Raw genomic sequence first — 47,149 nt, forward strand, 5'->3', positions numbered from 1 at the left:
AAATCAAAGCGCCCCGGATGCGCTTCAAGGGCACTGAGCAGGGTCAGAGGATCTCGCATCTGCCCACCCGCGCCGGCCACTGCATGATCACGCCACGCGCGGTGCTTTTGATGACGGTTTCGGTGAACGAATTGAGCGACACGTACTTGGCAAAAAACTGCTCCAGCACCGAACCCAATACAAACACGCCGGCGCCTTCAAAGGCCGACTCGTCCAGGGTCACGCACACCTGCAACCCCCGGCCATACGTGATCGGCCCCGGCAATGGCAGGCGCCGCACGATGCTGTCGGCGGTGACTGAGCGCAGGCCTTCGATCTGTTTGTGCGCGGCCTCATCGTCAACGCGGCAATACAGGCGCAGCAGGTCGCGCAAAGCGGTGGCGCCCTGCTCCTTGTCCTGATCGAGCAGCGACAAATAGTTGAGGGACAAGTGGCTGACCAGCCGCCACGCCGTCTCGCCTTCGGCAAACGATGGCGCCGGGACCGTCGGCCCTGCCACGCAGCGCACCGATTGCACCGGCGCGCCGGATTCGACAGTGAAGTCGGTGCGGCCGCTGCCCACCGGCATGCTCAGCACCAGGTCGCGGTTGCTGCACAGGGTGTCGATGCCCAGTTGGCGCAGATCACTGCGGTGCGGCGCCTCTTGGGCGTCGACCAGCGACAGGAACAGTTCGCTGCCGATGTAACTGGAGCGTGGCCCTTGCCGGCGCTGTTGCTCGGACAATACGCGCGCGTCTCGGCGCAGCTGATAAAACGCGTTCGGTGGCGTGCGGGCGTGCAAGTCGTTGGCGCGATAAAACGACTCGAAGGTCTGGCTGGCCTCGGCGCCGCTGCCATAGCCGGTGACGCTTTCGATCTGGTAAATCTCGTAATCCATCGGCCGCGTGCGGTCGGGAATCACGTGATATTCCGATTGCTGGTCCGACAGGTGCACACGCTCGGTGCGCATCGGGAACAGGTTGATGGCCGGCGTGCAATACAGGCCGAAGTTGGCGGCGCTGAGGCTTTGTTCCAGCACCGGGTCGAGCTTCTTGAACAGCACGATCACGTCCAGTTGCTCGGCGGTGCAGCGACTCACACTGTTCGCCAGCCCCGCCACTTCGGCAAACATGAACCTCTGCGGCATGGCGAAGTATTCCTGCAGCAGTCGATAGCCCTGGAATGAACGCGGGCCGCTGGGCAGCAAGGCTTCGCCGTCGCTATAACCGACACTTCGAATCGCGCTTTTGGGCAGGAACTGGTGCCACTCCACGTGCTCCTGCACTGGCATCACCAACACACCGGCGGCCTGCGCCAGCAGTTGTTCGAGGATGCGCGAGGGCATGGCTTCGCCGCCGCGAATGTGCAATGGCAGGCTGTCCAGGGCCAGGTCGCTGAAGGTCAGGCCGGCGCCGACGCGCAAGCGCAGACGCAGCGCCGCCTTGACGCCGCCCAGGCGTGACAGGTCGATGCCGGCTACGTGTGCGCCGCAGGCAAAGTAGCGTGCCTGGACCAACTCCACCGGCCACAGGGTTACGTCATGGGCCGTGCGAAACTCGCAAGCGGTCTGGTCGCCCTTGCCCAACTGGCTGTGCAACGCGGTATCGCGCGGCACCTTGAAACCTGCAGCCAGGCTGCCTTCGCTCATGTCCGGTTGCATCTGCACCACGGCCATCGACGGGGTGGGCGCCAGGTATTGCGGGTAAACCAGTTCCAGCAGGTGATTGGTGAAGCGTGGAAACTCGGCGTCGATCTTCAGCTGCACCCGCGCCGCAAGAAAACTGAAACCCTCCAGCAGCCGCTCCACATACGGGTCGGCACAGGCGTAGGTCTCCAGCCCCAGGCGACCGGCCACCTTGGGGTAGTCACGGGCGAATTCGCCGCCGACTTCGCGCAGGTGAGCCAGTTCACGTTCGTAATAGCGCAGCAGTTTGGCGTTCACCGCACGTCCCTTGTCTCGATATCAAAGACCCTCGCCTCACCTGCTTCCAGGTCAAGTTCGGTTTTCAGGTACAGGCGCTCGGGCAACGGTTGGCCCCAGAGTTCGCCATGAATTTCAAAGGCCATCTGGTTGGGACTGGCCGTCACGCCCGAGGGCGCCACCGGCACCACGCGCACGCTGTCGCGTAAAATCCGCGGTTCGAAATCCCAGATCGCCTGGCGGATGCGCCGCCCCAGCGCTTCTCGGTCCAAACCGGCGGCGGTCTTGCCGGCAAGATCCGGCAGACCAAAATTGATCACTGACTGCACTGCCAGCGGGTGCGCGCTCAGGTCACGAAAACTACCCAGACTGGTGCTGTTGAGCAGCCACCCCAAGTCCCGCAACACCGCCTTGCGCAAGCCGCGCATGGACAGCACGCGCTTGTCACGCGGCTCCACGGCGTGCTCGGTGTCGTCATCGCTCAGGCGATCGAGCAAGGACGGCTGCAAGCGTTCGCGACTGGTGAGTTCAGCCATGGTTCTCAATCTCCATTACCGCTGTGGTATGCAGGCTTGTCGTGGCGAGCGGGCGTGCCCCGCGTTGGGGCGCGAAGCGGCCCTGAAACCTGCCGCCGCGGGCATCCGGTAGAAACGCGGTGTGTGTGATGGGGCTGCTTCGCGGCCCAACGCGGGGCACGCCCGCTCGCCACAGCAAGCCCGCGCACCACAGAAAACCCTGCACCCAACAATCCGGCTCGCCACAGAGGCCCGGCGTCAGATTTTCTGGTTCTTCTCCAGGTCCCACTTCTTCGGCGTGCCGGTGATCACGGTGTCGCCGGTGAAGGAGTCGTACTCGTAGCTGATGGTGGTGAAGTTGATCGAGAAGGTTTCGCTGGGGCGCTCGCCGTTGCTGCTGGCGGAGTAGGAGCTGATGATGGCTTCGCCGAGGATCAGCTTGAGGAACACTTGCTGTTTCTTGTCCGGGCCGCCGGTCTGGATGAAGTGGATTTCGGCATCCCCCAGGCTTTTACCGCACACCGCCTGCATGAACAGGTCGGCCGACGCGAGGTCGGTGGCCTTGGTCATGGAGATTTCCGAGAACGACGGGTTGCTGGTGTCACGGTCGGTGCCGCCGCCGCTGATGGAAATCGCGCGGCCCACGCCCATCTGGATCGCGTCGATGGTGATCCAGTCCTTGTGCGCGTCGACGGTGGAAGTGCCCTTGATTTGGGTGCCTTTGAAGTTAAGCAGGATCATGGTGGTTACCTTTCAGGTTGATCAGTTGGATTTGGTGGACGGCAGCTTGGAGACCAGGCGCAGGGACACGGTCAAGCCTTCGAGTTGGTAGTGCGGGCGCAGGAAAAACTTGGCGCCGTAGTAGCCGGGGTTGCCCTCGATTTCTTCCACCACTACTTCGGCGCCGGCCAGCGGTTTACGGGCTTTGTCGGCGTCGGTGGCGGTGGCCGGGTTGTGTTCGACGTAACGGCCGATCCAGTTGTTGAGCCACACCTGCATGTCGTCGCGCTCTTTGAACGAGCCGATCTTGTCGCGCACGATGCACTTCAAGTAGTGAGCGAAACGGCACGTGGCGAACAGGTACGGCAGGCGCGCGGCCAGGTTGGCGTTGGCGGTGGCGTCGGGGTCGTCGTACTCGGCAGGCTTGTGCATCGACTGCGCGCCGATGAACGCGGCGAGGTCGCTGTTTTTCTTGTGCACCAGCGGCATGAAGCCGTTTTTTGCCAGTTCCGCTTCGCGGCGGTCGCTGATGGCGATTTCAGTTGGGCAGGTCATGTCCACGCCGCCGTCGTCGGTTGGAAAGGTATGCACCGGCAGCCCCTCCACCACACCACCGGACTCGATGCCGCGAATCTGCGAGCACCAGCCGTAGTGTTTGAACGAGCGGTTGATGTTCACCGCCATTGCGTAAGCGGCGTTGGCCCAGGTGAAATCCTTGGCGCCGGCCGCGTCGGTGGTTTCTTCGAAATCGAACGCTTCGACCGGGTTGGTTTTGGCACCGTAGGGCGCGCGGGACAGAAAGCGCGGCATGGCCAGGCCGACGTAACGCGAGTCTTCACTGGCGCGAAAGCTGCGCCAGGCGGCGTGTTCCGGGGTCTGGAAGATCTTGGTCAGGTCACGCGGGTTGGCCAGTTCCTGCCACGACTCCATCAGCATCACGCTGGGGTCGGCAGCCGTGATCAGCGGGCAGTGAGCGGCGGCGCTGACGCGGGCCATCTGGGTCAGCAGTTCCACGTCCGGCGCACTGTTGTTGAAGTAGTAATCCGCGACAAAGGCGCCATACGGCTCGCCGCCGAACTGACCATATTCTTCTTCGTACAACTTCTTGAAGATCGGGCTCTGGTCCCAGGCCACACCCTTGAACTTGCGCAGGGTCTTGTGCACTTCGTTCTTGGAGATGTTCATCACCCGGATCTTCAGGGTTTCGTCAGTCTCGGTGTTGTTGACCAGGTAGTGCAGGCCACGCCAGGCGCTTTCCACGCCCTGGAATTCCTCGTGGTGCAGGATGTGATTGACCTGTTCGGTGAGCTTCTGGTCGAGGGCGGCGATCAAGCCCTCGATGGTGCCCAGCACGTCGTGGGGCATCAGTTGCGTGCCTTGCAGCGCTTGCTCGGCCAGGGTGCGCACGGCGGTTTCCACCGCTTCCTTGGCCTTGTCGGTCTTGGGCTTGAACTCTTTTTGCAGCAGGCTTGCGAAGTCGCCAGCGTCGAATTCCGTGGCCGGGGCAAGCTGCCCTGGCTGTTCCGATTGCGGGGTGGACATGACGGTATCCTCAAATTTTGGGCAAAGCGTCCCCGTACCGGGGCAAACGAGGCGCCGGCGCAGGCAACGGTTATTCAGTTATTCGGGCTGCTTGGGCGCACTGCTCAAGGCTTGCATCACACTCGGATCGCTGAGCAGCTTGGCGAGCAATTCCTCTGCGCCGACTTTGCCGTCCATGTAGGTCAGCAGGTTCGACAGCTGGCTGCGCGCGGTGAGCAACTGGTTCAGGCTCGGCACCTTGCTGGCGATGGCAGCCGGGGTGAAGTCGTCCATCGATTCAAACGTGATTTCCACCGGCAGGTTGCCTTCACCGGTCAGGGTGTTGGGCACCTGGAACGCCACACGCGGCTTCATGGACTTGAGACGATCGTCAAAATTGTCGATGTCGACTTCCAGGAACTTGCGCTCGGCCACCGGCGGCAACGGCTCGGCCGGCTTGCCGGAGAGGTCCGAAAACACCCCCATGACAAAGGGCAACTGCACGGTTTTTTCCGCACCGTAGATCTCCACGTCGTATTCGATCTGAACGCGCGGCGCACGGTTGCGGGCGATGAACTTCTGACTGCTTTCTTTGGCCACAGGAAAAGCTCCGGTGAGTGGGGTTGATACAAAAAGGCTCAGGTGTCGCTGTTGCGAATACCGCTGACCAGCGCCAGTTGCGCGAGACCATCGGGTGCGAGGTCTTGCAGCAATTCCATGAAATTCTTGTCGATCAGTTTCTTCGCCCGCTGCAGTAAAAACGGCACCGGGCTGGCGGGCTCGAAAGTCTGGAAATACGTGCACAGACGGTCAATGGTCTGGCGTGCGTCTTCGCGGCTGTTGATTTCTGCGCGCACTGCCTGCGGGGCGACGGCCACGGCGGCCACGGCGGCGGCTGTAACGCCAGCCGGCATCGCCTCGGCTGGCGCGGCACCTGGCAAGTGGCGGCGGATCACGTCACCGGCGCGGCGCAGGAGTGTGGCCAGGCCGCTGAGGTCGATGGCACGGCCGACGCCGACCTTCTCCGTCAACAACTGTTCGATCTGCACGCTGAGCGCCAACGCCTGTGCCAGCGCGGTGTCGGTGGCGTTGAGTTCGACGGGGTCGGCTTCGGCAAACGCGCCTTCGATCATCGCCAGGCTGACGCTCTCGCCCTCCTCGCCGCTCGCCAGTTCAACCTGACGCAAGCTGACCGCGCCCACGCCACGGGCGCTGACCAGCGGCGCATCGAGCACGTCGCGCAACACGCCGGCAGGCTCGCACAGGAACGCCAGAATATTGATGCGCAGCAACGGGTCGTTGTCGTCATCGGGGTCGAGCTGCGGGTGCAAGCCCTGCCAGCAGTTTTCCAGCAAGGCATGGATCAGCCCAAGACCGGCAGCCAGGCCGGGAATGCCGTGCAGGTTGAGTTGAGCGCGGGTCAGCCAGATCGCCAGGCGCAGGTCGCGGCTGCGCTCCATCAATGGCAGCGCCAACAGCATCACCCGTTTCCAGCTTGGCTCGATGGCCTGGGTGATGGTGTCGCCATACTGCACCTCGGGTTTGCCGAGGGCTTCTTCTTCAAGCTCAAGGAACTGGGGGTCGTATTCGAAGTTCTGGCCACAGCCGTCGGCTTCGCCCAAAGGCTGGGCCAGTGCGGTGAAATCCAGTGGTTGAGCGTCGGTGGACAAGCCCATCGTACTTCCCTCGTTCAAGTTGTTCTGGGGATAGAACAAGTGAGGGAAATGATTTATTCCGCAGCGTGGGAAAAATTCTTAGTGGGCGCTCTGTTCGTTGATGCGCCGGCGATGAGATTCCGCGTACGCCGCCTGGCGTGCCAACAGCAACGGGTCGTCCGACGGCCCGATACCCGTTGGCAATTGGAGGGGGTTGAAGTCCACATCGCGGCAGGCGCCCTCCACCTGGGACTGCTGGCTGTCGATGACCAGCACGCCGGCATCGATCTGGCGGCGCCCTTCGGGCCAGCGCACGGTGGCGTCGGTGGTCACATCGCCGGGTTCGGCCAGGGTAATCATCAGGTGCCAGCGTACGGGGCCTTGCTCCAGTTGCGTGGCGAAGCCGAAGGCGAGGAAATCCGGGTCGCCGGACTCAGCGGCTGTCATTGGTTTGTAAGGCGTCTCTGGCACCATGCTCCAGCGCACGAAGTGCACCTGGCCCTGGGCGCTCGTCATGCGGAAGGCATTGACGCTGTAATAGGCGGTGTTGTCGAACCCGGATGAGCCAGGATGGGCCGCAAGCCACGTCTCGAACGGACGCATTTCTGGGTGAGCGCGTTTGAAGGCCTGCATCTTTTTCGGATCGGGCCCGGTGCCGCCGTATTCAGGGATCGAGGCGCGCAACTGCTCGTACAGACCCTCGGGCGTATTCACGGGGAACACCGGCACGGAATTCATCGCCATGTACCAGGTCTCACCGTCGTCCCCGGCCAGGCGCAGCGCCATGCTGCGGATCATGCCGTGCGCATCGGCTTGCGCCGGGTCGCCGCCGGCTGCCGACAACCGGCCGATCAGCGGCACCTTGCCAGGTTGTAACAAGGATGCGCGTGAGATCTCTAGAGCATTACCGGTGCTTTCAAAATGGCCGCTGATGCATTGGCCCTTGGCATGGTTACGACGAAAGCCCTGATGGGCACCACCGGCAACAGCTTCCATCTCATCGACGATTTTCGCGGCCGTGGGTGACGGGGAATGGAAAGAAGGCACAGCCAGGCGCCGAGGCCTGCAAATACTACGGCAGCGAGGGCAAGAGGCAGGCGATGGCTATTTTTCAGCAGAGATGGTTTTTTCATCAAGCTATCTGGGATCACGACATTGAGGACCAATGCCCGACCCCAGCATGGTCATTTCTGGACAGAGGCGATCCACATCGGTGCAGGCACGTCAGCAAACAGCGGGGCGGCACTTCGGTCGGCGACAAGTCGGGCAATGGCGTTAAGGTCTACACCCTGTTCGGGCTCGCCAATCAGCGCGTAGCCCATTTCAGACTGGCGCCAGGTTACTACGTTCATCTGCGCAACGCTTTGCTGAGCGATGGACTGGTCCGGCTTGGGCTCTTTCATCACACACAACGCAACCGGCGCGCCATTGGCCGGCAGGTACACGAGCTGAATCAACGCCTTGTTGTTGAAGCGCAGGCGCTGCACACGCTTGAAGGTCAGGCCCGCGGAACTCAGGTCTGGAACGCGCAGGGCCAGGCCGTCGATATCGCGGATATCGGCCAGGGTCTTGGTCACCACATCCGTCGGCTGGGCGCCGTAGGCAACGGTTTCGCGGGTATAGAGATGCTGGTAGGCCGCAGCTTGTTGCACCCACGGCGACGTCTGGGCAACCGTCGGTGCAGCCGCGTCGATGCCAGGCTTGAGCGCGCCGTTGAACGCACCAACCTGAAGCACCAGCGCATAGCACGCTGCACCAGCAACGAACGTCAACGCCGGCCAGGCAAATTTAGGTTGGAGGAACGCGAACAGACGAGAAAAACCGCGGTCTGTCTTCTCGGCAGCGGAATGCGCAGCGGTGGTTATGGCCTCCCCGGCCGCCGAATGCTGAGCTGCCAGCGCGGCAATACTGAGCTTGAGGCTCTCCGGAACAGGCGGCACATTCTGGTGGGCAAACGCTTCCTCGTAAGGCAGGCAGGAAGCCATCAACCGAGAGACTCGCTGAGCCAGGTCCGGCGAAGCTTCTATGAGCCGCTCAAGCTCCTGGTTCTGTTGCGACGAAAGCTCGCCGTCAACATAAGCCATTAGCAAGGCATCATCCGCTACCATGGGGTTATCTCTCCGTTGTCCTGATCAATTTCTGCTGTGTGATTCTCGACCTTGTGGGTCGAAGCGGCGAGTCAGCGGGTAGCAACAAGCCATCATATTGACATCAACTTTGCCGTTGCAACAGGTCAAAAAAACTTTAGAGCAATCGGCAAATACTCTGTGACACGTACAAATACTTTAAGAGAACACCCTGGAATTGAAAATATTCCCAGGGCCGAATAAATCTTATATGTTTCACCATGTGTCGGGGTAGTTTTCCTGACACGATTGTCAGAATTATTGGCCTAGTACCTGCATAGGCTGTCAATAACCTTTCAATGCCTGTCGAATTGACACATTTTGTTTACGGCTTGATACAATTCACCGTCACCCCAAGGACCCTCAGCACCGCAAAAAGGACGCCGCGACACAGGCATCCGCTACGGTATCGACCTCGTAGCCTGACCTCAGCATTTTAGGCATCAAGAAATAAAAAGAGGAAATATGTCGATCACCGGTGCTGACTTACCCGCACTGCTTCCAGAACTGCTGCCGCGCCTTTGGGCGTTCGCGCTGCGCATTTCCGGTGACAAGCACGATGCCGAAGACCTGGTTCAGCTCGCCTGTGTCCGCGCGCTGGAACGCTCTCATCAGTTGCAGCCCGATACGTCGGTGCTGAGCTGGATGTTTTCGATTGTCCATTCCACCTGGATCAACGAGCTGCGCTCGCGCAAGGTGCGCAGCCGTTCGCGCATGGACTGGAACGATGAATTCCTGGAAACCGTCAGCGACCCGGAGGCGCCCAATCCGGAATCCGACCTGATGCACCGGCAGATTATCGAAGCGGTCCACAAGCTTCCCGAAGGCCAGCGCGAAGTCATGCTGCTGGTGGGTGTGGAGCGCTTCAGCTACAAGGAAGCCGCCGAGATGCTCGACCTGCCGATCGGCACCATCATGAGCCGGTTGTCGCGTGCGCGTCAGGCGATCGGCGCGCTTTTTGATTCGCCAAAAAGCAAACCTTTGCGCGCTCGGCCAGAAAACTCGTCGGCGTCCTGAAACCGCTCTAAACCGGCATCCTGACGGGACTACCCGACGGACTACGCCGCCCCACCGCCCTCACCGCGAAACGCACTGGGGCTTACCCCCGTCCAGCGTTTGAAGGCTCGCCGAAAACTGCGCACATCGCTGTAGCCGACCGCCTCGGTGATACGTTCGATAGACAGCCCCGGATTCCCCAGCAACCCCATCGTACGCGCGCGTCGCACTTGCTCAAGCAAGGCCTCGAAGGTCAGCCCGTGTTCGGTCAGGCGCCTGCGCAGGGTGCGGCCACTCATGTTCAGGTCACTGGCGACCTTCTCCAATTGGCTGGCGTGCAAGTCCCGCGAAATTGCGCGCTCCACGGCCTGGATCAGGTCCATCTTCTGGTGCAGTTGGGCGCTTTCCAACTCGAGTAACGCCAGGGCCTGGCGCAACGCCAACGGATGGTGATTGGGCAAGCGCACGTCCAGCCAATGAGGCGCCAACACCATTCGGTTGTGCAGGCAGCCAAAACGCACATCGGCCCCGAACAGGCGTTGATATTGAGCAGCATAAGGGGGCGCAGCGTGCACGAACTCCACCCGTTGCGGCATGAAATCAGCGCCGACCAAGGCGCGGCCGTAGACCATCAGGCTGGCAAAGAACTCCTCGGCAGCAAACACCTGCACTGGCGCAAACGGCAGCAGGCATTCGACCTCGACGCACACTTCATCAGCGCTTTCATGGGTACGGGTGGTGGCGATGCCACCGGAGGTGTGCTGATGCCGCTCGCCAATGGCAAAGGCATCGCGCAGGGTCTCGCACAGGGAAATCACATGGCCGAGCAAGCCGAGGGTGCCCAGCACATTCTGATGGCCCACCCACAAACCCAAGCCCTGATCGGGTAACACCTTGAGTGCGCGCTGGATCATCGCCGCGGCCTGACGGTAGGAGATGCGTTGGGCGGGGTCATCCAGGTCGGCCAGGGCAAACCCCAGTCCACGGCAGAGGTCTTCGGCATTCGCGCCCCTCTGCGTCACCACCTGCCCGAGGGTTTGCAACAGGAACGGCGACACCAGCGCCAGTTCGAACTGCGGGTCAACGGCTTTCCTTTGCATGGCTCACGGGTTCCTGACTGAGTACTTCAGTTCTTGTTTTAGAAACATCCTGTTAATCATAGGCGCTTGCAAGTGCCGCCGCATCCTGAGTGAAACCTGTCCGGCAAAGTCCCCCTATCTGGCCGCCAAAACCCTGCCCTGCCGGGCGTTGAGGGCTTATTTCTAATGGCCAGCCGTGCCCTAACAATAATAATGAGGCCAGACATGAACCCCACCCGTGCGCTTCACCCGCTGCAAGTCGCGCTGTTGAGCCTGCTCAGCCTGCCGGCGCTGGCCACCGAAGGCGGCGTCGATAATATCGGTCCGGGCACCGATGGTTTTTACATCCTGCCGCTGGACGTGAACAACCTGCCGGACCACATGTTCGCGTTCAACCTGTATTACAACCACTACGAGGCCCGCACACTGGACATCAGTTCGCTGGGTGGCAAAGTGTCCGAGGTGCGCATCAAGGCGGACGCCATTATTCCGCGCCTGGATTACCTGAGCCCGGTGCGCGTGTTCGGCGGGCGCCTGGGCGGCTACATTGCCCAGCCGTACCTCAAGCAACAGGTGTCACTGTTCGGTATGTCGGACACGCGCGAAAGCATGGGCGACACCACCCTGGCGCCGATCATCCTGTGGGACATGGGCAAGCACCTGACCCTGGCTGCCGCACTGGAAATCACCCTGCCCACCGGCGAATACGACGCCGCGCGCCTGGCCAATACCAGCAACAACTTCTACACCTACAAGCCGCTGGTATCGGCGACCTGGCTGCCCAACCCGCGCACGGAGCTGTCGATCAAGACGACCTACAGTTTCAACGAAGAGAACCACGACACGGATTACCGCTCCGGGCAGATTTTTCACTTCGATTATTCGGCCAGCTACAAGGTCACCGACAACCTGAGCCTTGGGGTCAACGGCTATTACCTCAAGCAGACCACCGACGATAAGCAGTACGGGCGCACCGTGGTGAATATCTACGGCGAAGATGTGAATGACGGCGTACGTGGGCAGGTGTTTGCCATAGGTCCGGCGGTGTATTTCACCTTCCTCCAATACGCCAGCGCAGAGGTGCGCTGGGCCAAGGAGTTTGATGTGAAAAACCGACCGGAAGGCGACATGCTGTGGGCCAAGCTGACGATTCCGTTTGCCTTGTGAGGCATTCGGGTCGTTGGGTAAATCCGCTTTTTGAGCAGGGGGCACCTAAGATCACTCACCCAGCCGCGGCGGCCTGAGCCTCCAATCGTGGCCCGAGACGCCCCGTGCCACCAGCCATGGAGCGTGCCCTAACGAGGCTGTAACAGCAGCGCCACCAACGCACTCCAGCCGGTTTGATGCGAGGCGCCCAGACCGCGCCCGGTCTCCCCGTGAAAATACTCATGGAACAGCACCAGGTCGCGACTGGCCGGGTCCGCTTCCAGCTGCGCATACCCCGCCATCGACGGACGCAGCCCGTCCTCATCCCTCAGGAACAATCGCGTCAGACGCTGACTGAGGCTGTCTGCAACTTCTTCAAGGGACGCCAGATATCCACTCCCCGTCGGGTACTCCACCGAGAAGTTATCCGCGTAGTAGCGATGAAACTCGCGCAACGATTCGATCAGCATGTAGTTCACCGGCATCCACAAGGGCCCGCGCCAGTTCGAATTGCCGCCGTACAACCGTGAGTCCGACTCGCCCGGCTGGTAACGCGCGCACAAGGTGTCGCCATTCATCTTCAGCGCCAGTGGCTCTTGGGCAAATGCCTTGGACAAGGACCGCACACCAAAGCCTGACAGAAACTCCTGGTCATCCAGCATGCGGCGCAACAAATCCTTGGTCCGTTCGCCACGCAACAGCGCCAGCAACAGGCGATTGCCCTGCCCCGGCTCGTTCCAGCGCGATACCAACTTGGCCAAGTCCGGCCGGTGATGCATGAACCCCAGCAGCCGCTCACGCAAGCCTTCCAGCCCTTCATGTTCGCGCTGCTCCAGCACCAGCACGGCAAACAATGGCATCAGGCCGACGATGGAACGCAAGCGCACCGGCTCGTTCTGGCCGTCGGGGCGGTGCAGCACATCGTAGAAGAACAGGTCCTGCTCATCCCACAGCCCTTCGGCGCTGTCGTCGACGCGGTTGATGGCGCCGGCGATGTACAGGAAGTGCTCGAAAAACTTCACCGCAATATCGACGTACACGACATTGCGCTTTGCCAGCTCCAGCCCGATCCGCATCAGGTCCAGCGCGTAGGCCGCGACCCACGCCGTGCCGTCGGCCTGATCCAGCTGGTAACCCGGCGGCAAGGTCGCCGAGCGGTCGAACAAGGCAATATTGTCCAGGCCCAGGAACCCGCCCTGGAACAGGTTGCGGCCCTCGGCGTCCTTGCGATTGACCCACCAGGAAAAATTCAGCAGCAGCTTGTGGAAAATCCGCTCCAGAAAATCCATGTCGCCGACACCCGTCAACGCCTTGTCCTGCTGATACACCCGCCAACTGGCCCAGGCATGCACCGGCGGGTTGGCATCGTCAAAACGCCATTCATACGCCGGCAGTTGGCCGTTGGGGTGCATGAAACGGTCCTTCACCAACAGCAACAATTGCTGCTTGGCATAACCGGGATCAATCAGCGCAATCGCCACCGCCTGAAAGCCCTGGTCCCAGGAGGCGTACCACGGGTATTCCCAGGTGTCGGGCATGGAGAGGATGTCGAAGTTGGACAGGTGCCGCCAATGGGTATTACGGATGTGCAGGCGCTCGGGCGGTGGCGCCGGCTGGGCAGGGTCGCCGTCGAGCCACTGGTTCACGTCGAAATAGTAGAGCTGTTTGGACCACAGTAAACCCGCCAGGGCCTGGCGCTGCACATTGCGCGCATCCTCCTCGCTGATGCCGTGTTGCAAGGCCGCGTAGAACTGATCGGCCTCCTCGCGGCGCTGTTCGAACAGCTTGCGCGCGTTGATCTGCGGCGCATCGGTGGGCGCAAACCGCAGGTACAGGCTTTTACTTTCAAGGCCCGCCAGTTCGAGGATGAAACGCGCGGCGACCTTGGTGCCCGCATCGCGGCGAATCGCCGACTGCACGCCATCGACCACGTAATCGTTGATGCCATCCTTGAACGGCCCGGGTGCCGGTTGCCCGTCCAGGCGCTGATAGTTGCTCTCGTTTTCACAGAACAACCATTCCACCCCGTCCTGGCCCCAGGCGCTGAGGTGGCGATCGGAAAGTTCATGATGACGGGCCAGCACCTGTTCGCCGTCCAGGCGCAACTGCGGCTTGGGCGCATCCAGGGTCCAGCTCCAGTCATTGCGCGCCCACACCTGGGGCAACACCTGCAGGCGCGTCGGCTGGTCGGAGCGGTTATGCACGGTGACGCGCATGAAAATATCGTCGGGCTGATGCTTGGCGTATTCGACGCTGACATCGCAGTAGCGGTTGTCTTCGAACACGCCCGTGTCGAGGATTTCGTACTCGGCATCCGCAAGCCCACGGCGCGCGTTTTCGGTGGTCAGGTCGGCGTAGGGAAAGGCCGCATGCGGGTATTTGTAGAGCATGCGCATGTAGGCATGACTGGGTACGCCGTCGACGAAAAAGTACAGCTCCTTGACGTCTTCACCGTGGTTGCCCTCGGCGTTATTCAAGCCGAACAACCGCTCCTTGAGGATCGTGTCGCGCTCGTTCCACAGCGCCAGGCCCAGGCACCAGCGTTGCGCCTTGTCGCTGAAACCGGCCAGGCCATCTTCGCCCCAGCGATAGGCGCGGCTGCGCGCGTGGTCATGCGGGAAGTAGGCCCAGGCATCGCCGTCTGCGCTGTAGTCTTCGCGCACCGTGCCCCATTGGCGTTCACTCAAGTACGGGCCCCACTCGCGCCAACGCTCGGCCTCTGGCGTCGCCAGGCGTTGACCTTCAATCGTTTCAAGGATGTTGGTTACGGGTGTGGCCGTCATTGGGTCCTCCATCACTGACACAGTGACGGGCAGTGTAGAACCCATCCCCGCTCGGATGCACATGAAGTCTCATCCACCCCGGCAAAAAAAGAGGCCGCTGATCAGGCGGCCTCGGTTTTTTCAACGCGGTAAACGTGCGAGCGTGCTTAGAAGATCGCGTAGGTGTAGTTGAAGATCAGGCGGGTTTGATCCTGATCCGCGGTGCCGGTGTTGTGACCGTGATAAGTACCGGTCCGGAAGGTAGTGCCGAAGCCTTTGAGCGGGCCTGCCTGCACGACGTAATCCAGGCGGAAGTCGGTTTCATTTTCTTTCTGGTCAGGGCCGCCGGCGACTTTGGACTTGATGTCCGTACCGTCCAGGTAAGCCACCGAAGCTTTCAGGCCGGGTACGTAGGCCTTGAAGTCATACGAATACTGACCAAAGTTGACTTGCTCACCCGCACGGGAGAACTGGCCAACCACGGCGTCGGTGAACAGGTAGAAGTCGCTGCCGCCCGCGCCTTGTTGCTGTGGGTCGGCGAGGCTGCCCTGGTTGACCCAGACGAAGCCGCCGTCGTCGCTCACGCCGATGTGGCCGAGCATCAGGCTGCTGCCGCCCAGTTGGTAGGTGAACGCGGCGCTGTAGGTTTTGTTGTCCACCTCGCCAGCATGCTTGGCGTAGCCACCGTTGTTGTTGAACGCGTAGCCGCTTTCGCCATTCTTGCCGTCGCTGGTGCTGTCGAAGTAGCGCAGGTCAGTCTTGAACGATTGGTCATTGCCCAACGGCAACACGTGGACCAGGCCGAAATAGTTCTGTTTGTAGAAGTCTTGCAGGTTGGCGTAGTAGTACTGCAGCGTCAGGTTTTTCGCGATGGCGTTGTCGGACGAGCCGAACGGTTTGTAGTCCACACCACCGAACTTGAAGCTGTCGCTGTCGCGCGTACCGCCAGCCACACTCAGGCCCGTGGAGTTACTGGACGCACGGCCTTCGGCCTTGTTCAGCTCACCGCCGGTGAAGGTCACGTTCGGAATGTCGCTGGAGGTGAGGATGCCGCCGTCAAAGGTCTGTGGCGCAACACGGCTGTCGTTGGAGACCAGAATAGGCAGCACCGGGGCCAAACCACCGCCGACGTGCAACTCGGTCTGGGAAATACGGAATTTCACGTTGCCGGCGGCGCGACCGAAACTGTCGGCCGGTTCGGTGCCGTTGTTCTTGGTCGGGAAGAAGCTGTTGCCGTTCCCCGCCAGCCCTGGGCCTGCGGCGTGGCCGTCGCCACCATCAAGACGCAAGGCGCCGAACGCCATGACGTCGAAACCGACACCAAGGGTGCCTTGGGTGTAGCCGGATTTGTAGTCAAAGCGCAGCAATGTCGCAGCTTCGCGCAGATCGTTGCTGGTCCCCGAGCGGTTGTCTGCGCTGTAGTACATGGTCCGCGAACTGATGGCGGCGTGGCTGTCTTCAAGAAAGCCACTGTGACCTGTGCCCGTGCCCAGAGAACCGAGCCCGAAGTCATCAGCGCAGGCGTGTTGCGCGAGCAATGCAGCGGTGATGGATAACGCCAGTGTAGAAATTTTCATGTGTGACGGCCCCTAAACATTTTTTTATGTGCGTTGTGTGCAAAACGGCGTTTTCATCCCTACAAACGTGACGATTGTTTCATGAGGACCGGGGCGCACCTCGTGAAGAATTTGTTAGAAAAGTGCCGGTGAAAATGAAATTTCGCCGCCAGCGTTTTTTGTCATATTCACGTCATCTCATTCATTTGCAGAATGAAGTCCAGAGGATTCTTCGTTTGCAACACTGGCTCAAGCTCAACAAAATCCAGCGATAGGCCAAGTTCACGCCCCTAGCCATCAGGAATTTTTCTATGCCAACCACCGCACATGTCAGCCCCGACGACATCCGTAAAGGCTTTTCCAAAGCCATGTCCGACATGTACCGAGATGAAGTTCCGCTGTACGGGGCGCTGATGGCGCTGGTGGCCGAGACCAATACCCGGGTGTTGGCCAGTGATTCTGGGCTTTCCCGGCAGTTGCAGCGCACGGGTGAAATCGAGCGTCTGGACATGGAACGTCACGGCGCCATTCGCCTGGGCACAGCCATGGAACTGGCAACCATCCGCCGCCTGTTTGCCGTGATGGGCATGCAACCGGTGGGCTACTACGACCTGACGCCCGCTGGCGTGCCGGTGCATTCCACTGCCTTTCGCGCCGTGCATGAACGCTCACTGCAAGCCAGCCCGTTCCGTGTATTTACCTCACTGCTGCGCTTGGAACTGATTGAAAACCCTGAGCTGCGCGCCTTTGCCGAAAACGCCCTGGCCCAACGCAACATCTTCACCCCTGGCGCCTTGGCGTTGATCGAGCAAGCGGAACGCGACGGCGGCCTCAACGCCGACGACGCCGATGCATTTATTCGCCAAGCCCTGGAAACCTTTCGCTGGCACCACACCGCCACCGTCACCGGCGCGCAATACCAGCAACTGAGCGACCAGCATCGCCTGATCGCCGACGTGGTCGCGTTCAAGGGCCCGCACATTAATCACCTGACCCCGCGCACCCTCGACATCGACCAGGTGCAGGCCGCCATGCCCGGCAAAGGCATCACCCCCAAGGCCGTGATCGAAGGGCCGCCGCGTCGCCACTGCCCGATCCTGCTACGCCAGACCAGCTTCAAGGCGCTGGACGAGCCGATCGCCTTCACCGACGCGAAGGGCAGCCACAGCGCGCGCTTCGGCGAAATCGAACAACGCGGCGTCGCGCTGACGCCAAAAGGCCGCGCCCTGTACGACCAGCTGCTGAACGCTGCGCGCGACGAACTGGGCGCCTTCCCGAACGAGGCCAACGCCGCGCGTTACGTGCAGTTGATGGAGCAGCACTTCAAGGCATTCCCCGATAACCACACCCAGATGCGCGAGCAAGGGTTGGCGTACTTTCGCTATTTCGTGACCGAGCAAGGCCTGGCGGCGCGCGGCCAAGCCAATCAACCGGACACACTCCAGGCGCGGATTGCTGCGGGCCATGTGGACGTGGAACCGCTGGTGTATGAGGATTTTCTGCCGGTGAGTGCGGCGGGGATCTTTCAGTCCAATCTTGGGGATGCGGCGCAGAGTCACTATGCGGCGAATTCGAACCAGGCCGAATTCGAGAAAGCACTGGGCTGCCGAACGATTGATGAGCTGAAGCTGTACAGCGAGACGCAACAGCGCTCGATGGATGAATGCATCCAGGCGCTGCAGGCATGAAATGAGAGTGCCCACCCGGCTCACCAGCGCAATCCTTGCGCCGCAACAGTCCCCAGAGCCGGGTGGGCGGTGCGCATGATAGACAGTGAAAAGCGCTCTGTCCCTCAGACAATTCTGAACAAATATGTCCGCGCCCTGTAGGAGCGCGGACTGCAACTACACCAACTGCTGCACAATCTTGTCTTTGACCAAAAGGCGCTTCTTCTTCAGTTTTTCCAGTTCTTCGTCAGCCCCGCCTGAAGACTCGAAAGCCAGCACCTCCTTGTCGGCGGCGTCGTATTGCTCGAGCAGCGTGTTCAAACGGTCATCGCCCCTCCTGCGTTCGTGAACGACTTCCTTGGTCAAACCCAGATCCTGATACAGGTCGTGTTTCACTGGCATGGAGTACCTCCGCAAGTTGATCAATGGCCTACGCGTTTGAAGCTAGCCCATTGCGGGGGGTCTTGTCATGTCCCGGGTCATTACATCCCCGTTCGTCGTAATGCAGGCGATGCGATCAAACCTTTGCCACGCCCTGCCCTCCACTGTAGATCGCCACCCGAGGGAGAACGGTTTCATGAATCACGCTGCCACTGCTGTCGACACCCAATGCATCAACACGATTCGCACCCTGGCCATGGACGCCGTGCAGAAGGCCAACTCCGGCCACCCCGGCACGCCGATGGGCCTGGCGCCAGTGGGCTACACGTTGTGGAGCCGCTTCCTGCGTTATCACCCGCAGCATCCCGACTGGCCTAACCGCGACCGTTTTGTGTTGTCAGTGGGGCACGCGTCGATGCTGCTGAATTCGCTGCTGCACCTGGCCGGTGTGGTGGAGATCGATGCTCAAGGCAAGCGCTCCGGCCAGCCGGCAATCAGCCTGGACGATATCAAGCAGTTCCGGCAGATGAGCTCCAAGACCCCGGGTCATCCCGAGTACCGCATGACCACCGGCGTTGAAACCACCACCGGCCCCCTTGGCCAGGGTTGCGCCAACAGTGTCGGCATGGCCATGGCCGAGCGTTGGCTGGGCCAGCGTTTCAACCGCGATGGCACCGTGCTGTTCGATTACAGCGTCTACACCCTGTGCGGCGACGGCGACATGATGGAAGGCATCAGCAGCGAAGCGGCCTCGATTGCCGGGCACCTGAAGCTGGACAACCTGTGCTGGATCTACGACAACAACACCATCAGCATCGAGGGCCATACCGAACTGGCGTTCAGTGAGGATGTGATCAAGCGCTTCCAGGCCTACGGCTGGCACACTCTGCACGTCACCGATGCCAACGACTTGCAAGCCTTGAGCAGCGCCCTGGAAACGTTCAAGGCCAACACCGGCGCACCGACCCTCATTGTGGTCGACAGCGTGATCGGCTACGGCTCGCCACACAAACACAACACCGCCGCCGCCCATGGCGAACCGCTGGGTGCCGATGAGATCCGGCTGACCAAGGCGGCCTACGGCTGGCCCGAGGATTCCAGCTTCCTGGTGCCCGACGAGGTCCGCACCGTGCTGCGCGATGCGCTGCTTGAGCGCAGCCAGCCGCAGTATGAAGAATGGACCCGCCACTTGTCGCAGCTGGAACAGTACGAACCGGAACTGGCGGATGAACTGCGCCGCATGCGCGCGGGCGAAATGCCCGAGCACTGGCAGGATGAACTGCCCAGCTTCGACACCGACGCCAAGGGCGTCGCCAGCCGTGCAGCCGGTGGCGAGGTATTGAATGCCTTTGCCCAACAGATTCCGTGGCTGCTTGGCGGCTCTGCAGACTTGTCGCCCTCGACCAAGACCAACCTGACCTTTGATGGCGCCGGGCGTTTCAGTGCCGATGATTACAGCGGGCGCAACCTGCACTTCGGCATCCGTGAGCACGCCATGGGCGCGATTGCCAACGGCATGGCGCTGTCGTACCTGCGCCCCTACACCTCGACCTTCCTGGTGTTCAGCGACTACATGAAACCGCCGATCCGCCTGGCGGCGATCATGGAATTGCCGGTGGTGTTTGTGTTTACCCACGACTCCATTGGCGTTGGCGAAGATGGGCCGACGCACCAGCCCATCGAGCACCTGACACAATTGCGCGCAACGCCAGGGCTGCTGACCCTGCGACCCGGCGACGCCAATGAAACCCTGGAACTGTGGAAGGTCGCGCTGGCGCAGACCCATCGGCCAAGTTGCGTGGTGCTGTCGCGTCAAGCGCTGCCCACCCTGGATCGTACGAAATACGCACCGGCGTCCGGTGCGGCCAAGGGCGCTTATGTCCTGGCGGGCGCAGATAACCCTGAAGTCCTGCTGTTGGCGACGGGCAGTGAAGTCAGCCTGGCGGTAGCGGCTTATGAGCAGTTGAAAAGCGAAGGCATTGCCGCGCAAGTGGTGTCGATGCCCAGCTGGGAACTGTTTGAAGAACAGGACCAGGCGTACCGCGACAGCGTGTTGCCACCGGCGGTGAAAGCCCGGGTCGTCGTGGAACAAGCCGGCCCGCTGGGGTGGGACCGTTACGTCGGGCAGACCGGCGCGAAAGTGGTGATGAGCACCTTTGGCGCCTCGGCACCGTTGGCCAAGTTGCAGGAAAAGTTTGGGTTTACCACAGAGAATGTGGTGAAGCTGGCGAAGGAACAGCTGGCTAAATCCTGATAAAAAAATGCGCAAGCGGGCTGGCCCGCTTGCGCATTTCGACCTGATGGGCAGTTAAGTCAGTTCTCGTACCAGAAACGGCGCAGTGCGGCTGACCTTGCTTTTGGCCACCTTCTGCGGCGTGCCACTGGCTACCACCCGCCCGCCCTGCGTGCCGGCCCCCGGCCCGATATCGATCACCCAGTCACTCTGCGCCACGACGCGCATCTCGTGCTCTACCACCACCACCGTGTGCCCCGCCTCAACGAGATGATTCAGCTGGCTGAGCAAGCGGTCCACATCACCGGGGTGTAACCCGGTGGTGGGCTCGTCCAAGACATACAGCGTGGCGCCTCGCGCATTGCGTTGCAGCTCGGTCGCCAGCTTGATGCGCTGCGCCTCACCGCCGGACAGCTCGGTGGCCGGCTGGCCCAACCGCAAATACCCCAGGCCAATATCGCGCAACACCTGCAACGAGCGCAGCACCCCAGGCTGCTCGGCAAACACCTCCACCGCCTGCTCCACCGTCAGCCCCAGCACTTGAGCAATGCTCAACCCCTGCCATTTGATCGCCAGGGTCTCAGGGTTGTAACGCGCACCGTGACAAGTCGGGCACGGCGCATACACGCTCGGCATGAACAGCAACTCGACACTCACAAACCCCTCTCCCTCGCAATTGGGGCAGCGGCCCTTGGCGACGTTGAAGGAGAACTGCCCGGCGTCATAGTGGCGCTTCTTCGCCGCCGGCGTGGCGGCGAACAGTTTGCGCACGTTGTCGAACAGCCCGGTGTAGGTTGCAAGGTTGGAGCGCGGCGTTCGGCCGATGGGTTTCTGGTCTACCTGTACCAGGCGCCGGATCGACTCCAGGCCCGCACTGATACGCCCGCCGCTGGTTTGCGGGGTGTCGTCTTCCAGGCTGGGTTCTTCGTCGGTTTCCACCACACGGCCCAACCCCGCGCCTACCAGTTCCAGCAGCGCCTGGCTGACCAGGCTGGATTTGCCCGAGCCCGAGATACCCGTCACCGCCGTAAAGCACCCCAATGGGAAGTCCACGCTCAGGTCATTGAGGTTGTTGCGCGTCACGCCTTCGAGCTTCAACCAACCGGTGGGCTCACGGCGCGACTGGCTCGGCGGGCGCCGCTCGGCGAACAGATATTCCCGCGTCTGCGACGCCTCGATATCCGCCAGGCCCGCGGGCGGGCCGCTGTACAGCACTTGCCCGCCGTGCTCGCCGGCAGCCGGCCCCACGTCGATCAGCCAGTCGGCGCGGCGCATGGTTTCCAGGTCGTGCTCAACCACAAACAGCGAATTGCCTGCGGCTTTCAAGCGCTCCAGCGCGGTGAACAACGCTTCGCCATCCGCCGGGTGCAGACCCGCCGACGGTTCATCCAGCACATAGATCACCCCGAACAACTGCGAGCCCAATTGCGTGGCCAGGCGCAGGCGCTGCAGCTCGCCGGATGACAACGTCGGCGTACTGCGCTCCAGGGACAGGTAACCCAGGCCCAGCTCGATCAGGGTGCTCACGCGCTCAAGCAAATCTTCGGCGATGCGCTGGGCGGCCAGGCGTTTTTCCACCGACAGTTTCATCTTGTCCTGCCCCGCCGCGACCGGTCGCAGCAACTCCGCCAACTGCGACAGCGAGAGTTGCGACAACTCACCGATATCCACCCCGGCGAATTTCACCGACAGCGCCGCCCGGGTCAGGCGTTTGCCCTCGCACAACGGGCAGGCGCTGCCCTGCATGAACTGCGAGACGCGCTTTTTCATCAGCGCACTCTGGGTGTGGGTGAAGGTGTGCAGGATATAGCGCCGCGCGCCGCTGAAGGTGCCCTGGTAACTGGGTTCGAGCTTGCGCTTCAAGGCCGCGCGGGTCTGTTCGGGCGTGAAGCCTGCGTACACCGGCACGGTCGGGGTTTCTTCGGTGAACAGGATCCAGTCGCGCTGTTTTTTCGGCAGGTCGCGCCAGGGAATGTCCACGTCATAGCCGAGCGTCACAAGGATGTCGCGCAGGTTCTGTCCTTGCCACGCCAACGGCCACGACGCCACCGCACGCTGGCGGATGGTCAACGACGGATCGGGCACCATCAGCGCCTCGGTCACCTCATACACCCGGCCCAGGCCATGGCACTGCGGGCACGCGCCCTGGGGCAGGTTCGGCGAAAAGTCCTCGGCGTACAGCATGGCCTGGCCCGGCGGATAACTGCCGGCCCGCGAGTACAACATGCGGATCAGGCTCGACAAGGTCGTGACGCTGCCCACCGAAGAGCGCGCACTCGGCGTGCCGCGCTGCTGCTGCAGGGCCACGGCCGGCGGCAGACCTTCGATGGAATCCACATCCGGCACGCCGACCTGATCGATCAGGCGCCGTGCGTAAGGCGCTACCGATTCGAAATAACGACGCTGGGCTTCGGCGTACACCGTGGAAAACGCCAGGGATGATTTACCGGAGCCCGAGACGCCGGTGAACACCACCAGGGCGTCCCGCGGAATGTCGACATCGACGTTTCGCAGGTTATGTTCGCGAGCGCCGCGCACTCGCACAAAGCCAGGGTGCTGGCCGGTGACTGGAGGGATGTTGCGCTGTGAAGTCATGAAAGACCTTATCGGACAGTGAGCACGCTGCGCACCCGTTGTGTCAGGGATTCGGGGCTGTAGGGCTTGCTCAGCAGATGAATGTCGGGGCTCAGCAGGTGATTGCTGGAAAGAATGTCGCGGGTGTGCCCGGAGGTGAACAGCACCGCCACCGGCGGTACCTGGGCGCGGGCCCAGTCGGCCAGGTCCGTACTTTTAACCCGACCGGGCATCACCACGTCGGTAAAAATCAGGTCCGGCTGCACGCCGCCCTGCAGCGCTTGCATCGCGCGGTCGCCGTCTTCGGCGGTGAGCACGGTGTAGCCCGACTGCTCGAGCAATTCCACCACCGTCACCCGTACATCGACGTTGTCCTCGACCACCAGAATGGTTTCCTGGCCACCTGCGTGCGGCACAGCCTCAACGGGGTGGCTGTCCGGGTCCTCGGCGCCGAGGCTGCGCGGAAAGTACATCTGCACCACCGTGCCCTTGCCCTCCTCGCTCCACACCTCGACATGGCCGCCGCTTTGCCGCACGAAACCAAACACCATGCTCAAGCCAAGGCCGGTGCCATGGCCTTCACGCTTGGTGGTAAAGAACGGTTCGAATACCCGCGCCAGGACCGCCTGCGACATGCCCACGCCAATATCCGTGACGGCCAGGCGCACATATTCGCCAGGCAGGACGCTCTTGCCCACGCAGTCGCCGGGGTTGAGGATGATGTTATCGCCGGTGATGCGAATCACGCCCTCGCCTTGCATGGCATCGCGGGCATTGATCGCCAGGTTGAGCAACGCGTTTTCCAACTGGTTGCGGTCGACATTGATGCACCAGGAATCCTGCGGCAATTGCACATCGATATGGATGGTTTCGCCCAACGCCCGCTGCAGTAATTCACCCAAACCTGCGTAGATGCGCTGGGGGTTGTAAACAGCCGGCGACAACGGTTGGCGTCGAGCAAAGGCCAGCAGTTGCGACGACAGTTTGGCGCCGCGCTCCACCGCTGCGATGGCGGCCGTGACACGGCGCTGTACCTGGGCATTCTCGGGTTCGTGCCGGGCCAGCAGGTGCAGGTTGCCGGCGATCACTTGCAGCAGGTTATTGAAGTCGTGGGCCACGCCACCGGTCAGGCCGCCGATGGCTTCGAGTTTTTGCGACTGACGCAATTGCGCTTCGGCCGAGGAGCGCGCCTGCACTTCGGCCGCCACGCGTTGCTCCAGGTTATGCGTCAATTCCTGGCGCAAGCGTTCGGAGTTCACGTGGGCGGTGGTCTCCACCACAATCGCGAGCACACCCGCCGGTTGTTGGTCGTCGCCGGCGACGGGGCTGTAGTAAAGATCCATCCAGACATCTTCCGGCTTGCCATTGCGCAGCAGCACCAGTTCCTTGTTGTTGAACGATAACGTGCCGCCCGCCAAACAGGTGTCCACCACATGCCGGTTGAACTCGGCCACTTCCGGCCAGCCCAGCTCCACGGGCGTGCCCAACAGATACGGATGCCGGCCGCCGGCAAATACCGAGTAGCTGTCGTTGTAGATCATGTACCCCGGCCGCCCCCACAGCATCACCATCGGCATCGGGGATGCCAGTAGCATCTGCACGGCGCTGACCAGACTCTTCGGCCAGGCGTGGATCGGGCCGAGGTCAGTGGTCGACCAGTCAAAGGCGCGGATCCGCTGGGCCATTTCACCGCCCCAGCCTTCGCAGCCATGGGTGTTGGATAAAAAAAGCATCTATGGGCTCTTGGCGAAGAGAAGAATGGATGAGTGATGCAGTTGCGCTGATAAAAACTTGGAGCCTGACTGCAATAATTCGTTTCATTGCATATAGCTTATCCGAGAAGGCCTGAGCAACTCCCGTCAATGAAAATCCCGGCTGCGCACATTAATCCCATCCAGCAGCGGCGTCAGGTCGGTCAGGCGCCCGGCAATCAAGTGCCGTATCTCGCCTACCGCCTCCCAGCGCCCGTCGACTTTCAACAGGCGCGAACCGACCAACGCCTGACGCTGACGCTCGGCCAAGTCACGCCAGACCACCACATTGAGGTTGCCGAACTCATCCTCCAGGGTGACGAAAGTAACCCCGCTGGCGGTGCCCGGGCGTTGCCGGCCGGTGACCAGCCCCGCGACGCTGACGTTGCGCCCATGCGCAACCGCCATCAGCTCGAGGGAACTGCGACAGCGGCGTTTACGCAGTTCATCACGCAGCAACGCCAAGGGATGCGGGCCAAGGGTGGTGCCGACCGTGGCGTAGTCGGCCTGCAGGTCTTCGCCAACCGTTGGTGCCGGCAGCGCCACCGCCGCTTCGTCGGGGCTGGGCAGGCCAGCGAACAGCCCCAGCTGTTTATGCACTCCGGCCACTTCCCAGCGCGCCTTGTGCCGGTTGCCGGCCAACGCGCGCAAGGCGCCCGAGTCCGCCAGCAATGCCTGGGCGCGCGCATCCAGCCCGGCGCGTTCGTCCAGGTCGGCAATGTCGCTGAACGTACCGCGCTGGCGGGCCGCTTCGATGCGCCGCGCGTCTTCCTCGCGAAACCCCGAGATCATGCGCAAGCCCATGCGGATCGCCGGTTGCTGGCCGTCGATGGGTTCCAGGCTGCAATCCCAGTCACTGGCCAGCACATCGACCGGGCGGATCTGCAAGCGATGACGCCGCGCATCCTGCAGGATCTGGTCCGGGCTGTAGAAGCCCATGGGCCAGCTGTTGATCAGTGCACAGGCAAAGGCCGCCGGCTCATGGCATTTGAGCCAGCAACTGGCGTAGGTCAGCAAGGCAAAACTGGCCGCGTGGGACTCGGGAAAACCATAGCTGCCAAAGCCTTTGATCTGTTCGAAGATTTGCGCGGCAAATGCCTCGCTGTAGCCGTTCTTGAGCATGCCGGCGCGCAGGCGTGCCTGATGCGGCTCAAGCCCGCCATGGCGTTTCCAGGCGGCCATCGAGCGGCGCAGCTGGTCGGCCTCGCCGGGGCCATAGTCGGCGGCGACCATGGCGATCTGCATCACTTGTTCCTGAAACAGTGGCACGCCCAAGGTGCGCTCCAGCACCGCCTTGAGTTGCGGTGAGGGATACGTCGTCGGCTCTTCGTTATTACGCCTGCGCAGGTATGGGTGCACCATGCCGCCCTGGATCGGGCCCGGCCGCACGATGGCGACCTCGATCACCAAGTCATAGAATTTTTGCGGCTTGAGCCTGGGCAGCATCGACATCTGCGCGCGCGACTCGATCTGGAACACGCCAATGGTGTCGGCCTTGCTGATCATCGCGTAGGTGGCGGCGTCCTCCTTGGGAATCGTCGCCAGCGCCAGGTCCAGGTTGCGATGCCGGCGCAGTAAATCGAAGCAGCGACGGATCGCGCTGAGCATGCCCAGGGCCAGAATATCCACCTTGAGCAGGCCAACGGCGTCGAGGTCGTCCTTGTCCCACTGGATGATGGTGCGCTCGGCCATGGCGGCGTTTTCCACCGGCACCAGCGTGTCCAGCGGGTATTCGGAAATCACGAAGCCGCCAGGGTGCTGGGACAAGTGCCGGGGGAAGCCGATCAACTGCTGCGTCAGCGTGAGCACCCGGCGCAGGATCGGGCTTTGCGGGTCGAAGCCGCCTTCGCGCAAGCGCTCCAGGGGCGGCGCATCGTCGCTCCAGCGCCCACAGCATTCGGCCAGGGCGTTGATCTGGTCCGGCGGTAAGCCGAGGGCCTTGGCCACATCGCGCACCGCGCCGGCCGCGTGGTAGCTGCTGACCACCGCCGTCAAGGCCGCGCGGGTGCGCCCATAGCGCTGGAACACGTACTGCAGCACTTCTTCGCGGCGTTCATGTTCGAAGTCGACGTCGATATCCGGCGGCTCGTTGCGCTCCTTGGACAGGAAGCGTTCGAACAGCATGTTCATCAGGCTCGGGTTGATCTCGGTGATGCCCAAGGCAAAACACACCGCCGAGTTGGCCGCCGAGCCCCGGCCCTGGCACAGGATCGAACGGCTGCGGGCAAAGCGCACAATGTCGTGCACGGTGAGGAAATAACTTTCGTAACCCAGCTCGCTGATCAGCGCCAACTCATGGTTGATCTGCCGCAAGGTCTTGGCATCGACACCCTGCGGCCAGCGCTGGGCAATGCCTTCTTCGGTGAGCTGGCGCAACCAGGATGTCGCGTTTTGGCCGGCGGGTACCAACTCGCGCGGGTAGTGGTAGCGCAATTGGCTGAGGTCGAACGTGCAGCGCCGTGCGATGGCCAGGGTTTCATCCAGCAAGGCGTGCGGGTACAGCGCGCCGAGGGCGTCGAGGCTGCGCAGGTGCCGCTCGCCATTGGGGTGCAGGCGTGTGCCGGCGTCGGCCACCGTGACGTGATGACGGATAGCGGTCATGGTGTCTTGCAGGGCGCGGCGACCGCGCGCATGCATGTGCACATCGCCGCAGGCCACCGCCTTGATGTGCAGGCTGGCGGCCAGGGCCAGGCGCTGTTCCAGGTGGCGCGCATCGTTCTGGCCGCAATGCAGATGCACGGCCAGCCACAGGCGATCGGCGAAGGTACGGCGCAGCCACTGGATCGAGGCCTGGGTGTCGCTGTCGTCGGCAACCCACAGCGCCAGCAGGCCGGGCAGAGGCTGGTCGAAGTCTTCCTGCAGCAGGCGATAGCGGCCTTTCTCGGCGCGGCGTCGGGCCAGGGTGATCAGTCGGCACAAGTGCTGGTAGCCACTGAGGTCTTCAACCAGCAACACCAGTTTGGGGCCGTTCTCGATGCGCACCTCGCTGCCGATAATCAGCGGCATGTCCACCGCCTTCGCCGCTTGCCAGGCGCGCACAATGCCCGACAAGGTGCATTCATCGGTGATCGCCAAGGCGCTGTAGCCTTGGCGCTTGGCGCGCTCGAACAACTCCAGCGCACTCGACGCGCCGCGCTGAAAACTGAAATTGGACAGGCAATGCAGCTCGGCGTAGCTCATGCAAACCAGCCTTGCAGCCACAGCCCATCGCTTTGCCCGACGGTGCGATAGGCCCAGCCTTGCTGCCCGGCGCGGGTCTGGATCAGGTAATAGTCGCGGCGAATATCGGCGCCATCCCACCAACCGGATTCGATGCGTTCCGGGCCCATCAGAATCTGTACGCCCTGCTCGGCCAGCAAGGTCGGCTCGTGCAGCAACCAGCCCGGGCGCTGCACCTTGTTCAAAGTGGGGCACGCGCGGCTATCGGCGGCGGCTTGCCAGGCGCATTCGGGGCGGTGATCGGCATGAAAGCGCAGGCCTTGCACAGCCTCATCGCCCAGGCGTGCGCGCAAGCGTTCGCGCAGTTGCTCCCAGGGCAACGTCTGTTGCGGGCGGTCGTCGAACAAGTCCTGGCGTTGCGGCACGAACACCGGCAGGTCTTGGGCGACCAGGCGAAAGCCGCGTACCGGCGAGGTGACTTGCACCTGCTCCAGACGGCCGCGGGCCAGTTCGAACAGCATCGCCGGTTCGCGCTCGGCGCTGAGCAGGCCGACCTTGATCACGCTGTCAGGCGCCTGGGCGTGTTCCAGGTGCAGGTCGAAACGCTGCACGCCGCTGTCGCGACCGCAAAGGAAGGCCGAAAGGTCTCCGGTCAGGCGGCGCAACGGAAACAGTAAGGCCTGGTGGGATTGCACATCGAAATTCAGCTCGATGCGTGCATCGAACTGGTCCGGTGGCTGATAGAACGCCAGTGGCAGCGGCCGCTGCCCGCTCAGCGCATCCAGGTGCTTGAGCAAGCCGGCATCAAAGCGTCGCGCCAGCGTGTGGCGGGGCAACGCCTGCACCTGGGCCAGCGTGCGCAGGCCCATGCGTGACAAGGCGGTGGCGGCCTGCGGGTCGAGGCCTGAACGGTCGACAGGCAATGGCGCCAGGGCTTGGTGCAGCGCGTGATCATCGGCCACGGCCAGGCCATCGTAGATATTGGCCAGCACCCGCGCCGCCGCCGGATTGGGCGCGGCGACGATACGGTGGCGAAACCCCAACGCTGTCAGCTCGTTGCGCAACCGCGCCTCGAACTGCGCCCACGGCCCGAACAGCCCCAGGCTCGATTCGATCTCGAACAGCAAGGCGCGCGGGTAATACACACTGACCTGGGAACTGAAACGGTAAGCCCAGGCCGCCAGAAACTGCTGCCAGCGCTCGATTTCTGCGGGGTCGTATTCGGCGCTGGCGAAGGTCTTGGCCAGCGCATGCGCAGCCGTCAGCGATTGCCCGGGGCGCAGGCCCAACGCGCGGGCGGCGGCATTGACGGTTTGCAACACGCGACGCTGCGGCGTACCAGCCAGCAACACCAGCGGCTGGTCGGGCTCGGGATGCACACGCTGCACCCCGTCCAGCGCCAATTGCGGGAAGACAATACACACCCAGCGCATGGCAACCTCAGTGCCCGGCCAGCGCAATCGGCGCCGGATGGGCCAGCCCGCCCCGGCATTTGAGCACCCGCACTTGCGCCGGTTTTGCCTCAACGGCCAGGCGCAAGGCAGCGGGCGAGGCATTGATTGCCTCGTGTAAAGAGCGCCAGGCAAACGCCAGGGTCTGGCCGGTTTCGGCCGCCACCTGCAAACGGCGCAAGGCGCGGTCATCGGCCTTGCGCGGCCAGCACAGCACGGCGCCGCAACTGCCGGAACGCAGGCATTGTTCGACGGCCCACAAGGTATCGCGCTCCTCGGCCTGGATCACCGAAAGCTGGCGCAAATCCACCCCGGCGTTCTGCCAGGCGTGCGGGTACGGCGTGTAAGGCGGCGCGACCAGCACGATGCGCTCGCCTGCCGTTGATAAACGCGCCAGGGTCGGCAGCACCAGTTGCAATTCGCCGACCCCTTCCTTGGCCATCAGGATTTCGCTCAGGGCCGCCTCCGGCCAGCCGCCGCTGGGCAGCACCGCGTCCAGCGCCGCCAGCCCGGTGGGGTGCACGCTGGCCGGCGGTGCAACAGGCCGGCCCTTCCAGACTCGGCCGCCATTGAACAGCGAGTCCAGGGCAACGACGGCGCCCATCAGCCTTGCCTCACCAGGCCGCAGAACACCCCTTCGATGGCCAGGTCCTGGTCGGGGCCTACCTCGATGGGTTGATACGCGGGGTTACGCGGCAGCAGGCGCACGTGCTCGCCATGGCGCTCGAAGCGTTTGATGGTGACCTCGCCGTCCAGGCGCGCCACCACAATCTGGCCGTTCAAGGCTTCGGCGCTGCGGCGTACGCCGACCAGGTCGCCGTCGAGAATGCCGTCTTCGATCATCGAATCGCCCTGCACCCGCAACAGGTAATCCGGGGTTTTCGCAAAGGTGGCGGGGTCCAGTTGCAGGCGGTTGTGCACTTCGGCGTCGGCGCCAATCGGCAAACCGGCGGCGACGCGGCCGAGCACGGGCACATCCAGCCATTCCGGGCGTGCCGGCTGGTTGAGCAGGCGGATGCCCCGGGCCTGGTTAGGGTTGACCTCGATATAACCGGCTTCCGTGAGGGCCACCACGTGCTTACGCGCAACGCTGCGGGAGGCAAAACCGAACGCCTCGGCGATCTCGGCGAGGCTGGGGGGCTGGCCTTGCTGCGCGATGCGGTCGCGGATGAAGGTCAGGATGGCAGTGCGGCGGGGGGTCAGGGTCGTCATGGAGTACATTTGTACTCTTGTAGGAAATCTCTGACAATAGCCGTCAGTCGGGAGCGCTCGAGTGCCTGTCCGAGGGCAGCAACGCACCGGCATTCAGCTCAAGCCTGCCCCTGGAGTCAGCCATAAACCGGCCAAGTCTCCACTATCTTTGCGCCGCGCACTGCCAGCAGATCCCCAAACTGCAACAGCACATACTCACTCTGCGTGGGCCGCAAAAACACCTGATCCTCAACCCTCAACCCCACCGCAGGCGAACCGTTAACCATCTCCTGGTTCGAACTGCGCCCATACAATCCATTGCTTTGCAGCCCCGAGGGCGACTCAAACTCCGCCATCCAGTTACCGCCATATATAAAGAAGGTCTCGCGCTGATTCGGGTCCCACCACGAAAACACCCGCGACGTCCCCTCCAACGCCGGAATCGTCACCTGACCGGTGCTTTTCAATACCGGCGTGGCGATAAACACGGCCGGCACATGCTCACTCAGCGACGGCAGATCGTAATGGGTGGGCTTGAGCAACGCCGTGCCCACCGACACCTCGCTGCTGGTGCGTTCCTGCTCATGCATGCGATAACTGGGGCTGCCCGCCGTATTCAATGTCAGCCCTTCGCCCCATAACCCGGCAAATTGCCGACGCGTAAAATCGACATACCCGTCATAACGCTGCATCACGTGCTCGAACAGCGCCTGGGGCGAGCCGAGAATGCCCGGCACGCCCATCCCCACGAACGGGTCATAGCCCATGAACCCGGAAAACGCCAAATGCTGCGGATGAGCACCGATCAACCTGAGCATCTGCGCCAGCACCGCGTTATCACTGACCCCGCCGCGATGCAGGCCCACGTCCAATTCGATATTCACCCGCATGCGCGTGCCCACCCCCTGGGCCAGCGCCAGGTATTGCTGCAGCCGCTCGGGCGTATCCAGCAACCACTGCAACTGCCGAGCGGGCTCGAACGGGCCTTTATGGGTGTGATAAAACACCTCGGCCGAACGCACCGGCAGCGGCTTGCCCATCAAGATATCCGCCTCGGGAAACACCTGGGCATCGTGATTCAGAAACGGCTGATGAAACGACATCAACCGCTGCGTACCCGCACGTTTGGCGATGTAGGCCAGCAACCCCGGCGACGGCAGCGATTTCTCCACCAGCCGCAAGTGCTTGCCACCACGGCCCACAGACTGCATCACCACATCGATATTGTGATCCAGGCGGTCCAGGTCAATCAGCATCACCGGACGCATCGGCCCATGCGCCTTGAGCTCATTATTCAGGCTGCGGAAATACTCGCTGTACGGGCCGCCGCGATCACTCGGGCGCAGCAGCCAGGCGCCGCCGGCCAGTGCAGCAGCGGTGCCCAGGACAAAATGCCGTCGGTTCATCAGGCCACTCCCAGGATGGATGACAGGTGCGCATTGAGAAATTTGCCGCCGGGGTCCAGCTCGCGGCGCACCCGCGTGAATTCGTCCCAGCGCGGGTACAACGGCTGCAAGGTGCGCGCGTTGAGGGTGTGTAATTTGCCCCAGTGCGGGCGCCCGGCGTACTTCCAGAAAATCGGCTCCACGGCGGCAAAGAAGTTGTGATGGTCCATGGCGTAATGCTGGTGCACCGAGATCGAACAGCTGTCGCGGCCTTCGAACATGCTCAAGGGGATGTCATCGGCCTTGACGTAGCGGTACTCGATAGGAAACCAGGTGCGCAGGTCCTTGTCGGTGATCAGCTTGAGGATGTCGCGCAGGCAGGCCGGGCCGTGTTCGGCAGGCACCGAGTACTCCATCTCGTTGAAACGCACAGTGCGCACGTTGGCGTAGACCTGAAACGACTCGGCCACGCGGTCTTCAAAGCGCGCGAAAAAACGCAGGCTGTTGAGCAAGGTACGACGGGTGTCGGGGAAATCACTGGCGTATTTGTCGAGCTTTTCGATAATCGACACAAATGCGTTGCCGCCCGCCTCGGCCGGGTCAATCGGCGGCGTTTCAGGCGCTTGGGTTTCGTTGAGGGCGATGGACAGCGCGTAGTCGGAATGGGTGACCACGAGCATTTCCCAGTGCTGGTTTTCACGCGTGTGCTTGTCGACGTCTTCGAGCAGCTCTTCGGTCTTGGCGATCCACTGGCGCTCCAGCAGGCGATACGGCGCGCGGTTTTGCGAGCGAATCCGGGTGGCCACGCCCAAGGCCCCAAGAGAAACCCGCGCCGCGCTGAAGATCTCGGGGTGACGCTGGGCGTCGCAATCCAGCACCTCGCCCTGGGCCGTCACCAGTTGCAACCCGGTGACGCAGCCCGAATACGAGGTGAAGCCCACGCCGGTGCCATGGGTGGAGGTAGAAATCGCCCCGGCCAGGGTCTGGTAATCGATGTCCGCCATGTTCGGCAACGCCTGCCCAACCGCCTTAAGCGCCGGGCCCATGCGTGACATCGGCGTGCCGGCGGCGAAGGTCGCTTGCAGGGTCGCGCGGTCGTGGGCCAGCAGCCCATTGAAGCCACTCAGCGAGACCAACGTGCCGTCAGTCGGCACCAGCGCGCTGAATGAATGTGCCGAGCCGACCGGCCGAACAGTGCCGGGCGCCTGACGGATCACCTGCACCAGTTCATCCAGGTCTTTGGGGGCCAGGCGCGCCAGCGGCAGGCACGTCTGCGCCCCCGACCAGTTGCGCCACGGAATCAGGCGTGGCGCGCGGGCCAATTGCGCCAGCACCGGGTTGCCGGCCAGCGCCAGGAACGCCCCGGCCGCAGCCGTTTTTTGCAAGAGTTGCCGCCGTGAGAGCGCCATCCACCACCCCGTTCTTATTGTTGGAGTTCAACACCGGCCATAAAGCTGATCAGCGCCACAAACTGCGCCTCGGAGCACTGCATGCACAGGCCCATCGGCGGCATGCCGTTGTAGCCGTTGATGCTGTGGTCGAGCAGCGTGTCGGTGCCTTGGGCAATGCGCGGGTTCCACGCAGCCTTGTCAGCGGTCAGCGGCGCGCCGGACGCAGGGTTTGCGTGGCACAGCTTGCAACTGGTGTCGTAGACCTGGGCCAACGCCGGGTCAGCCGGCATCGCAGTGGCCGCAGTGGCGCGTTCGGGGGGATGTTTGGGCGTGTCGTCACAGGCGGTGAGCAGGCCGAGGACGGCCAACAATAAGGCAATGCGGCGCATGGCCACCCTCTCTTCTTAGGCTGTGGAAGCTGCTTGCACACTAAGGCAGCGACGCCACGGCGTTGAGGGTTTTGGCGGACACAAAGGGGGCTTGGTGGGACAGTCGAATGCGGGGCGTTGGCCACCCCGCATCCTTGAGGTTCGCTTAGAACGCGATACCGACCTTGAAACCGTACTCGTCACGCTTGAGCTTGGTGTTGTCGGCGACATAGGAGTCGTCGTCCAGCTTGTATTCGGTACGGGTGTAGTACAGGCCCGCCATCACTGGCAGGTCGCCTTTCTGGTTCATCAGCAGGCTGACTTCAGCGTAAGGGTTGGTGCGGTCTTTGAGGTCCACGGTGTCGCTGCCCACGCCGTCAACTTTGAGCTTGGCACGGCCGTCGATGGTACGACGGGCGCCGGCTTCGACGCGCAGGGTCATGTCATCGAACTGGTGGTTGTAGCCCAGGGCCGCCTTGGCGAACGGTGACTTGTTGGTGAGCTTGACGTCGTAGTCATTGGTGTCCGGCTCGTAGCGGGTCCAGGTATAGCCGCCACCCACAATCACGTCGACAAAGTTGCGCGCGTCGAGCGCGGCACGCCAGCCGAGGTCCAGGTCAGCCTGGCCTTCCTTGAGTTTGTTGTCGCTCTTTTCGCCGTACTTGGCTTCGATCCCGGCCTGGTAGATAAAGCCGGATTCAGCGGTGAGCTTGTTGCCGAAGTTGTAGAACAGGCCCGCTTCAGGCATGTGGTCCTTGTCGCTTTCGCTGCCGCCTTCAAGTTTGAAGTCGTTGTAGCTGCCCTGCAGACCGAAAACGGAAATCGGGCCTGTCGGTGCAGCGGCGAACACCACGGCAGGCGCAGCGACCAGCGCCAACAGCGAGGAGCCCTTGAGGAATTTTCCGAATAGCTTGGACATCTTTTTAAATCTCCTTGTCTGGTGAGCAAATTATTCAGGAATCGCTTCGAACCTCGGCTTTCGCGAAAGGTTCGAATTAATTTGCATCGATTTGGAGAAAAAACGCTTCAGCGCAGGCTCTATCTCAAGCTTCTTTGGAAATTGCCATCACTAGGCCATTAAGGCTCTCGCGAAGAAGAGGATGCGCCGGCAGGCGAATACCCAAGGTGCCATGCAGCACTGCCAGCAGCTCATCGACGCTCACGATTGCGCGCTTTTCACTGGGCTGATCCAGGCAGTGGACCGCATAGTGGGCGTTGTTCAATGTGTAGCGTTTACCCGGCGCGAGCAGTGCAGCTTTCAATTGGCCAACAAATACTGAATCCGGGTGCGTCGACACGTACCAGTTGCCGATTTCATAGTCCCTGTCCGCCTGCACCTGCAGATCAAACACATACAAGCCACGCCACTCCTCGCCCACCTTGGCCCACAAGGTGTAATCGGCGCCATTGAACGTCAGCCGATAGGGTTCGTGGGCGGTGGCCTGGGTCGCCTCGGTGTCCAGTTGCAAGGGGCTGCTCGGCACCATGCCGCCGAAGCCGACGTCGGTGACATAGCGCACGCCCTCCAGGGTGACGAGGCTCAGGCGATGGGTGCGCCCGGTGCGCGCATCTACCGGCCCGCCCATCACGACCCAGCCGGTGAGACCGCGCGCCTCGAAACCCAAATCCTGCAAGAGCGCGAGAAACAAGTGGTTCAATTCAAAGCAATACCCGCCACGCCCATCGAGCAGCACCTTTTGCTCGATGCTCGGCAAGTCGATCGGCACCGGGCAGCGCAGCAACGTCGACAGGCTTTCAAAGGCAAAGGTGCACACATGGCGCAGCTGCAATTGCTGCAGGGTTTGCAGGGTCGGCGGCGGCGGCGTGTCGTAGCCCAGGCGTTGCAGGTAAAGCTGGCGATGAGTCAAACGGGGCATGGCGCGATCCTTGAGCGCGGGGCGAAGCGCTCACTATGCCGGGCCAATGCGCGACTTGTCATTTTGACTGAACCTTTTTGAACACTCACCTATCCATCTATAACAAGACAGGGAGGCAACATGAGTACCGCAAAAATCTACACCATTAATTACCAGCTTCACGGCCAACCGAAGTCCTTTGTGGTGCGCGCGGAAGTGATGAACAACGCCGAGGCGTGGCATTGGGCCGCGGTGGATGCCGACATCGCCCATGTGAGCCGCATCGGGCGTGTGGGTCACGAGCAGGTGAAAAAAACCACCCGGCCCTGGGCGGAAAAGTTCGGTATTACCGACGTCACCTGGGTGCCACCCAAATAAGCACAAGCCCCGCAATGGCGGGGCTTGTCGTGTTTCTTCAAGTAGTTTTCAAGTCGCCCAGCGGATCATAGGGCGGCTTTTTTTTCGGCTGTTTTTCTTTGTCCAGCGGTGCGATCGCAGGGCCGATGGGGTCGACTTGCGGGTCGGCCACATCGGGGGAATCCGGGTCAAAACCCAGTTCGTCCTTGCCACTGCCATGCTCGTCTGAACGCGGGCCTTGCGGGGGATTACTCACGGCGATCTCCTTGTTTTAAAGCGGGCGGGCTTTGTCATGAAGGTGTTCAAGGTCTTGCTCGACCTGTTCCACATCGTCGTCCTGACGCTCCGCCGGGTCGTTGGGGCGCAACGCATCGTTGTCGTGCTCCTCTTCACCGGGTGTGCGGTCAGGGTCAGGGGTGCCGGGCGGCGGCTGTTTGTATTCGGGCATGATGGTTTACCTCATGGGGGCTACACAGATGTAGAGAAACCGCGCGAAGCCATCGTTCAACTTGATTGCGCAAAGCATGCGAAGATGCCACCCCGCCCCTTCTTGAGACCAGACCCGGATGTTCGAGCTCAAACCCTGTGATCCCGCCACTTTCCGCCAGCAGACCCGCCGCAGCACCCTGATCATTGCCGTGCTGTTCGTGGCCCTGGCAATGCTGCTGTCGAGCCTGGCGGTCATGCTGTTCGGCGAACCCGGCGGTGACAACTTGCGCTTCAACGTCGGCGGTGTGTTTGCCGGGGTGTTGATCACCGTCGCGTTGGTGCGCGGCCCGTTCTGGACCCAGCCCTGGCTCGCGCCGGCGGTGTATGGCTGGCAGCTCAAGCGCAGTTTGATGAGCGTGACCAACGTGATGCACAAGGTCACCGAAGGCGTGCAGGCCAACGACCCGACGGCGATCAAGCTGTTGCGTTTTTACCACTTGGGGCTCACGCAGATGCATGCGCTGGACGCCAACTCCAGTGCCCAGGCGCAATTGGTCGGCGAGATCGACGCCCACCAGGCGAAGATGCAGGCACTGGGCATCGACACCGAGCAAACCCGCCTCGACCCCGCATGGCTGGACAGCCTCAAAAGCGCCTAAGCCAGCACGCCGATGCGCTGTTCATCCGGCCAGAACAGCGCGGCTTGCCCACACGGCTCGCCGGCCTTGTCGAGCAAGGTCCAGACCACCCCGGCGTAGATCATGAACGGCTGATGGTGCGCATCCACGCGCCAGCCGCTGTAGCCCTGGGCGATACCATGGGCGGTCACCTGCTCAAGCAATACCTGGCGTTCGGCGCGATCACGTTCCGAGGCGCTGAAGCGTGAAGGCATGCCGATAAACATCTCGCGAGGGTATTTGAAGCACTGCAACGCGCACGCATTGGCGTAGGTAAAACGCGGGTCGGCGGCGCCGTCGTGGGCCAGCAGGCTATAGGGTGCGTGGGCGTGCAGCCAGCTCAGGCGCTGCTGCGCGTTGAGGTGTTCCGGCGCCGGCAGCCCCTGGCCGCTCCAGTGTCGATACGACTCATCCAGCACCCGCACGAAATCTTCTTGAAGGGACACCACACCACCTCACCTGGTCAGTTGGAAACCTGAGTGCGCCAGCAAAATACCGCGCTCACCGCGATGGCCGCGCCCGCCAGGCCGAACACCCACGGCGCTGACGCCACCGGCAGCAACAGGCCCGCCAGTAACGGCCCGAGGCCCGCGCCGACATCGCGCCACACCGCATTCGACGCCAGTGCCGAGACGCGCATCGATCCTGGGTTGCGCTCGGCCACCAGGGTGGTCACCAGCGGCAGTTGCAGCGCGCGCAGCACCAATACCGCCGCCGCGCCGACGATCACCCAATAACTGCCGAACGCAGTCAGGGCCAGGGCACTCAAGAATGAAAACAGCAACAGCATCGACGTGGCGCCAAAGCGTTGCGCCGCACGGCCGCCCAGGGGGCTCAGGAGCATTTCCGAGGCATACCGCAGGGCCATCAAACCGCCGGCGATCAGCACCGCATCGCCGCCGAGAATCTTCTGCGCCTGGATCGACAGGCCAAAAATAAACAGCCCGTCCAGCGCCACGCCTTCGATAAACGACCAGGTCGCCACACTGTCGGGCCACTTGAAGCGCCGCCCGGTGCTGTGCAAATCATGCCCGGCGGTGGGTAAGCCACGCGCCACCCACAAGCCCGCCAGGCAGCAGCCGGCAAGCATCACAAAGATCGGGCGTGGGCCTGCCCATAAGGTCAACCAGCCACCCAGCGGCAGTGCCAGCATCGGGCCGAGAGCGATCATCGCGCGTGAACGCCCCGCCCGGCGGGCTGCACCAGCGGGCTCGGACGTTGCCAATACTTGGGTCGACAGGTTCAACGCGGCAAAACACAGGCCCCAGATCAGCCGCAAGCCCAGCAGCGCAGCGAACCCCGACAGCAGCGAGTTGCCCAGGGCGCACACCGTCGCCGCGCCGGCAGCAATCATGCACGTCAGCCGGTCACCGTTGCGCGCATAGAAATTGAGCACATGCCGATAGCCAAAAATCCGCACCAGGCGGTTGGCTGCCAACAACACCCCGGCCTGCGCCAGCGTGATGCCAAAGGCCTGGGATTCCATCGGCAACAGCAGGTACAGCAACACGTCGCTGGGCAGGCATAACGCGAGGGTCAGCGCGGCGCGTCGGGACGTGGTATCGGCAGTGCGGTGGGCCAGGCTGGACATAAAGCTGAAACATCCTGAAATATTCAGGCCGCCACGTTAGCCTTCCCACGGCGGACTTTACAACGCCCCGTCACGCCTTTTTCTCATAGGGCAGCAAACGCAGACCGCTGGCCACACTGCCCACCAACGCAAACACGCAACCCAGCCACAGCGCGTATTGCGGGCCACTGCCCAGGGACAGGTGAAAACACAACGCCACCAATGACGCCCCCAGCGTTTGCCCCAGCAGCCGCGAGATCGCCACGATGCCGCTGGCCCCGCCGCTGCGGGCCAAGGGTGCGCTGGTCATGATCGCCTTGAGGTTGGGCGATTGAAAAAAGCCAAACCCGGCGCCGCACAGCGCCATGCGCCAGCCGATATCAAAGGCCGACGCGCCGCTGCCCAGGGTTGCCAGCGCCGCCATCCCCGCACTGAGCAGCAACAGGCCGATGCCGCACAACACGCCCAGCGACACGCGGTCTGCCAGGCGCCCTGCGACCAGGGCCATGACCGCAACAACGGCCGGCCACGGCGTCATCAGAAAACCGGTTTCCACCTGGCTATGACCAAGCACCGCCTGCAGCAGAAACGGCAATGACACAAACGCCAGGCCCTGGGCGCTGAACGCACAGATCGCAGTCAGGGAAGACAGCGCAAACACCGGGCGCTTGAACAGATCCAGAGCCAGCATCGGCGCCGGGTGCCCAGCCTGGCGGCGCAACAGTAACGCACCGCAGACCAGCGCCACGGCGATCAGGCCCAGGGTCAGTGCGCCCTGGGCGCCGTGCACCGCCGTGCCCAGGCCAAGCACCAGCAAGGCGAACAACCCGGCACACAGCAGCGCGGCGAGGCGGTCGAACGCGTGACCGGTCATGGGCAATGTCGGCAATGAACGCAGGCCCAGCCCCAGGGCCAAAAGGCCCAGCGGCACGTTGATCAGGTACAGCCAGTGCCAGCTTGCCACCGACAGAATCGCCGACGCGGCAGTCGGCCCGAGGGTGAACGCCAGCCCCACCACCAGCGAGTTGTAGCCAAGGCCGCGCCCGAGCATTTTTGCCGGGTAGATATGCCGCAGCAACGCGGTATTCACGCTCATTACCGCCGCCGCGCCCAAGCCTTGCGCCACACGCGCGGCCGTCAGGGTCAGCAACGACCCGGCCAGCCCGCAAAACAGCGACGAGACAATAAACAGCAGCAACCCACCGAGGTATACCCGACGGTGCCCCCACACATCACTCAACGAAGCGAATGGCAGCACCGTGGCGATAATCGCCAGTTGGTAGGCGTTGACCACCCAGATCACCGAGGCCGAGTCGGTGCCGATGCCTTCGGCCAATGTGGGCAGCGCGGTGTTGACGATGGCCGTGTCGAGGGTCGCCATGCCGATCCCCAAAGAAAGGGCGATTACGGCCGGCAAGCGTTTATTGGAGGGCAACCCATCGGCAACAGAAGACATGAACAATCCGGCGCTGGTAACAAAGGCCCCTAGAGTACGGGCAGACGCGGATTTTTTCAGTGGCCAATTGCCTGGCTGTCAGAGTTTTCATGTTTGCCGCCGCCAACGTCGTGGCGAGCGGGCTTGCCCCGCGTTGGAGTGCGGAGCGCTGCCCTTGCAGTCGCTGTGGTGTATCTGACAAACCCGGTTGGCCGCCCTTGGGGCCGCTTCGCAGCCCAACGCGGGGCAAGCCCGCTCGCCACAAAAGGTCAGCCTCCACCACGCTGAGCCAGCCTCCCCACAGTAAGCCTGCTCGCCACAGCAAGCCCGCTCGCCACAGGTTATTCACTCGCCACGGCCCCCACAATCAACTCACTGCCCAACCATGCGGCCAGGTATTCACCGGCCTGGACCACGCCCGCTTCTTCGCCCAAACGCGCCACCAAAAATTCACACAACCTTGCAAAACGGCCGTCGCCCTGCACATGCAGCAAAGCGTCAAGCTCCAGCGCCTGCACCTGACGCAAGCGCGAGGTGAACTGACGCCGCCAGACCAACAAGCCGCCCGCCTCCTCCAGCATCACCGCCTCGGGCGGTTCGGTTTCCTGCCACAGCGCAGACCATATGGCCTCGGCATTGGTGGTCAAGGCATGGCAACGCAGCGACGGGGTCAACTGCAAAACCGCGCTGTCCCAGTCCACTTCAGCCAACGCGGGCACGGGCACAGGCGACGCATCGGCGGCGACGAACGCTTCATTCAACGCCGACTCGATCCAGGCCAACTCATGCACATCGGGGTTGTGCGGGAACACCGTCTTCAGCGTCGCGTAGAAACCTTCGGGATACGCGTCCAGCGTCCAGGCATGCGGCGGATGCTGGTCGATATGGGCAATGCTGGCCGCCAGAAAGGCCTCATCGCCCAGCCATCGACGCAGGTTCGGGAACGCCTGCTCCAGGCAACCCACCAATTGCGCACGGTAGTTGTTCTGGTACACCGCCAGGCCTGCGCGGTGATTGCCCAGCACCTGCGCGGCCTCGTCCGAGGCGCTCACCAGCCAGGTGCGAAACGCCTGCTGCCACTCGGCCAGGTTCATTGCTGCGCTGCCAAGGCACGGGCCGTGGACAGCTCCTGAAGCAACTCGGCCAGCGGTGGAAGCTCATCGTCGCGCTCGATCATCACCGCCACCGGCCCCAGTAACGCGATGGCGTGGGCATACAGTTCCCACACCCCGGCACACACCGGGCGGTCGTGGCTGTCGATCAACAACGCGCGGCCCTGGCTATGGCCGGCCAAATGCACCTGGCGCACGCGTTCGGCAGGCATGCCCGCGAGAAACGCCAGCGCATCGAAGCCATGATTACTGGCACTGACAAACACATTGTTCACGTCCAATAACAGCTCACAGCCGGTACGCCGGGCCATGGCAGCAATAAACTCCCACTCGCTCATGGACGCGCCATCAAACGCCAGGTAACTGGACGGGTTTTCAACCAGCAGCGTGCGGCCGAGTACTTCCTGGGCCTGATGAATATTGGCGCAGACCCGGTCCAGCGCCTCCTCGGTGTAGGGCACCGGCAATAAGTCGTGGGCATTGAAATTGCCCCTGCGCGACCAGCTCAAGTGGTCGGACACAAACAACGGCTCAATTTCATCGACCAGCGCCTTGAGGCGCTGCAGGTAGTGCGGGTCAAGCCCTTCAGCGCTGCCGATGGACATCGACACCCCGTGCAATGCCACCGGGTGCCGTGCGCGGATCTGGCGCAGGATGTGCCGGGGCTGGCCGCCCGCGACCATGAAATTCTCGGAGATCACTTCGACGAAATCCACGGGCACCGAGGTCTCCAGGAAATCGCAGTAGTGTTCCTTGCGCAGGCCCAGGCCATAGCCCGAAAAGGGCGGGTTGGATGTCAGCATGGCGGCTCTCCAGTAAAACTGCAGGCGCGGGTTTGCACGCGAAAAACTTGAGCACGCTGTGCACTGTCTGCACGCCCGCGTCCTCATTAACGCTCTTCGTGGGCAAGCCCGCGCCGGCAAGGGGTGATGGTTTATTTCGGTTCAGTCAGGGTGCCGCCGGCCTTGAGGCATTCGGATGGGGTCTTGACGATCACGCCCTCGCCCTTGCAGCTGTTGAGGCCCTTGCAGTCGTGCTTGGCGGTGGCGCACAGGCTTTCGCCCTTGCAGCTGTTGACGCCATAGCAGCGGCCGGGTTTTTCCTGCTGGTCGGCGGCACTGGCGGCACTGGCGAATGAAGCCGAGGCCATAGCGATCAGGGCGGCGGCAGCGGCGAGGCTCAAGCGGGATTTGAGTGCAGTGTTCATGGTGTTTTCCTGTGTGGGTGTGTGGGTTACTTGATGACAGACGCGGCGTCTTCGATGACCTTCGCCACAGCCTCAGGCTGGGCGATGTACACCGAGTGGCTGGCCTTGATTTCGGTGACCCTGGAGCCGGCCCGCTGGTACATCCAGCGTTGCAGCGCGGGGCTCAGTGCGCGGTCGTCGGTGGACACCACCGCATAGGTCGGCTTCTTGTGCCAGGCCGCAGCCCACACGGTGCCGCCGAACAGCGCGGTGGTGGCCGGCACTTGGGAGGCGGCCATGAAGTCGGTGCGGTTGGTGGTCAGGTCGGCGGCAAAATCGGCGTTGAACCGAGTGCGGTCGAAGAACAAGTGGCCATCGCGGCTTGGCTTGATGTCATCGCTGGGCGCGGGCATGGAGCCAATCAGCTGGGCCATGTTCTCGCCCACTTCCGGCTGGAACGCCGAGACGTAGACCAGCGACTTGACCTTGTCGCGATCGCCGGCAATCGAGATCACCGCACCACCGGAGCTGTGGCCCACCAGCACCACCGGCCCCACTTGCTGCTCGAGCACTTCGCGCGCTTCAGCCACGTCGGCGGCGAGGTTCTCGTGGCTTTGATGCACCACGGTGACCTTGTAGCCCTTGTGAATCAGGATGTCGTGCACCACACGCCAGCCGGACCCGTCGACAAACGAGCCGGGCACGATCACCACGCTTTTGCCGGTGTCGGGCTGCGCGGTGTCGGCCGCCTGGGCCAACAGCGGAACGGTCATTGCCATCGCAATGGTCAGGGAAGAAAGCATTCGCATCGGGACTCTCCATCAGAGTTGTAAAGGTTTGCTCAACAGCAAGCGGTCCAGCGACCAGGTTCCGCCGCCATAGGCCAGCAGCGGCAGCAGCAGGCCCGCCCAGGTCAGGTGCACCGGCCAGGCGTCGGGGTACACAAACACCTCGATCACCAGGGTCATGCCCAGCAGCGCAGCGGCGGCCGGACGCGTCAGCAGGCCCAGCACCAGCAGCAGCGGGAACAGGTGTTCGGCGTAGGTGGCCAGGTGCGCAGCCCAGTCCGACGGAATCAACGGCAAGGCATATTCGGAACGGAACAGCGCGTAGGTCGACGGTTTGAGGTTCAGAAAACCCGTGACCTTGGTGCGCCCCGACAGGAAGAACACCGCGGCGATCCCGAGCCGCGCCACCAACAACAGCAGTGCCTGGGGCAGCAGGCGCTGGATCACGGCTGTTCCGTCAGGCTGCCGTAGCCCTTGGGGGTCTTGATCTGGGTGCAGGTGCCTTTGTCCACCAGCACCCAGGCGTTGCCCTGATAGTCGGCGGTGGCGGTGCCGGCGCACGAGGTGCCCTTGCCGGCGGCGCAGTCGTTGGCGCCGGCGAGGGACACGCCGAAGCACTTTTCCTGAGGTTTGGGCTCATCGGCATGAGCCACCGCCGCGAAGGCGCTGAGGGACAGGGCGAGGGTTGCCGCAAGGGCAGCGTAAGGACGCTTCATCGGTGTATCTCCTGGCTTGACTGAGTGTGACCAGGGCGCGAATGGCGGTGCGTGACCGCCAGCGCCGGCTGGTGAACAGAGTTAAAGCCAGGCGTGTATCCGCTCTGTGTCGCAAACACGACAGAACGTCATGCCGGTGTATCAAGGTGGTGCGCGGATACACAGTGATACACAGTGAATAACCCACCGCTAAATAGGCGCCGATTTATTCGGCATCCCGAACGACACAATTAGAAATATTCGCCTTTCCGAACGAAGCCCTTCAGGCGGCCTCGACGACCCTAAAAATCACCATAAATTTCATGCGGTTGTTGTCATCTTTGTTACATGCCAACTGGCATACATTCTGCTTTATCCCTGTTTCTGGTAATAAAATGTTTCAGCTTTGAGACAGTCTCATCAACTGAAACACAATCCGTGGCACGCCAATAAAAACGACAACGCCCCAAAGGAGGGCGACCTTTCCCGACTTTTTGATCGACATCAACTTTCCAAGACTGCTGCTGCACATCTGTACCCAAAAGGGCGAATGGCCTGATCGCCAATAACAAGCCTGACTATAAAAAGGACGAATTGATGAGCTCGAGCAAGAACCACGCAGTGTCCTTCATGGACGCAGAACCCCTGGCCCCGGCGTGCGCCGAAAGCGCCCTTGGTTTTGGCCCCTTCCTCTTACTCGCACGCCAGCACGTATTGCTGCGAAACGGTGAGCCCGTCACCTTGGGCAGCCGCGCCCTGTATTTGCTGATTGCCCTGGCCACCCGCGCCGGCGAACTGCTGGAGAAAGCCGAGCTGATCTCGTTCGCCTGGCCCAAGGTGGTGGTGGAGGAATGCAACCTGCGCGCGCAGATCGTCGCGCTGCGCCGGGCCTTGGGCGACGATGGCAACTTCAGCTATATCGTCACGGTGCCGGGCCGCGGCTATCGCTTCGTGGCGCCGGTGACCGTGCAGGCGGCCGGCGAAGACAATCTGCCGGTGCCCCACGCGCGCGTCCATGAGCCCTCTGTCGCGCCGCCGTCCTGCGAAGTGATTGGCCGCGATGAGTTGGTCGAAAGCCTTGCCGACCAGGTGCTGAACCAGCGGTTCTTGACCATCACCGGCCCTGGCGGCATCGGCAAGACCACCGTCGCCATGGCCGTGGCCCATCAGTTAGCCAACCAACTCAAGCTGGACACTTGCTTCGTCGACCTGGCGCCGGCCACCAGCGGGCAATGGGTCACCGGCATGCTCGCCAGCGCCCTGGGCATCCAGACGGGCAGCGACGAGCCGCTGCACAGCATCGCCGCCACCCTGGCCGACCGCCGCCTGCTGCTGGTACTGGACAACTGCGAACACGTGTTGCCGGCCACCGCCGATGCCGTGGAAACCCTCTTGCGCAGCGCCCCTCAATGCTACGTGCTGACCACCAGTCGCGAGCCGCTGCGCGCCGACGGCGAGCGCGTGCACGACCTGGCGCCGCTGCAAGTGCCCGACGAACACACGACACTCAGCGCCGTCGAAGCGCTGAAATGGTCCGGCGTGCGCCTGTTTGTGGAGCGCGTGCGCGCCCTTGACCCCGACTTTGTATTCAACGACGCCGACGTGGCGGCCGTCAGCGCCATCTGCCGCAAGCTCGACAGCAATGCGCTGGCCATCGAAATAGCCGCCGCGCGGGTACGCACCTTTGGCATCCAGGACCTGGTCGGCCTGCTGGACGGCAGCTTCCGCCTGCAAATGACCGGCCGGCGCACCGCCCTCGCCCGCCATCGCTCACTGAGCGCGACCCTTGACTGGACCTATTCGATGCTCAGCGGCGACGAGCAGGCGATGCTGCGCCAATTGGCTGTCTTCACCGGCTCCTTCACCCTTGATGCCGTCAAGGCCATGACTGCCAGCAGCGCCCTCGACCCGCGCAATGCCCTGCCCCTGCTCGAAAGCCTGATGGACAAGTCACTGCTGATCGCCGGCGAATCGCAGTTGCTCAAGCGTTATCGCCTGCTGGAAACCACTCGCGCCTACGCCCTGGAAAAGCTCGCCGAACAGGGCGAAACCAACGCCACCGCCGAACGCCATGCGCGCTATGCCCTTGGGGTGTTGCAGGAAGCCGGGCAGACCCTGGATGGCCTGTCACCGCAAACCTGGGTCGCGCTGTATGGCCCCGAGATCAACACGGTGCGGTCGGCACTCGACTGGGCCTACTCGACGACCGGCAACCTGCCGCTGGGGATTGAACTGACGTTGGGCGGCGTGCCGTTATGGTTGCGCCTGTCGCTGGTCAGTGAGTGCCGCAGCTGGGTTGACCAGGGGCTGGCCAGCGACGCCAGCACCCCATTGCCGACGCGCCAACGCATGCTGCTGAACACCGCGCTGGCCAGCGCGCTGATGCTCACCGACGGCACCGGCGGCCCGTTGCGTGAAGCATGGCGCCAGGTGCGCGAGGACGGCCGCGAACTCGGCGATGCCGAGCACAAACTTCGCGCGCTGTGGGGGCTCTGGGGTGATCGTTGTGCGTGTAACCAGTACGCCGAAGCACTGGAGTTGGCCGAGCGCTACATTGCGTTGAACAACAGCGGGAACCAGCAACTGCTGGGCAAGCGCATGCGGGCGGTGGTGCTGTTTCACATGGGCGATCTGGCGGGCGCCCGACAAAATATCGACGAAGCCCTGGGTTCACCGTCGGCCCCGCGCTCGCATATCATCGACGCGCTGTTTGATCAGCGCATCGCCGCACGCTGCCTCAAGGCGAAGGTGCAATTTATGGAAGGCGACGTCGACCCGGCCCTGCGGCTGATCGGCACCTGCGTCGATGAAGCGGTCTCACTCGATCACCCGGCGACCCTCTGGTACACCTTGTGCCTGGGGGCGATCCCCCTGGCGCTGCTGGCGTCCAATCTGCCGAAAATGCGGTATTACCTGGGCCTGCTGCAGGACAGCACCACCCGCCAGGACTTGCATATCTGGCGGCAATTTCGCCTGTGTTTCGAGAGCATCCTGCTGATCCGCCAGGGCTCGCCGGAAGAAGGCGTGCCGCAACTTGGCGAAGCCCTGCAGCACCTGCAGGGCCAGGGCGATGGTCAGCTCTACAGTCTGTTTCGTTGTGAATACGCTTTGGGGTTGGCGCGCCTGGGCCTGGAAAAACTTGCGCTGGAAGTGTTGGAGGAGACGCTGCAATTGGCCATCGGCCGCCATGAGCGCTGGTTTGTGCCGCAGATGCTGCGGATCAAGGCCCAACTGACACTGCGCCAGGGCAACTACGGGTCGGTGGACAAGGCCAAGGTGCTGCTGCGCCAGGCGTGGGTGGATGCGCAACTGGCCGGTGCGCACTTCTGGCGGGCGCAGATTGCCACGGACTTGGCGCGGTTGCAGGAGCCTAAGTTACGCATTGCTTCTTTGCCCAGGTTTCAGCATCGCTGAGGGCATATCCGGTATTTGGGTGATCGCGGGTATGGGTTCCGCCCTTACGGCGGGTCACTTTGGAAAAGCCCCAAAGTAACCAAAGGGCTCTTGCCCCACCACT

At 62.6% G+C, this 47,149-nt stretch carries 42 protein-coding genes (1 of these 42 cut by a window edge); 7 read left to right on the forward strand and 35 right to left on the reverse strand.

Going from position 1 to position 47,149, the window contains the following annotated elements:
- From tssG to AACV02_RS29260, 9 genes are all read right to left on the reverse strand, one after another.
- Positions 1-59, reverse strand: partial view of a type VI secretion system baseplate subunit TssG gene (gene tssG, locus AACV02_RS29220; protein WP_256680265.1) — the start only. Its footprint begins 955 nt before the window's first position; 59 of the gene's 1,014 nt are visible here — the first part of the coding sequence; the start codon lies at positions 57-59; its stop codon lies beyond the left edge, outside the window.
- The gene (tssF, locus tag AACV02_RS29225) at positions 44-1,921 is read right to left on the reverse strand and encodes a type VI secretion system baseplate subunit TssF (protein WP_119736303.1); all 1,878 of its coding nucleotides are present in this window, start codon (positions 1,919-1,921) and stop codon (positions 44-46) included. Before tssF ends, tssG begins: the two co-directional genes overlap by 16 nt.
- Positions 1,918-2,436, reverse strand: coding sequence for a type VI secretion system baseplate subunit TssE (gene tssE, locus AACV02_RS29230; RefSeq protein ID WP_119736306.1), 519 nt, complete (start codon positions 2,434-2,436; stop codon positions 1,918-1,920). Before tssE ends, tssF begins: the two co-directional genes overlap by 4 nt.
- 237 nt (positions 2,437-2,673) lie before the next feature.
- A complete protein-coding gene (locus AACV02_RS29235) occupies positions 2,674-3,156 on the reverse strand; it encodes an Hcp family type VI secretion system effector (RefSeq protein WP_078743332.1) in 483 nt (160 codons plus the stop codon).
- Between the two features lie 21 nt (positions 3,157-3,177).
- The gene (tssC, locus tag AACV02_RS29240) at positions 3,178-4,677 is read right to left on the reverse strand and encodes a type VI secretion system contractile sheath large subunit (RefSeq protein WP_106579887.1); all 1,500 of its coding nucleotides are present in this window, start codon (positions 4,675-4,677) and stop codon (positions 3,178-3,180) included.
- Between the two features lie 78 nt (positions 4,678-4,755).
- Positions 4,756-5,256: a type VI secretion system contractile sheath small subunit gene (tssB, locus tag AACV02_RS29245; protein ID WP_106579888.1), complete on the reverse strand. Its 501-nt coding sequence runs from the start codon at positions 5,254-5,256 to the stop codon at positions 4,756-4,758.
- 38 nt (positions 5,257-5,294) lie between these two features.
- A complete protein-coding gene (gene tssA / locus AACV02_RS29250; RefSeq protein ID WP_119736308.1) occupies positions 5,295-6,332 on the reverse strand; it encodes a type VI secretion system protein TssA in 1,038 nt (345 codons plus the stop codon).
- A gap of 78 nt (positions 6,333-6,410) precedes the next feature.
- Positions 6,411-7,358, reverse strand: a complete 948-nt coding sequence (locus AACV02_RS29255) for a catalase family peroxidase (protein ID WP_256680266.1) — start codon at positions 7,356-7,358, stop codon at positions 6,411-6,413.
- A gap of 137 nt (positions 7,359-7,495) precedes the next feature.
- On the reverse strand, positions 7,496-8,395 hold the full coding sequence (locus AACV02_RS29260) for an anti-sigma factor family protein (RefSeq protein WP_256680267.1): 900 nt from the start codon (positions 8,393-8,395) through the stop codon (positions 7,496-7,498).
- A gap of 507 nt (positions 8,396-8,902) precedes the next feature.
- Between AACV02_RS29260 and AACV02_RS29265 the strand changes: the two genes are divergently transcribed.
- Positions 8,903-9,454, forward strand: a complete 552-nt coding sequence (locus tag AACV02_RS29265; protein ID WP_106579891.1) for an RNA polymerase sigma factor — start codon at positions 8,903-8,905, stop codon at positions 9,452-9,454.
- 41 nt (positions 9,455-9,495) lie between these two features.
- Here AACV02_RS29265 and AACV02_RS29270 read toward each other — a convergent pair whose 3' ends face one another.
- Complete coding sequence (locus AACV02_RS29270; protein ID WP_119736312.1) at positions 9,496-10,533, reverse strand: AraC family transcriptional regulator; 1,038 nt, start codon at positions 10,531-10,533, stop codon at positions 9,496-9,498.
- Between the two features lie 204 nt (positions 10,534-10,737).
- On the opposite strand from AACV02_RS29270, the gene AACV02_RS29275 reads away from it, so the two are divergent.
- Positions 10,738-11,679, forward strand: a complete 942-nt coding sequence (locus tag AACV02_RS29275) for a SphA family protein (protein WP_119736314.1) — start codon at positions 10,738-10,740, stop codon at positions 11,677-11,679.
- Between the two features lie 128 nt (positions 11,680-11,807).
- Here AACV02_RS29275 and AACV02_RS29280 read toward each other — a convergent pair whose 3' ends face one another.
- Together AACV02_RS29280 and AACV02_RS29285 are read right to left on the reverse strand one after the other, a co-directional pair.
- Positions 11,808-14,441: an MGH1-like glycoside hydrolase domain-containing protein gene (locus tag AACV02_RS29280; RefSeq protein ID WP_119736316.1), complete on the reverse strand. Its 2,634-nt coding sequence runs from the start codon at positions 14,439-14,441 to the stop codon at positions 11,808-11,810.
- 146 nt (positions 14,442-14,587) lie between these two features.
- Positions 14,588-15,997 (reverse strand): OprD family outer membrane porin, encoded by a 1,410-nt coding sequence (locus tag AACV02_RS29285; protein WP_106579895.1) that lies wholly within the window; start codon positions 15,995-15,997, stop codon positions 14,588-14,590.
- A gap of 290 nt (positions 15,998-16,287) precedes the next feature.
- Between AACV02_RS29285 and hglS the strand changes: the two genes are divergently transcribed.
- The gene (gene hglS / locus AACV02_RS29290; protein WP_119736319.1) at positions 16,288-17,664 is read left to right on the forward strand and encodes a 2-oxoadipate dioxygenase/decarboxylase HglS; all 1,377 of its coding nucleotides are present in this window, start codon (positions 16,288-16,290) and stop codon (positions 17,662-17,664) included.
- Positions 17,665-17,820: 156 nt separating this feature from the next.
- On the opposite strand, the gene AACV02_RS29295 is transcribed toward hglS, so the two are convergent.
- The gene (locus tag AACV02_RS29295) at positions 17,821-18,045 is read right to left on the reverse strand and encodes a DUF465 domain-containing protein (RefSeq protein WP_106579897.1); all 225 of its coding nucleotides are present in this window, start codon (positions 18,043-18,045) and stop codon (positions 17,821-17,823) included.
- Positions 18,046-18,220: 175 nt separating this feature from the next.
- Here AACV02_RS29295 and tkt point away from each other — a divergent pair, with 175 nt between their 5' ends.
- Positions 18,221-20,278 (forward strand): transketolase, encoded by a 2,058-nt coding sequence (gene tkt / locus AACV02_RS29300; protein WP_119736321.1) that lies wholly within the window; start codon positions 18,221-18,223, stop codon positions 20,276-20,278.
- 54 nt (positions 20,279-20,332) lie between these two features.
- On the opposite strand, the gene uvrA is transcribed toward tkt, so the two are convergent.
- The 11 genes from uvrA to AACV02_RS29355 form a co-directional block, all read right to left on the reverse strand.
- Positions 20,333-22,852, reverse strand: a complete 2,520-nt coding sequence (gene uvrA, locus AACV02_RS29305; protein WP_119736323.1) for an excinuclease ABC subunit UvrA — start codon at positions 22,850-22,852, stop codon at positions 20,333-20,335.
- An 8-nt stretch (positions 22,853-22,860) separates the two neighbouring features.
- Complete coding sequence (locus AACV02_RS29310; protein WP_119736326.1) at positions 22,861-24,564, reverse strand: ATP-binding protein; 1,704 nt, start codon at positions 24,562-24,564, stop codon at positions 22,861-22,863.
- 126 nt (positions 24,565-24,690) lie between these two features.
- Positions 24,691-27,783: an error-prone DNA polymerase gene (locus AACV02_RS29315; RefSeq protein ID WP_218568287.1), complete on the reverse strand. Its 3,093-nt coding sequence runs from the start codon at positions 27,781-27,783 to the stop codon at positions 24,691-24,693.
- Positions 27,759-29,174 (reverse strand): Y-family DNA polymerase, encoded by a 1,416-nt coding sequence (locus tag AACV02_RS29320; protein ID WP_119736330.1) that lies wholly within the window; start codon positions 29,172-29,174, stop codon positions 27,759-27,761. Before AACV02_RS29320 ends, AACV02_RS29315 begins: the two co-directional genes overlap by 25 nt.
- 7 nt (positions 29,175-29,181) lie before the next feature.
- Positions 29,182-29,796 carry a translesion DNA synthesis-associated protein ImuA gene (gene imuA, locus AACV02_RS29325; RefSeq protein ID WP_106579903.1) on the reverse strand — a complete coding sequence of 205 codons (615 nt, stop codon included), beginning with the start codon at positions 29,794-29,796 and terminating at the stop codon, positions 29,182-29,184.
- On the reverse strand, positions 29,796-30,413 hold the full coding sequence (lexA, locus tag AACV02_RS29330; protein WP_106579904.1) for a transcriptional repressor LexA: 618 nt from the start codon (positions 30,411-30,413) through the stop codon (positions 29,796-29,798). The genes imuA and lexA overlap by 1 nt, the downstream gene beginning before the upstream one ends.
- 107 nt (positions 30,414-30,520) lie before the next feature.
- Positions 30,521-31,729, reverse strand: coding sequence for a DSD1 family PLP-dependent enzyme (locus AACV02_RS29335; protein WP_177413670.1), 1,209 nt, complete (start codon positions 31,727-31,729; stop codon positions 30,521-30,523).
- Between the two features lie 59 nt (positions 31,730-31,788).
- Positions 31,789-33,117 carry a D-arabinono-1,4-lactone oxidase gene (locus AACV02_RS29340; RefSeq protein ID WP_177413671.1) on the reverse strand — a complete coding sequence of 443 codons (1,329 nt, stop codon included), beginning with the start codon at positions 33,115-33,117 and terminating at the stop codon, positions 31,789-31,791.
- Positions 33,118-33,191: 74 nt separating this feature from the next.
- Positions 33,192-33,548: a c-type cytochrome gene (locus AACV02_RS29345; protein ID WP_119736337.1), complete on the reverse strand. Its 357-nt coding sequence runs from the start codon at positions 33,546-33,548 to the stop codon at positions 33,192-33,194.
- A 145-nt stretch (positions 33,549-33,693) separates the two neighbouring features.
- The gene (locus tag AACV02_RS29350; RefSeq protein WP_119736339.1) at positions 33,694-34,446 is read right to left on the reverse strand and encodes an outer membrane beta-barrel protein; all 753 of its coding nucleotides are present in this window, start codon (positions 34,444-34,446) and stop codon (positions 33,694-33,696) included.
- A gap of 124 nt (positions 34,447-34,570) precedes the next feature.
- Positions 34,571-35,404 carry an arylamine N-acetyltransferase family protein gene (locus AACV02_RS29355; RefSeq protein ID WP_119736342.1) on the reverse strand — a complete coding sequence of 278 codons (834 nt, stop codon included), beginning with the start codon at positions 35,402-35,404 and terminating at the stop codon, positions 34,571-34,573.
- A gap of 120 nt (positions 35,405-35,524) precedes the next feature.
- Here AACV02_RS29355 and AACV02_RS29360 point away from each other — a divergent pair, with 120 nt between their 5' ends.
- Entirely contained in the window at positions 35,525-35,761 is a 237-nt protein-coding gene (locus AACV02_RS29360; RefSeq protein ID WP_106579910.1) for a DUF6555 family protein, read from the forward strand.
- Positions 35,762-35,798: 37 nt separating this feature from the next.
- Here the strand turns inward: AACV02_RS29360 and AACV02_RS29365 are convergent, their stop codons facing one another.
- Entirely contained in the window at positions 35,799-35,996 is a 198-nt protein-coding gene (locus tag AACV02_RS29365; RefSeq protein ID WP_106579911.1) for a DUF6021 family protein, read from the reverse strand.
- 15 nt (positions 35,997-36,011) lie between these two features.
- Positions 36,012-36,188 (reverse strand): hypothetical protein, encoded by a 177-nt coding sequence (locus AACV02_RS29370; protein WP_177413667.1) that lies wholly within the window; start codon positions 36,186-36,188, stop codon positions 36,012-36,014.
- 118 nt (positions 36,189-36,306) lie between these two features.
- On the opposite strand from AACV02_RS29370, the gene AACV02_RS29375 reads away from it, so the two are divergent.
- Complete coding sequence (locus tag AACV02_RS29375; protein ID WP_119736344.1) at positions 36,307-36,828, forward strand: DUF3087 domain-containing protein; 522 nt, start codon at positions 36,307-36,309, stop codon at positions 36,826-36,828.
- Here the strand turns inward: AACV02_RS29375 and AACV02_RS29380 are convergent.
- The 9 genes from AACV02_RS29380 to AACV02_RS29420 form a co-directional block, all read right to left on the reverse strand.
- Positions 36,825-37,292 (reverse strand): MEKHLA domain-containing protein, encoded by a 468-nt coding sequence (locus AACV02_RS29380; RefSeq protein WP_256680268.1) that lies wholly within the window; start codon positions 37,290-37,292, stop codon positions 36,825-36,827. The two genes, AACV02_RS29375 and AACV02_RS29380, sit on opposite strands and share 4 nt — an antisense overlap.
- Before the next feature lie 17 nt (positions 37,293-37,309).
- Entirely contained in the window at positions 37,310-38,437 is a 1,128-nt protein-coding gene (locus AACV02_RS29385) for an MFS transporter (RefSeq protein WP_119736346.1), read from the reverse strand.
- A gap of 70 nt (positions 38,438-38,507) precedes the next feature.
- Positions 38,508-39,872, reverse strand: a complete 1,365-nt coding sequence (locus AACV02_RS29390; protein WP_106579914.1) for an MFS transporter — start codon at positions 39,870-39,872, stop codon at positions 38,508-38,510.
- A gap of 320 nt (positions 39,873-40,192) precedes the next feature.
- Entirely contained in the window at positions 40,193-40,945 is a 753-nt protein-coding gene (locus tag AACV02_RS29395; RefSeq protein ID WP_119736348.1) for an HvfC/BufC N-terminal domain-containing protein, read from the reverse strand.
- Positions 40,942-41,766, reverse strand: a complete 825-nt coding sequence (gene bufB, locus AACV02_RS29400; protein WP_119736350.1) for an MNIO family bufferin maturase — start codon at positions 41,764-41,766, stop codon at positions 40,942-40,944. Before bufB ends, AACV02_RS29395 begins: the two co-directional genes overlap by 4 nt.
- A gap of 131 nt (positions 41,767-41,897) precedes the next feature.
- On the reverse strand, positions 41,898-42,170 hold the full coding sequence (gene bufA2, locus AACV02_RS29405; protein WP_017137586.1) for a BufA2 family periplasmic bufferin-type metallophore: 273 nt from the start codon (positions 42,168-42,170) through the stop codon (positions 41,898-41,900).
- A 26-nt stretch (positions 42,171-42,196) separates the two neighbouring features.
- Positions 42,197-42,958 carry an alpha/beta fold hydrolase gene (locus tag AACV02_RS29410; RefSeq protein ID WP_119736352.1) on the reverse strand — a complete coding sequence of 254 codons (762 nt, stop codon included), beginning with the start codon at positions 42,956-42,958 and terminating at the stop codon, positions 42,197-42,199.
- A gap of 12 nt (positions 42,959-42,970) precedes the next feature.
- Positions 42,971-43,384 (reverse strand): DoxX family protein, encoded by a 414-nt coding sequence (locus tag AACV02_RS29415; RefSeq protein ID WP_119736355.1) that lies wholly within the window; start codon positions 43,382-43,384, stop codon positions 42,971-42,973.
- Positions 43,381-43,653: a BufA1 family periplasmic bufferin-type metallophore gene (locus tag AACV02_RS29420; protein WP_106579920.1), complete on the reverse strand. Its 273-nt coding sequence runs from the start codon at positions 43,651-43,653 to the stop codon at positions 43,381-43,383. Before AACV02_RS29420 ends, AACV02_RS29415 begins: the two co-directional genes overlap by 4 nt.
- A gap of 576 nt (positions 43,654-44,229) precedes the next feature.
- On the opposite strand from AACV02_RS29420, the gene AACV02_RS29425 reads away from it, so the two are divergent.
- The gene (locus tag AACV02_RS29425; protein ID WP_177413668.1) at positions 44,230-47,046 is read left to right on the forward strand and encodes an ATP-binding protein; all 2,817 of its coding nucleotides are present in this window, start codon (positions 44,230-44,232) and stop codon (positions 47,044-47,046) included.
- Positions 47,047-47,149 lie beyond the last annotated feature (103 nt).

This window comes from Pseudomonas sp. Larv2_ips, from assembly GCF_963879675.1.
Taxonomy (GTDB): domain Bacteria; phylum Pseudomonadota; class Gammaproteobacteria; order Pseudomonadales; family Pseudomonadaceae; genus Aquipseudomonas.

Coding starts and splice junctions, on each gene's coding strand:
- tssE (WP_119736306.1), bottom strand. CDS start 2,436: ATGGCTGAACTCACCAGTCGCGAACGCTTGCAGCCGTCCTTGCTCGAT.
- AACV02_RS29235 (WP_078743332.1), bottom strand. CDS start 3,156: ATGATCCTGCTTAACTTCAAAGGCACCCAAATCAAGGGCACTTCCACC.
- tssC (WP_106579887.1), bottom strand. CDS start 4,677: ATGTCCACCCCGCAATCGGAACAGCCAGGGCAGCTTGCCCCGGCCACG.
- tssA (WP_119736308.1), bottom strand. CDS start 6,332: ATGGGCTTGTCCACCGACGCTCAACCACTGGATTTCACCGCACTGGCC.
- AACV02_RS29260 (WP_256680267.1), bottom strand. CDS start 8,395: ATGGCTTATGTTGACGGCGAGCTTTCGTCGCAACAGAACCAGGAGCTT.
- AACV02_RS29265 (WP_106579891.1), top strand. CDS start 8,903: ATGTCGATCACCGGTGCTGACTTACCCGCACTGCTTCCAGAACTGCTG.
- AACV02_RS29270 (WP_119736312.1), bottom strand. CDS start 10,533: ATGCAAAGGAAAGCCGTTGACCCGCAGTTCGAACTGGCGCTGGTGTCG.
- AACV02_RS29275 (WP_119736314.1), top strand. CDS start 10,738: ATGAACCCCACCCGTGCGCTTCACCCGCTGCAAGTCGCGCTGTTGAGC.
- AACV02_RS29280 (WP_119736316.1), bottom strand. CDS start 14,441: ATGACGGCCACACCCGTAACCAACATCCTTGAAACGATTGAAGGTCAA.
- AACV02_RS29285 (WP_106579895.1), bottom strand. CDS start 15,997: ATGAAAATTTCTACACTGGCGTTATCCATCACCGCTGCATTGCTCGCG.
- hglS (WP_119736319.1), top strand. CDS start 16,288: ATGCCAACCACCGCACATGTCAGCCCCGACGACATCCGTAAAGGCTTT.
- AACV02_RS29295 (WP_106579897.1), bottom strand. CDS start 18,045: ATGCCAGTGAAACACGACCTGTATCAGGATCTGGGTTTGACCAAGGAA.
- tkt (WP_119736321.1), top strand. CDS start 18,221: ATGAATCACGCTGCCACTGCTGTCGACACCCAATGCATCAACACGATT.
- uvrA (WP_119736323.1), bottom strand. CDS start 22,852: ATGACTTCACAGCGCAACATCCCTCCAGTCACCGGCCAGCACCCTGGC.
- AACV02_RS29310 (WP_119736326.1), bottom strand. CDS start 24,564: ATGCTTTTTTTATCCAACACCCATGGCTGCGAAGGCTGGGGCGGTGAA.
- AACV02_RS29320 (WP_119736330.1), bottom strand. CDS start 29,174: ATGCGCTGGGTGTGTATTGTCTTCCCGCAATTGGCGCTGGACGGGGTG.
- imuA (WP_106579903.1), bottom strand. CDS start 29,796: ATGGGCGCCGTCGTTGCCCTGGACTCGCTGTTCAATGGCGGCCGAGTC.
- lexA (WP_106579904.1), bottom strand. CDS start 30,413: ATGTACTCCATGACGACCCTGACCCCCCGCCGCACTGCCATCCTGACC.
- AACV02_RS29345 (WP_119736337.1), bottom strand. CDS start 33,548: ATGCGCCGCATTGCCTTATTGTTGGCCGTCCTCGGCCTGCTCACCGCC.
- AACV02_RS29350 (WP_119736339.1), bottom strand. CDS start 34,446: ATGTCCAAGCTATTCGGAAAATTCCTCAAGGGCTCCTCGCTGTTGGCG.
- AACV02_RS29355 (WP_119736342.1), bottom strand. CDS start 35,404: ATGCCCCGTTTGACTCATCGCCAGCTTTACCTGCAACGCCTGGGCTAC.
- AACV02_RS29360 (WP_106579910.1), top strand. CDS start 35,525: ATGAGTACCGCAAAAATCTACACCATTAATTACCAGCTTCACGGCCAA.
- AACV02_RS29370 (WP_177413667.1), bottom strand. CDS start 36,188: ATGCCCGAATACAAACAGCCGCCGCCCGGCACCCCTGACCCTGACCGC.
- AACV02_RS29375 (WP_119736344.1), top strand. CDS start 36,307: ATGTTCGAGCTCAAACCCTGTGATCCCGCCACTTTCCGCCAGCAGACC.
- AACV02_RS29385 (WP_119736346.1), bottom strand. CDS start 38,437: ATGTCCAGCCTGGCCCACCGCACTGCCGATACCACGTCCCGACGCGCC.
- AACV02_RS29390 (WP_106579914.1), bottom strand. CDS start 39,872: ATGTCTTCTGTTGCCGATGGGTTGCCCTCCAATAAACGCTTGCCGGCC.
- AACV02_RS29395 (WP_119736348.1), bottom strand. CDS start 40,945: ATGAACCTGGCCGAGTGGCAGCAGGCGTTTCGCACCTGGCTGGTGAGC.
- bufB (WP_119736350.1), bottom strand. CDS start 41,766: ATGCTGACATCCAACCCGCCCTTTTCGGGCTATGGCCTGGGCCTGCGC.
- bufA2 (WP_017137586.1), bottom strand. CDS start 42,170: ATGAACACTGCACTCAAATCCCGCTTGAGCCTCGCCGCTGCCGCCGCC.
- AACV02_RS29410 (WP_119736352.1), bottom strand. CDS start 42,958: ATGCGAATGCTTTCTTCCCTGACCATTGCGATGGCAATGACCGTTCCG.
- AACV02_RS29420 (WP_106579920.1), bottom strand. CDS start 43,653: ATGAAGCGTCCTTACGCTGCCCTTGCGGCAACCCTCGCCCTGTCCCTC.
- AACV02_RS29425 (WP_177413668.1), top strand. CDS start 44,230: ATGAGCTCGAGCAAGAACCACGCAGTGTCCTTCATGGACGCAGAACCC.